42 protein-coding genes are annotated in these 50931 nt (G+C 67.9%); 25 read left to right on the top strand and 17 right to left on the bottom strand.

Going from position 1 to position 50931, the window contains the following annotated elements; all coding sequences use genetic code 11:
• Together HUW62_RS12125 and HUW62_RS12120 are read left to right on the top strand one after the other, a co-directional pair.
• Positions 1–442 (top strand): CsgG/HfaB family protein (locus HUW62_RS12125; protein WP_217911280.1); only part of this gene is annotated, 442 nt, incomplete at its 5' end.
• On the top strand, positions 442–1872 hold the full coding sequence (locus HUW62_RS12120) for a FlgO family outer membrane protein (RefSeq protein ID WP_176434513.1): 1431 nt from the start codon (positions 442–444) through the stop codon (positions 1870–1872). The genes HUW62_RS12125 and HUW62_RS12120, both read left to right, overlap by 1 nt.
• 46 nt (positions 1873–1918) lie before the next feature.
• On the opposite strand, the gene HUW62_RS12115 is transcribed toward HUW62_RS12120, so the two are convergent.
• A complete protein-coding gene (locus HUW62_RS12115) occupies positions 1919–3766 on the bottom strand; it encodes an SBBP repeat-containing protein (RefSeq protein ID WP_176434512.1) in 1848 nt (615 codons plus the stop codon).
• Positions 3767–4047: 281 nt separating this feature from the next.
• Here HUW62_RS12115 and HUW62_RS12110 point away from each other — a divergent pair, with 281 nt between their 5' ends.
• Complete coding sequence (locus tag HUW62_RS12110) at positions 4048–5313, top strand: MFS transporter (protein ID WP_176434511.1); 1266 nt, start codon at positions 4048–4050, stop codon at positions 5311–5313.
• A 12-nt stretch (positions 5314–5325) separates the two neighbouring features.
• Here the strand turns inward: HUW62_RS12110 and HUW62_RS12105 are convergent, their stop codons facing one another.
• A complete protein-coding gene (locus HUW62_RS12105) occupies positions 5326–6696 on the bottom strand; it encodes a cytochrome P450 (protein WP_176434510.1) in 1371 nt (456 codons plus the stop codon).
• Positions 6697–6815: 119 nt separating this feature from the next.
• Here HUW62_RS12105 and HUW62_RS12100 point away from each other — a divergent pair, with 119 nt between their 5' ends.
• The 3 genes from HUW62_RS12100 to HUW62_RS12090 all read left to right on the top strand — a co-directional run bounded on the left by HUW62_RS12100 (position 6816) and on the right by HUW62_RS12090 (position 14155).
• The gene (locus HUW62_RS12100; RefSeq protein WP_163867220.1) at positions 6816–10319 is read left to right on the top strand and encodes a pyruvate carboxylase; all 3504 of its coding nucleotides are present in this window, start codon (positions 6816–6818) and stop codon (positions 10317–10319) included.
• 62 nt (positions 10320–10381) lie between these two features.
• A complete protein-coding gene (locus HUW62_RS12095; protein ID WP_163867219.1) occupies positions 10382–13204 on the top strand; it encodes a M20/M25/M40 family metallo-hydrolase in 2823 nt (940 codons plus the stop codon).
• 432 nt (positions 13205–13636) lie between these two features.
• The gene (locus tag HUW62_RS12090) at positions 13637–14155 is read left to right on the top strand and encodes a hypothetical protein (protein WP_176434509.1); all 519 of its coding nucleotides are present in this window, start codon (positions 13637–13639) and stop codon (positions 14153–14155) included.
• A gap of 105 nt (positions 14156–14260) precedes the next feature.
• Here the strand turns inward: HUW62_RS12090 and HUW62_RS12085 are convergent, their stop codons facing one another.
• From HUW62_RS12085 to HUW62_RS12070, 4 genes are all read right to left on the bottom strand, one after another.
• Positions 14261–14749, bottom strand: a complete 489-nt coding sequence (locus HUW62_RS12085) for a VOC family protein (RefSeq protein WP_163867217.1) — start codon at positions 14747–14749, stop codon at positions 14261–14263.
• Positions 14750–14754: 5 nt separating this feature from the next.
• Complete coding sequence (locus HUW62_RS12080; protein ID WP_163867216.1) at positions 14755–15564, bottom strand: VOC family protein; 810 nt, start codon at positions 15562–15564, stop codon at positions 14755–14757.
• A 103-nt stretch (positions 15565–15667) separates the two neighbouring features.
• Positions 15668–16246 (bottom strand): DUF1629 domain-containing protein, encoded by a 579-nt coding sequence (locus HUW62_RS12075; protein WP_368670392.1) that lies wholly within the window; start codon positions 16244–16246, stop codon positions 15668–15670.
• A 10-nt stretch (positions 16247–16256) separates the two neighbouring features.
• Positions 16257–17597: an AHH domain-containing protein gene (locus tag HUW62_RS12070; RefSeq protein ID WP_163867215.1), complete on the bottom strand. Its 1341-nt coding sequence runs from the start codon at positions 17595–17597 to the stop codon at positions 16257–16259.
• Positions 17598–17731: 134 nt separating this feature from the next.
• On the opposite strand from HUW62_RS12070, the gene HUW62_RS12065 reads away from it, so the two are divergent.
• From HUW62_RS12065 to HUW62_RS12055, 3 genes are all read left to right on the top strand, one after another.
• Positions 17732–19495: a family 43 glycosylhydrolase gene (locus tag HUW62_RS12065; RefSeq protein ID WP_255203386.1), complete on the top strand. Its 1764-nt coding sequence runs from the start codon at positions 17732–17734 to the stop codon at positions 19493–19495.
• A 77-nt stretch (positions 19496–19572) separates the two neighbouring features.
• A complete protein-coding gene (locus tag HUW62_RS12060; RefSeq protein ID WP_163867214.1) occupies positions 19573–19692 on the top strand; it encodes a TIGR02996 domain-containing protein in 120 nt (39 codons plus the stop codon).
• Between the two features lie 176 nt (positions 19693–19868).
• Positions 19869–20630: a hypothetical protein gene (locus HUW62_RS12055; protein ID WP_163867213.1), complete on the top strand. Its 762-nt coding sequence runs from the start codon at positions 19869–19871 to the stop codon at positions 20628–20630.
• An 86-nt stretch (positions 20631–20716) separates the two neighbouring features.
• Here HUW62_RS12055 and HUW62_RS12050 read toward each other — a convergent pair whose 3' ends face one another.
• The gene (locus tag HUW62_RS12050; protein WP_217911279.1) at positions 20717–21601 is read right to left on the bottom strand and encodes a hypothetical protein; all 885 of its coding nucleotides are present in this window, start codon (positions 21599–21601) and stop codon (positions 20717–20719) included.
• Between the two features lie 169 nt (positions 21602–21770).
• Between HUW62_RS12050 and HUW62_RS12045 the strand changes: the two genes are divergently transcribed.
• Together HUW62_RS12045 and HUW62_RS12040 are read left to right on the top strand one after the other, a co-directional pair.
• Positions 21771–22550, top strand: coding sequence for a DNA/RNA non-specific endonuclease (locus HUW62_RS12045; RefSeq protein WP_176434508.1), 780 nt, complete (start codon positions 21771–21773; stop codon positions 22548–22550).
• 273 nt (positions 22551–22823) lie between these two features.
• Positions 22824–25250 carry an Ig-like domain-containing protein gene (locus tag HUW62_RS12040; RefSeq protein ID WP_176434507.1) on the top strand — a complete coding sequence of 809 codons (2427 nt, stop codon included), beginning with the start codon at positions 22824–22826 and terminating at the stop codon, positions 25248–25250.
• A 380-nt stretch (positions 25251–25630) separates the two neighbouring features.
• Here the strand turns inward: HUW62_RS12040 and HUW62_RS12035 are convergent, their stop codons facing one another.
• The gene (locus HUW62_RS12035) at positions 25631–27826 is read right to left on the bottom strand and encodes a S41 family peptidase (protein ID WP_240356540.1); all 2196 of its coding nucleotides are present in this window, start codon (positions 27824–27826) and stop codon (positions 25631–25633) included.
• A gap of 246 nt (positions 27827–28072) precedes the next feature.
• Here HUW62_RS12035 and HUW62_RS12030 point away from each other — a divergent pair, with 246 nt between their 5' ends.
• Together HUW62_RS12030 and HUW62_RS12025 are read left to right on the top strand one after the other, a co-directional pair.
• Positions 28073–28792, top strand: coding sequence for an SDR family oxidoreductase (locus tag HUW62_RS12030; RefSeq protein ID WP_163867210.1), 720 nt, complete (start codon positions 28073–28075; stop codon positions 28790–28792).
• 14 nt (positions 28793–28806) lie between these two features.
• On the top strand, positions 28807–29334 hold the full coding sequence (locus tag HUW62_RS12025; RefSeq protein WP_176434506.1) for a lipocalin-like domain-containing protein: 528 nt from the start codon (positions 28807–28809) through the stop codon (positions 29332–29334).
• Between the two features lie 52 nt (positions 29335–29386).
• Here the strand turns inward: HUW62_RS12025 and HUW62_RS12020 are convergent, their stop codons facing one another.
• Positions 29387–29830: a hypothetical protein gene (locus HUW62_RS12020; protein WP_240356538.1), complete on the bottom strand. Its 444-nt coding sequence runs from the start codon at positions 29828–29830 to the stop codon at positions 29387–29389.
• 589 nt (positions 29831–30419) lie between these two features.
• Here HUW62_RS12020 and HUW62_RS12015 point away from each other — a divergent pair.
• Together HUW62_RS12015 and HUW62_RS12010 are read left to right on the top strand one after the other, a co-directional pair.
• Positions 30420–31016, top strand: coding sequence for a hypothetical protein (locus HUW62_RS12015; protein ID WP_163867208.1), 597 nt, complete (start codon positions 30420–30422; stop codon positions 31014–31016).
• A 361-nt stretch (positions 31017–31377) separates the two neighbouring features.
• Positions 31378–31845 (top strand): hypothetical protein, encoded by a 468-nt coding sequence (locus tag HUW62_RS12010; RefSeq protein ID WP_176434505.1) that lies wholly within the window; start codon positions 31378–31380, stop codon positions 31843–31845.
• Positions 31846–31893: 48 nt separating this feature from the next.
• Here the strand turns inward: HUW62_RS12010 and HUW62_RS49945 are convergent, their stop codons facing one another.
• On the bottom strand, positions 31894–32958 hold the full coding sequence (locus tag HUW62_RS49945) for a HEAT repeat domain-containing protein (RefSeq protein WP_176434504.1): 1065 nt from the start codon (positions 32956–32958) through the stop codon (positions 31894–31896).
• A gap of 66 nt (positions 32959–33024) precedes the next feature.
• Between HUW62_RS49945 and HUW62_RS12000 the strand changes: the two genes are divergently transcribed.
• Entirely contained in the window at positions 33025–33888 is an 864-nt protein-coding gene (locus HUW62_RS12000) for a hypothetical protein (protein ID WP_240356536.1), read from the top strand.
• On the opposite strand, the gene HUW62_RS11995 is transcribed toward HUW62_RS12000, so the two are convergent.
• Entirely contained in the window at positions 33854–34840 is a 987-nt protein-coding gene (locus HUW62_RS11995; RefSeq protein ID WP_176434503.1) for an RNA ligase family protein, read from the bottom strand. The genes HUW62_RS12000 and HUW62_RS11995 overlap by 35 nt on opposite strands.
• A gap of 53 nt (positions 34841–34893) precedes the next feature.
• Entirely contained in the window at positions 34894–35868 is a 975-nt protein-coding gene (locus tag HUW62_RS11990) for an AraC family transcriptional regulator (protein WP_176434502.1), read from the bottom strand.
• Between the two features lie 157 nt (positions 35869–36025).
• Here HUW62_RS11990 and HUW62_RS11985 point away from each other — a divergent pair, with 157 nt between their 5' ends.
• Together HUW62_RS11985 and HUW62_RS11980 are read left to right on the top strand one after the other, a co-directional pair.
• Positions 36026–36913 carry an NAD(P)H-binding protein gene (locus HUW62_RS11985; protein ID WP_176434501.1) on the top strand — a complete coding sequence of 296 codons (888 nt, stop codon included), beginning with the start codon at positions 36026–36028 and terminating at the stop codon, positions 36911–36913.
• 18 nt (positions 36914–36931) lie between these two features.
• Complete coding sequence (locus tag HUW62_RS11980; RefSeq protein ID WP_163867202.1) at positions 36932–37408, top strand: DUF1772 domain-containing protein; 477 nt, start codon at positions 36932–36934, stop codon at positions 37406–37408.
• Between the two features lie 4 nt (positions 37409–37412).
• On the opposite strand, the gene HUW62_RS11975 is transcribed toward HUW62_RS11980, so the two are convergent.
• The 4 genes from HUW62_RS11975 to HUW62_RS11960 form a co-directional block, all read right to left on the bottom strand.
• The gene (locus HUW62_RS11975) at positions 37413–39182 is read right to left on the bottom strand and encodes an N-acetylmuramoyl-L-alanine amidase (RefSeq protein WP_176434500.1); all 1770 of its coding nucleotides are present in this window, start codon (positions 39180–39182) and stop codon (positions 37413–37415) included.
• A gap of 86 nt (positions 39183–39268) precedes the next feature.
• Positions 39269–40033, bottom strand: coding sequence for a DUF3592 domain-containing protein (locus HUW62_RS11970; RefSeq protein WP_176434499.1), 765 nt, complete (start codon positions 40031–40033; stop codon positions 39269–39271).
• Positions 40034–40090: 57 nt separating this feature from the next.
• Entirely contained in the window at positions 40091–40750 is a 660-nt protein-coding gene (locus tag HUW62_RS11965) for a hypothetical protein (RefSeq protein WP_163867199.1), read from the bottom strand.
• Between the two features lie 73 nt (positions 40751–40823).
• On the bottom strand, positions 40824–41846 hold the full coding sequence (locus HUW62_RS11960) for a DUF3616 domain-containing protein (protein ID WP_176434498.1): 1023 nt from the start codon (positions 41844–41846) through the stop codon (positions 40824–40826).
• A gap of 323 nt (positions 41847–42169) precedes the next feature.
• Between HUW62_RS11960 and HUW62_RS11955 the strand changes: the two genes are divergently transcribed.
• From HUW62_RS11955 to HUW62_RS11925, 7 genes are read left to right on the top strand one after another with little or no spacing between them, the layout of a single operon-like run.
• Complete coding sequence (locus tag HUW62_RS11955) at positions 42170–42682, top strand: DUF6484 domain-containing protein (RefSeq protein ID WP_163867197.1); 513 nt, start codon at positions 42170–42172, stop codon at positions 42680–42682.
• Positions 42682–43989 (top strand): TIGR02270 family protein, encoded by a 1308-nt coding sequence (locus HUW62_RS11950; RefSeq protein WP_368670391.1) that lies wholly within the window; start codon positions 42682–42684, stop codon positions 43987–43989. The genes HUW62_RS11955 and HUW62_RS11950 overlap by 1 nt, the downstream gene beginning before the upstream one ends.
• Before the next feature lie 25 nt (positions 43990–44014).
• A complete protein-coding gene (locus tag HUW62_RS11945; protein WP_176434496.1) occupies positions 44015–45040 on the top strand; it encodes a DUF2169 domain-containing protein in 1026 nt (341 codons plus the stop codon).
• Positions 45037–46092 carry a hypothetical protein gene (locus tag HUW62_RS11940; protein WP_163867194.1) on the top strand — a complete coding sequence of 352 codons (1056 nt, stop codon included), beginning with the start codon at positions 45037–45039 and terminating at the stop codon, positions 46090–46092. Before HUW62_RS11945 ends, HUW62_RS11940 begins: the two co-directional genes overlap by 4 nt.
• Positions 46093–46127: 35 nt before the next feature.
• Positions 46128–47114, top strand: coding sequence for an AHH domain-containing protein (locus tag HUW62_RS11935; protein WP_163867193.1), 987 nt, complete (start codon positions 46128–46130; stop codon positions 47112–47114).
• 9 nt (positions 47115–47123) lie between these two features.
• Positions 47124–47696 carry a hypothetical protein gene (locus HUW62_RS11930; RefSeq protein WP_163867192.1) on the top strand — a complete coding sequence of 191 codons (573 nt, stop codon included), beginning with the start codon at positions 47124–47126 and terminating at the stop codon, positions 47694–47696.
• A gap of 31 nt (positions 47697–47727) precedes the next feature.
• Positions 47728–48105 (top strand): DUF4150 domain-containing protein, encoded by a 378-nt coding sequence (locus HUW62_RS11925; RefSeq protein ID WP_163867191.1) that lies wholly within the window; start codon positions 47728–47730, stop codon positions 48103–48105.
• 33 nt (positions 48106–48138) lie between these two features.
• On the opposite strand, the gene mutS is transcribed toward HUW62_RS11925, so the two are convergent.
• Positions 48139–50910, bottom strand: coding sequence for a DNA mismatch repair protein MutS (mutS, locus tag HUW62_RS11920; RefSeq protein WP_163867190.1), 2772 nt, complete (start codon positions 50908–50910; stop codon positions 48139–48141).
• Positions 50911–50931: the final 21 nt, after the last annotated feature.

Below are 50931 nucleotides of genomic sequence, written 5' to 3'. Positions count from 1 at the left end.
CGCCCCCACCGGCCCCGTGCGGGTCTGCGTGCTGAAGTTCCGGAACCTGAGTGGAGACACCTCGCTCACGCCTTTGGAGTGGGCCCTGTCCGAAGCGGTGGTCACCGACGTAGGCGCCCAACCCGGGATGCGGCTCATCGAGCGCGGACAGTTGGACCTCCCGCTGGAGGAACAGGACTTCACGCAGGGCGCGCGGGTGGACCCGGAGACGCGGGCCCGTCTCGGTCGCATCGTGGGTGCCGAGGTGGTGGTGCTCGGCAGCTTCCAGCAAGCGGGCGACATGCTGCGCATCGCCGCGAGGTTCGTGCACGTGGAGACCGGCGAGGTGCTCGACACGGCGCGCGTGGAAGGGCCCGCGAGCAACTCCTTCGCGGTCCAGGATGCGCTCACCGCCGAGGTGCGCGCGCTGCTGCCCCGCCTGCCCGAGAGGCTGAGACCTTGATGGCCCCCCGCTGGCTGCTGCTCCTCCTCGCGTGCTCCCACGTGGCGCTCGCGGCGGAACCCGCGAAGCCGCCACCGGGGCCCGCCGCGGTGATGCCGTTCCGCAACCTCAACACGGACACCTCGCTGGACTGGCTCGCGCGCGGCATGACGGAGACGCTCATCTCCGACCTGCGCGCCAGCGGTCGCATCCAGTTGGTGGAGCGCGAGCAGCTCGACGCCGCCCTCGCGGAGCTGGACCTCCACGAGCGACAGCAATCCACGGAGTCGACGGCGGTCCGCGTGGGCCGTCTGGTGGGCGCTCGCACCGTCGTATTGGGCAGCATCCAGCGCGCGGAGCAACAGGTGCGCATCAACGCGCGCTTCATCGACGTGGAGACCGGCGTCGTGCTCGACACGGCGAAAGTCACCGGTCCCATGGACCGCATCTTCTCGTTGCAAGATCAGGTGGCGAGCCGGCTGCTCGGCACGCCCGTGAAGCCACGCGTGAAGCGTCCCTCGGGGCGCGAAGCGGTGCTCGCCCTGGAGACCTATGGACGGGCGCTCGCCGCCCCCACCGAGGACGAGCGCGCCTGGCTCCTGCGCGCGACGCTGGCGGGCTCCCCGGGCTTCGAGTACGCCCGTGAGGAGCTCTCCCGCCTGGAAAGGCGGCTCGCCGAGCACGCCCTGCGCGCCACACCCGCGCGCGAGGCCGGCGACGCGGAGCTGCGGGCCACGATGCAGGACCCCAAGCGCCCCTCCGAGGAGCGCGCCTCGGCCGCACTGCGACTGCTGGACGCGAACTACGTCCGGGGGCGCTGGCGCACGCTGGTCCAGGACACCGAGCGGGTCCTCCCGATGGGACTTCCCCTGTATCAACTTCGCCTCCCAGCCGAGACGGCCTCGTGGTTTCGTTTCATCGCGCTCGGCAAGCTCGGGCAATGGGAAGCCGAGCGGGACGCCGGAGACACCTTCCTGCGGACCTATCCCCAGAGCCTGCTGGCCGACGCCGTCGACGCCATGATGCGGGCCTCCGCCCTGGACCGCGCCGCCGACGAGCAATCCGCCAAGGCGATGAACGACAGGCTCGCGACGGAGGAGCTCCAGTTCGCCCAGCGCATCGAGGAGTTGGAGCGGCAGGCAAAACCCACCGGCTCGGTGCGGATGGAGCGCGACTACAACCGCTGCTCCGAGCCCGCCATCCATCACGCCTTTGCCCAGTCCCTGCTCGCCTGCCGCGCCTACTACGAGGCCTGGGGAAGCGGTGCCTCCGCCGTCGAGAAGTCCTACGCCCGGAACGCGCGCGAATCGGAGATCGTCGCCCTCGTCCGCCTGCGCCTCTACAACGAAGCCCGAGAGCGACTCACCGCCTACCAGGCCGTCGACCCCGAGGGTGAGAAGGCCAGCGTCGCGCGCGTCCTCGTCGTCAACATCCGCGCCAGCGACGAGTAATGAAGGCGCGGCACCTGTCCCGCGTGCCGCGCCTCCAGCATCCTCGCTACGGGGCGATCTTCGTCAGGAAGGAGTCGGGGGCACCCTGCAGGGTGTTGCCCTCGAAGTTCCCGTCCAGGTAACCGCCGACGTACATGTTGTCGTCCTGGTCCACCACGACACCCATGCTGCGCACGTCCTTCTCCACGCCATTGAGCACCGCGGTGGGCTGCTGCTTGATCCACTGGAGCGCGCCGGAGTAGTTCACCTTCGCCACGTAGTTGTGGACCATGCCGCCCGAGGTGTCGGACGTCAGCGTCACGTCCGCCACCGCGCCGCCCGTCACGTAGATTCCGTCGTCATGGGCGAAGATGCCCATGCCCCACGAGCCCGAGCCCGAGTCCAGCTCCCACACCCACTGCTTGACGCCCGCCGGGTTGAACCGCGCGATGAAGACGTCGATGGCGGGAGTCACGTTGGGCACGCCATCCATGCCGCCGCCGCTGTAGCCCGTCAGGTACACGTTGCCGCTCGCATCCAGCGTGGAGCCGTAGAGCCACACGGCCGTGGCGGGAGCGCCCGCCAGCCGCGTCCACTGCTTCACGCCATCCGCGTCGTACTTGGTGATGAACGCATCCTGCGGGCCCGTGAGCGTCTGGCCATCCAGGTTGCCGTCCGTCCAGCCGGAGACGTAGACGTTGCCGGAGGTGTCGGCGGAGGCCCGCCGCGCGTGGGTCGTCTTCCCCGCCACGCCCAACAGTCGCGTCCACTGCTTCACGCCCGTGGCGTTGTACTTGGTGACGAATGCATCGTAGTTGCCGGTGCGCACGTTGCCGTCCAGGTTGCCGTTGGTGGAGCCCACCAGGAAGGCGTTGTCCGACGAGTCGATGGACACGCCGTAGCCCTCCGTCTGCGCCCCTGCCAGGCCAATCTGCCGCGTCCAGCCGAACACGCCGGTGTAGCGGTACCGGGTGATGAACGCATCACGCCCCCCGCTGCTGGTGGCGCCAGGCAGCGCGCCATCCGTGAAGCCCGCGACATAGATCTCCTCGAACGTCCGGTTGCGCGCGACGCCGTAGCCCAGGGTGACGGTGCCCGCCGCGCCGAGCTGCTTGTGGAAGTTGATGTTGCCGTTCCAGTCGCGCGCCGTGAGGAAGCCGTCCATCAATCCAGCCATGGGCTGGCCCTCCACGCCCACCGTCGTCATGCCCGTGGAGTAGGTGCGGCCGGCCGGGTCGCCCGCCAGGTCATGGATGCGCGTGAAGCCACCCGGAGCGCCGGACGTCTTCGTCCACACGTCCGCCACCGTGGGGAACGCGTCACACTGGTACAGCTCCAGCCGGCCAATGGACAGGACGACGATGCCCGCGCGGGAGTCGTTGTCGTCCGACACATTCAGCCGATACTTCTTGTACGTCCCGGGGTGGGCCACGTCGTACTCGCGCCGCTCATTCGTCCATCCCATCACGTTCATGCGCGTGTCCACCACCACCCACGTGCTGCCGTTGGAGCCCTCCAGCGTCCAGTTCTTCGGGGCACGCGTGGTGATGGAGCCGTTGGAGTAGGAGATGGCGTAGCGGCGCACCGTCTTCATCGCGCCCCCGCCGAACTCGTAGCCCAGCCACGCGGGCGTCACGTTGGCCGTGGAGAGCCAGAAGGTGGTGGCGTTGTCGAACGCCTTCCAGGGCTCGTAGGCGGCTGGATTCGAGCCGTACACGCCCGAGCTGGTGACGAAGCCCGACGGCGCGTTGTTGCTGGTCATCACCGGCACCAGGCTGACGCAGTTGGAGATCCGCTGCTCCTGACTCCCCGGCGCCTCCGTCTGGCCGTCGTCGCCCGGCTCCCCACCCTGGCAGCCCACGAGCGCCAGCGCGCTCGCCAGGAACATCCCTCGTACCGCGTTCAAGAATCTCATGGTGTCTCCTCCTCGCGCCGCGAGCGCGGAAGTGCGCGCGGCCTTCCGGCGGCCCCGTGACTCCAGGCCCCCGGTGGACACGGAGATACAGAGCCCGGGGCGACCTCCGGCGAGGGATGTGACGAAACCGCCCTGGCGAGGGACGAAACCGCCCCACCCGGGGCTGAGACCTGAATCACGGTTCATATTTCCCGACGCATTGCAAGCCGACCTGTTTTGCACGCGCTGCGTCGAAAGAATCGGTCTTGCTCGCGACGAACCAAACCCATTGAATCGTGCCCATGAAATTCCTGCGTGAGCTGCGCTCGGTCCTGAACCTGACGGTGCTGGTGGCCGGGCTCGGCTACTTCGTCGACCTCTTCGACATCACGCTGTTCGGCGTGGTGCGTGCCGCGTCGCTCCGGGACATCGGCATCACCAGTCCGGAGGAGGTGCTGTCCAAGGGCATCCTCATCTACAACTGCCAGATGGTGGGGATGATGGTGGGCGGCCTCTTGTGGGGCGTGCTCGCCGACAAGCGCGGCCGGCTGTCGGTGATGTTCGGCTCCATCCTGCTCTACTCGTTCGCCAACCTGGCCAACGCGTTCGCCTGGGACGTGACGAGCTACGCGGTGTTCCGCTTCCTGGGCGGCGTGGGCCTGGCGGGCGAGCTGGGCGCGGCAATCACCCTGGTCGCCGAGTCGCTCCCCAAGGAGAAGCGCGGCCTGGGCACCACCATCGTCGCGACGCTCGGCATGCTGGGAATCGTGGCGGCGGCCTTCGTGGGTCAGCACCTGCACTGGAAGACGGCCTACTTCACCGGCGGCATCATGGGCCTGGCGCTGCTGTTCGCCCGCTTCAAGGTGTCCGAGTCGGAGCTCTTCAAGAAGAAGACGGACCCGTCGCGCGCCAACCCCTTCCTGCTGCTCCAGGGGGGCCGGTTCCTCAAGTACATCTGCTGCATCCTGATTGGCGTCCCCATCTACTTCACCACCGGCATCCTCTTCACCTTCGCGCCGGAGCTGACCGCGGGCCTCAACGTGCAGGGCACGGTGACGGCGGGCAACGCCATCCTCTATGGCTCCATCGGCCTGACGATTGGCGACCTGCTCGCGGGCCTGTTCAGCCAGTGGCTCAAGAGCCGCAAGCGCGCGGTGGCGCTGAACCTGGTGGGCGGGTTCCTGCTGATGCTCGTCTACGGGCTCGTCCCCGGGCTCACCAGCACCACGGTGTACATCCTGAGCTTCTTCATCGGCATCATGGTGGGCTACTGGGCGGTGCTGGTGACGATGGCGGCCGAGCAGTTCGGCACCAACATCCGCGGCACGGTGGCGACGACGGTGCCCAACTTCGTGCGAGGCTCCGCCGCCATCGCCGCCAGCGGCTTCGCCCTCCTCAAGGGCTACATCTCCGTGCCCATGGCGGCCATCACCGTGGGCAGCATCTGCTTCGGCCTCGCGCTGCTCGCGCTCACGCGAATCGAGGAGACCTTCCACCGCGACCTCGACTTCGAGGAGACCGCTCCGGACACGGCCACCGAGGCCAGCGCGCGCTCCCAGCCCTCCTGACGTGTCCGGCCCTCAGCCCTTGCGAGCGCGCACCCGCATGGGCATGCCCCGCTTGGGCACGAAGGTCAGCCGCGTCTGCCACTCCACGGGGTTCTTCCCCAGGTACTCCACGTCGCACTGCTGGAGCAGCGTGGCCAGCGTCTGCACCGTGTCCACCTGGGACATGTGCTGGCCCACGCAGATGCGCTGGCCCGCACCGAAGGGCACGTAGGCGCACTTGTGCATGCCCGACAGGCGCTCCGGCAGGAAGCGGTCCGGGTCGAACGTGTCGGCGTCCTTCCAGTGGTCCGGGTGCCGGTGGATGGCGTACGGGCACATGAGGAGGTTGGTGCCCTTGGGCAGGAGCACACCGCCCACCTCCACGTCGTCCGCCGTCTCCCGGAGGATGGTCCACGCGGGAGGGCTCAGCCGGTTGATCTCCTGCACGACGCGGTTCGTGTACGGCAGCTTCGCCACGTCCTCGTACCTGGGTGGCGCGTTGCCACAGACGGCGCTCACCTCCTCGCGGATGGCGCGCGTCACCTCCGGGTGCTGCGTGCACGCGTGCACGGCCCACGTCAGGGAGGTGGCGATCATCTCGAAGCTGGCGCCGAAGAGGTTCACGATTTCGTCGCGCACCTGCGTGTCCTCCATCGGCTCGCCCGTGTCCCGGGCCCTCGCCTCCACCAGCGCGGACAGGAGCGTGATGTCCCCGTCCTGCGTCCCGCGCTCGCGCCGCTGTCCCAGCCGCGCGTAGATCCACCCGTTGACGAGCCAGAGCGCCATGCCGATCCGGTCGATGTTCGGGTCCAACCGGGGCAGCACCTTGTAGTACAGCGTGCCCCAGGGTCCGCGACGACGACCGAACACGTCGATGGCGTCCATGATGCCCGCGAAGAACTCCTCGCGGGGGACCTCGTCGAAGCACGTGCGCCACATCACCGCGAACATCAGGCGGGCGGCCTCCGTGTACATGTCGAAGGACTCGCCCTTGGCGCCCAGGGCCGTCCACCGTTGCAGCACCTTGGCCAGCTCTTCACTGAAGATGCCCGACCACTGCCGGACCTTCTCCTTGTGAAACATCGGCTGAACCATGTGTCGCTGCCGCTTCCACAGCTCCCCCTGGCTCACGGTGAGCCCGTTGCCGTTGAAGGGATTGACGATGCGCGGCTTGGGGAAGGCCTGGGGCTCGTCGATGAGCACCCGCTTCACGTCCACCGGGTTTCGCAGGAAGGCAATCGGGTAGCCGTAGACGCGAACCAGGGACACGTCGCCGTATTCGGCGTGGAGCTTGTTGGCCAGGGCCAGCGGCTCCTGGAGCATGGGAAAGAAGCTTCCCAGCACGGGCAATCCCCGAGGGCCGGCCTTGCGGCGCGCGGAGGGAGAGGGAACAGAGGTGTCCATACCCCGATTTGTTCCGGTCGCCTTGCCACCGTCAAGCCCGGGCAGTGACTTGAAACCGACGTCCCGCCACGGGCCAGTTGCGCCGGGAGGGGGAAGCGCCCTATCCCCTTCCCCAAGCCATGGCCTCCACCGACCCAAGACCCATCCAGAAGGTGCTGTGCGCCAACCGCGGTGAGATCGCCATCCGCGTGTTTCGCGCCTGCAACGAGCTTGGAATCCGCACCGTCGCCATCTACAGCGACGAGGACCGGACGCACGAGCACCGTCACAAGGCCGATGAGGCCTACCGCGTGGGCCATGGCAAGCGCCCCGTGGAAGCCTACCTGGGCATCGACGAAATCCTCGACGTGGCGGAGCGGGCCGGCGTGGACGCCATCCACCCCGGCTACGGCTTCCTGTCGGAGAACGCGGACTTCGCCGAGGCGTGCGAGCGCCGGGGCATCCGCTTCATCGGCCCCCGCTCCGCCGTCGTGCGGACCATGGGCGACAAGGTGGCCGCCAAGGCGCTGGCGAAGCAGGTGGGCGTGCCCACCGTGCCGGGGACCACGCTGGAGGGCGATGACGTCCAGGTGCTGAAGCGCGCGCGGGAGTTCTTCGCGGAGCACGGCGGCCCGGTGCTCGTGAAGGCGGCCCACGGCGGCGGCGGACGCGGCATGCGCGTGGTGCGCGAGGAGAAGGAGCTGGCGGCGGCGCTCGACTCGGCGCGCTCGGAGGCGAAGAGCGCCTTCGGCTCCTCGGCCGTGTTCCTGGAGAAGTTCCTGGAGCGGGTGCGACACATCGAGGTGCAGCTGCTGGGAGACCTGCACGGGCAGCTCGTCCACCTGCACGAGCGCGACTGCTCGGTGCAGCGCCGGCACCAGAAGGTCATCGAAATCGCCCCCGCGCCCAACCTGGCCCCGGCGCTCAAGCGCGCCATCTGCGACGCGGCGGTGCGGCTGGCGAAGGAGGCGGGCTACAGCAGCGCCGGCACGGCGGAGTTCCTCGTCGCCGACGACCACTTCTACTTCATCGAGTGCAACGCGCGGCTCCAGGTGGAGCACACCGTCACCGAGCAGGTGACGGGCGTGGACCTGGTGCAGAGCCAGATTCGCATCGCGGAGGGCCACGCGCTCGGCTCGCCCGAGGTGGGCATCCCCTCGCAGGAGTCCATCCAGCCGCGCGGCTTCGCGGTGCAGTTGCGCGTCACCACCGAGGACCCGTCCAACAACTTCATGCCGGACGCAGGCGTCATCACCGCCTGGCGCGCGGCCACCGGCTTCGGCATCCGGCTGGACGGCTCCAACGGCTACACCAACGCGCACATCTCCCCGTTCTACGACTCCATGCTGGTCAAGGTCATCGCCTATGCGCCCACGTTCCAGGGCGCGGTGATGAAGGGACAGCGCGCCCTGCGGGAGTTCCGCATCCGAGGCGTGAAGACGAACCTCCCCTTCCTGGAGAACGTGCTGCACCACCCCGCGTTCCAGGCCGGAGAGACCTACACGCGCTTCATCGACGAGACGCCGGAGCTGTTCCACCTGGTGCCCCGGAGAGACCGCGCCAGCAAGCTGCTCACCTATCTGGCCGAGGTCATCGTCAACGGCCATCCCACCATCAAGAGCCACCAGCGGCTCAAGCCCACCCAGTTCATGGAGCCGCGCCTGCCGGTGGCGCCTCCCGGCCCCCCGCCCCGAGGCACCGCGCAAATCCTGGCGGAGAAGGGCCCTCGTGGGCTGGCCGAGTGGGTGCTCGCGCAGAAGCGCGTGCTCTTGACGGACACGACGATGCGGGACGCGCACCAGTCGCTGCTGGCGACGCGCATGCGCACCCGGGACGTGCTGCGGGTGGCTCCGGCCACGGCGCACCTGGCGTCGGACCTGTTCAGCCTGGAGAGCTGGGGCGGCGCGACGTTCGACACCGCGTACCGCTTCCTCAACGAGGACCCGTGGGCGCGGCTGCGCGCGCTGAAGGCCGCGGCGCCCAACCTGCTGCTCCAGATGCTGCTGCGTGGCGCCAACGCCGTGGGCTACACCAGCTATCCGAACAACGTGGTGGAGGCATTCATCGACGAGGCGGCCGAGGCGGGAGTGGACGTCTTCCGCATCTTCGACAGCCTCAACGACCTGGGCAGCATGGAGGTCTCCATCCGCCGAGTGCTCAAGACGGGCAAGGTGGCGGAGGTGGCCATCTGCTACACGGGCGACGTCGCCAACCCCAAGCGCAAGAAATACACGCTCGACTACTACGCGGACCTGGCGAAGCGCATCGAGGATTCGGGCGCGCACTTCCTGTGCATCAAGGACATGGCGGGCCTGTTGCGTCCGCGCGCGGCGGCCATGCTGATGGACCGGCTGCGCGAGGTGACGAAGCTGCCCATCCACCTCCACATGCACGACACCGCGGGCAATGGCGTCGCCAGCTACCTGGAGGCGATTGAACACGGGGTGCACATCGTCGACGTGGCCCTGGGCAGCATGGCGGGCCTGACGAGCCAGCCCAGCCTCAACGCCCTGGTGAGCGCCCTGCGCGGCCACCCGCGTGAGACGGGGCTCGCGAACGCGCGGCTCCAGCCGCTCGCCAACTACTGGGAGGACGTGCGCGAGTACTACGCCCCCTTCGAGAGCGGCCTCAAGAGCACGACGAGCGAGGTCTACTACCACGAGATTCCAGGCGGCCAGTACTCCAACCTCCGGCCGCAGGTCGCCGAGATGGGGCTGCTCGGCCGGTGGAACGACGTGAAGGACGCGTTCGCGCTGGTCAACGTGCTGGTGGGCGACATCCCCAAGGTGACGCCGTCGTCGAAGATGGTGGGCGACTTCGCCATCTTCCTCTTGAAGAACGACTTGATGGTGCGCGCGCCCACGCTGGCGGAGGCCGCCACGCTCACGCACGCGAAGCTCATCGCGGAGGCGCCCCGGCTGGACTTCCCTTCCAGCGTGGTGGGCTACTTCCGGGGCGAGCTGGGCCAGCCGCCCAACGGCTTCCCCGAGGACCTGCGCGCCGCGGTGCTCAAGGGCCTGCCGCGCGTGGAGGGCCGCCCGTCCGCGAGCCTCCCCGCGTTGGACCTGGAGGCCCTGCGCACCGAGCTGTCGAAGAAGACGGGCCAGGCGCTGTCGCGCGTGGACGCCATCTCCAGCGCGCTCTACCCGCGCGTCATGGCGGGCTACCTGGACGATGCCGCGCGCTTCGAGGACGTCTCCATCCTCGACACGCCCAACTACTTCTACGGCATGGAGGTGGGACAGGAGATCTGGGTGGACCTGGAGCCGGGCAAGACGCTGGTCATCAGCCTGTCCGCGGTGGGCGAACCGGACGACGACGGTCTGCGCACCGTCTACTTCGCGCTCAACGGCCACAACCGCACGGTCCAGGTGAGGGACCGCAGCCGCGCGGCTCGCGTGGAGTCGCGCCGGCAGGCGGACCGCGCCAATCCCAACCACGTCGCCGCGAGCATGCCCGGAACGGTCATCGCCGTGCACATCAAGGCGGGGGCCGCCGTGACGGCGGGCGCGCCGCTCGTCACGCTGGAGGCGATGAAGATGGAGACGGTGGTGCGAGCGCCTCGCGCGGGCACCGTCGCGGAGGTCGCCACCACGCTGAAGGGCTCGGTCCAGGGCGGAGACCTGCTCGTGGTGCTTCAGTAGGGGCGCGAGAAGGAACAGCGGAACGTTGAGTGTGGGCGCGGCCTTTGACATGGTCGCGCCCCATGAAGCGTGCACTCCTGTCCTTCCTGGCCCTGGTGTCCTGCGCCACTCCCTCCGCGACGTCTCCGTCGGCCTCAGAGGCCACGGCGGGCGCCGCATCCACCCCGCCCCAGACTCCCGCGCTCCCGGAGGAGGTGCGTCTGGCGGACCTGCGGCAGATGACCTTCGGCGGAGAGAACGCCGAGGCCTACTGGTCCTTCGACGGCAAGCAGCTCTCGCTCCAGGCCCGTCACGACGGCATGGGGTGTGACCGCATCTACCGCATGGCGGTGGACCCCGCGAGCAGCGCCGCCGCCACGGTGACGCCCATCTCCAGCGGCCAGGGCGCGACGACGTGCGCGCACTTCCTGCCCGGTGAACAGGAGGTCATCTACGCCTCCACGCACCTGGGCGGCGAGGCGTGCCCGCCCAAGCCCGACCACTCGATGGGCTACGTCTGGGCGCTGTACGACACGTACGACATCTTCAAGTCGAACGCGGATGGCAGCGGGTTGACGCGGTTGACGGAGACGCCGGGGTACGACGCGGAGGGCACGGTCTGCGGGAAGGACGGCTCCATCATCTTCACGTCCGTGAGGGATGGGGACCTGGAGCTGTACCGGATGGACCGCGACGGGAAGAACGTGAAGCGGCTGACGCACACGCCCGGCTATGACGGCGGCGCGTTCTTCAGCGCGGACTGCTCCAAGATTGTGTGGCGCGCGTCGCGCCCGCAGCCCGGCAAGGCGCTGGACGACTACCAGGGGCTGCTCAAGCGCGGCCTGGTGCGGCCGACGAAGCTGGAGCTGTACGTGGCCAACGCGGACGGCTCGGAGGCGAAGCAGATCACCTGGCTGAACGGCGCCGCCTTCGCGCCCTTCTTCCACCCCAATGGCAGGCGCATCCTCTTCGCCTCCAACCACGGCGACCCGAAGGGCCGCGAGTTCGACATCTGGGCGGTGGACGTCGACGGTTCCAACCTGGAGCGGATTACGTACGCCCCGGGCTTCGACGGCTTCCCGATGTTCTCGCCGGACGGCAAGTGGCTGGCTTTCTCCAGCAACCGCGCCACCGCGCAGGGCAAGAGCGACACCAACCTGTTCATCGCCCGCTGGGTGGACGACGCGAAGCCCGCCTCGGGTGCGCCGTCGGCCGCCGCGGACCGCATCCGCGGGGACGTGACGTTCCTGGCCGCGCCCGCGCAGGAAGGCCGGGGCATCGGCACCAAGGGCCTCGACGCCGCGGGGGGACTCATCGAGACGCGGTTCCAGGAGCTGGGCCTGACGCCCGCGGGTGACACCGGGACTTTCCGGCAGGCGTTCCCCGTGACGACGTCCGTGCAGCCTGGAGCTGGGACGCAGGTGCGGCTCGGGAAGACGGTGCTCCCAGCGGATGCGTACACGGTGCTCGGCTTCTCCGGGCAGGGACAGGCGCAGGGCGCGCTGGTCTTCGCCGGTTACGGAATCGTCGAGCCGTCGCTCAAGGTGGACGACTACGCGAAGCTGGCGGTGAAGGGGAAGGTTGTCGTGGTGCGCCGCTTCGTGCCGGACGCCCCCGAGTTCTCCGACACGGACAAGCAGCGGCGCTTCGGTGACCTCCGCTACAAGGCCTGGCAGGCGGCGCAGCGTGGCGCGAAGGCGCTCATCGTCGTGGACTGGCCGCAGGCTCCCACGCCCGCGCAAAAGGAGTGGCAGATGCCTCCCGAGGCGACCCTGCCCGCCTTGCATCCCGAAGGCGTGGGCGACGCGGGCCTGCCGGTCGTCGTGGTGAAGCGCGCGGCGATGGAGCCGGTGATGAGCTCGTTGCTGGCGCGCAAGCGCGTGGACGCGCAGGTCGACGTGAAGCTCGAGTTCGAGCAGCGCTCGGCCTTCAACGTCGCGGCGGTGCTGGAGGCTGGCGCGGGCAAGCTGCCGGGGACCATCGTCGTGGGCGCGCACTACGACCACCTGGGCTTCGGTGGGCGGGGCTCGCTGATGCCGGACCGGCACGAGCCGCATGTGGGCGCGGATGACAACGCCTCTGGCGTCGCGGCCATGCTGGAGATTGCTCGCACGCTGAAGGAGCGCCGTGCGGAGCTGAAGCACGACGTGCTCTTCCTGGCGTTCTCGGGTGAGGAGACGGGGTTGCTCGGCTCCACGCACTTCACCCGGCAACGAGGGGATGCGGGGATGAAGCAGGTCACCGCGATGCTGAACCTGGACATGGTGGGCCGGCTGCGCTCCGGTGGGCTGTCGGTGCTGGGCGCGGAGTCCGCGACGGAGTGGGGACCGCTGCTCGCGCGTGCTTGCGACGAGGCGCGCGTCACCTGCAACCCGAGCGGTGACGGGTATGGCCCGAGCGACCACTCGCCCTTCTACGCGGCGGGCGTGCCGGTGCTGCACTTCTTCACGGGAGCGCACTCGGACTACCACAAGCCCACGGACACCGTGGAGGGCATCAACGCGGTGGGTACGGCGCAGGTGGCGCGCATCGTGTCCGCCGTGACGGTGGGCCTGGATGGGACGACGGCGCTGACGTACCGCAAGGTCCCCTCCCCCACGCCGCGTGGAGACCTGCGCAGCTTCAACGCGTCGCTCGGCACGGTGCCGGACTACGCGGGCCCGCCCAACGGACAGAAGGGCATGTTGCTCGCGGGAGTGCGCGCTGGAGGCGCGGCGGACCAGGCGGGAATGCTGCGCGGCGACATCCTGGTGCGGTTGGGCAGGCACGTCATCAGCGGCGTGGAGGACCTGATGTTCGTCCTCAACTCCTCCAAGCCGGGTGAGACGGTGGAGGCGCGAGTGCTGCGCGAGGGCAAGGAAGTCCCGCTCCAGGTGACGTTCCAGGAGAGCAAGCGCCCGCGATAGACACGCCATGGGGCTCCAGAGAGCCCCGAGAAGCCGAATCACAGAGCGGGCCCGGATGGCGTTCCAGCAGGACGCCCCGGGCCCGCGGTGTTTTCGAGCACAGGGGCGGCGGGAGTCCACCCCGCGGACAAGGCCATGGGAAACCCCGAGCAGGACACGCTGTTGCCCGCTCTCGCCTTCAGCATGTCCACAGCGTCTTCGCTCCGGGCACGAAACTCCGGCCATTGGCGGCTCCCCCAAGGGGGCCATCGCAGCGACAAACACCTGAAGCCTGTGCAGGTCTTCGTGCGGCCTCTCACGAACCAAGGTTCCAGCAGGAGTCAATCACACACACCCACAGCATAACACCAACGCCCGCACAACGATTTACTCCCCGTGCGTATGATAGCGGGGCACGTCAACGCGCCCCTTCACCCACACAGGAGTGTCACGATGAACAGTCGTTCCGCCACGCTGTTGCTCGGTCTCGTGTGCCTCACCACCCTGCCCCAGGCAGCGTTTGCGCAGTCGAACGAGGGGCCCTTCTTCAGCAAGGCGCATCTGGTGGGCCACTGGCAGAACTCGCCGGAGTCGGCCGCCATCGAGCTCTCCCTCAATGCGTACACCGCCTATATGCGGAGCGGCTTCGGGCCCGCCCTCCGCATGAACTACTTCAGTTGCCAGGACGGCCTCATCCGGACCGATTGCAACCAACTCCAAGGCCCCTTCGTCGTGGACTGGCAGCTCAGCGCCTACCTGAACGCGTCGCCGGGCGCCAACCACCTGCGCGTCTATCTGGATGGCAATGGGTTCATGACTGGCTTCGGTCCGCTTTTTGGCACCTACTACTACCGGACCTGCTACGGCGACACGAGCCCATTCGGCTATGGCGTCAACAGCTACATCCTGATGCAGTCTGGCTCGAACATCTACGGGCCGGTCCCCGGCCTGTCGTGCCTGCCGCGACTGTAGTCCCGCGTCAGTGAGCGCTCGGAGCCCGGTGGGCGGGGCTCCGAGCGTCACGCATTGGAGACACATGCGTGACATTGCCTGTCTCCGGAAGGCGTCCGGGAGGTTTCAGCCTCCCCCTCGGACCGCGGCCTCGATCTTCGCGATGTCGATCTTTCGCATCGTCATCATCGCATCCATCGCACGCTTTGCCGCCGCCTTGTCGGGGTGGGTCGTCGCATCGAGCAGCACGCGCGGCGTGATCTGCCACGAAAAGCCCCAGCGGTCCTTGCACCAGCCGCAGGCGCTCTCCGCGCCGCCATTGCCGACGATCGCATTCCAGTAACGGTCGGTTTCTTCCTGGTTCTCGGTCACCACCATGAAACTGACCGCCTCGTCAGGCTTGAACGCCGGCCCGCCGTTGAGCCCGACGAAATCGCGGCCGAGGACAGTGAACTCCACGGTCAATTCGTCCCCCGCCTTGCCTTCGGGAAAGTCGGTCGCGGCTTCGTGGACCGGTCCGACGCGGCTGTTGGGGAACACGCTGGCGTAGAATTCCGCGGCCTTGCGCGCCTCGCCATGGTCGAACCACAGGCAATTGATAATCTTCTCCGCCATTTCGCTTACCCCTTCCTTGCACCGACCAGCGCGAACACCGCGCCTTGCGGATCGACCCCGTTCATCGAGAAATCGCCGCCGGGGATTTCGTTCGGACCGTTGATCACCCGCCCGCCATGGGCCTCGATTGCCGCCTTCGCCGCGTCGATATCAGCGACGCGGAAATAGTGCGACCAGGCGGGCCCGGGGGCGCCCGGCATCATCGGCATCACCGCGCCGATCATGCCGCTCCCCTTTGAGGCTGTGCTTCGCCGCGATGCATGACTGAGGAACTCGTATTTGCCGAGCGGCCCCATTTCCATGTCGCCGTCCTTCACCCAGCCGAAACGCTGGCCATAGAAGAGCAGCGCGGCGGCGGGGTCGGGTGTCATCAGCTCGTTCCACGCGCAATGCCCGATGCGCTTGCGCTCATAGGAGAAGGCGAGGCTCTCCTTGCCCTCCTGACCCGGCGGCGGCTTGGGCGTCATGACGTAGAAGACGGCGCCCTGTGGATCGGCGACCATCGCAAAGCGGCCCTGCGGAATCTCCGTGGCGGGCATCAATACCTTGCCGCCTGCATGTTTGATCGAAGTCAGTGCCTGATCGATATCGTCGACCGCGACATAGCCCAGCCACAGGGGTCGCGCGCCGTGCTGCTGCATCTCCGCGGACAGCGTCAGCATGCCGCCGACCATGCCCTCGGACCCTTCGATCATGGCATAGCCGGGCTCACCCTCCGACGCCCCGATCGTCCAGCCGACAACTTTGGAATAGAAGGCGCGCGCGCCGTTGGCGTCGGGGGTCATCAACTCGTACCAGATGAAGTCGCCGTGCATGTCACTCCTCCCATTGGATGAATGGGCACGAAGCCGCCCCAGAACATCCAGGCCGGTTCGTGGCGTCGGTGGAGGATGTTTGTTTGCCGTCGGTCGGTCCCTTCTAGACCTCTTCAAACGTCGTCCCGGTGGCCCCCATGCGTTCCAAAGCGTCCTTGATGTCCTCCCGGACGATCAGCACGATGGCCCAGCCCTGGGGGCGGAAGATCTTGGCGTCACCCACCTGCTCCGAGTCAATTCGAATGCCCCGCACATCTCGATACTTCCCTAGTTTCTCGGGCCGTCCATCTTCATGGGTCCATTTCCTGATGTGCCTGGAGGCTCGCTCGTCAATGCATTGAATGAGCTGAGTCGCGACGAGAATGAAGAACGGTTCAGACTGGCCCTCAATCTGCACGGGCATGGTCTGCACCTCCTCGGAAGCAAGTTCCGAAAGGACGGACGCCACTCGGGCGTGGACCACGGGGGCAGCGAACGCCGCCCGCGAGAAGTCGAGTGCCCTGCCAGGAACAGTGACGGGGAGATTCAATGCCCCTAGCTCCGGAAGCCGTTCGCCCCGATAGAACATCCACGGGTCATCTACCTCCCGACCGTGAACATCCGTGGGGGTGCCGAGTAGCCATCGCCCCCCAATGCGCATGTCGTCCTTCAGGTCGAAGTACCGCTTTGGCATGAAGCCCATTGTGGCGGTCCTAGGTGCCCGTCACCAGTCTATTGAGATCGCTCCCAGGCGAGCCGATTTCCCCGGCGAGGTCGCGCAGTTCCGCAGCGAGCGCCTCGCGACATCGCTGCATGGTGCGACACCCCTCGGTTGCGTCAGACAGGCGTTGGAAAACTGTTTCGTGGTACTCCTGCGGGTGGGGCCCTTTGTGACCCTTGACATGAACGATGTTGGCCGAGTCGTTCAGCGACATGCCCGCCTTGTCGAAGATCGCCTGAAACTGAGGCGACCACGGGCCTGCCTTCTTCGTGGACTTCCACCACTTGTTCGTGGCGATGTGATGGTCGTGCCCCTCCGTGTCCACCGGAGCAGCAGCCGCGCCCGCCATGGTCCAGGCCACCGCATCAGGAGCGAGCGCCACGGTGACGGCCCCGCCCGACACAGCCACCGCGCCCACTTCGCCCACGAAGGCGAGGCGGAGGCCCGCGCGGTCCCCAGCCAGCGCCGCGGCCTGGGCGGACCCGGGCAGCGTCGGCACCTTGTTCGCGAAACCCGCCGCCGTGTTCCCCACCGCCACCGTTGCCAGCAGCACGAAGGCACGCGCCGCATTCCGGCCCATGACCTCTCCATAGCGCTCCCCTGCCTCGCGCAGCTCGTCGAACGTGGTCGCCCGGTCCGCCACTTCCACCAGTCGCTTGAAGCCCTCTATCAGCGACCAGAATGTGTCGACCCCAAGGTAGACAATGGCTGTCGCGGTCATCACAGCAGCCAGGCCCTTGCTCACGGGCTCCGGCACGGACCACAGGACCATGTAGAGGGTCATGGTCCACAGTGCCGCCGACAGCGCGGCATGCGGGTCGGCCATGTCCTTGAACGCTTCCAACATCTCTTCCAGCACCACGCCTTGAGCCAGGGCCATCGTCAGCGCATAGCGCCCGTCTCCACTCACGATGGGGCCGTCCACCAGCAGTCGCAGACAATCGCCCTTGCGTCCGGTGCGCTCGCACCAACGCAGATATGCCCGCGACAGCTCCACCTCCGCGGGCGGCATGTCGGCAGCCAGTGCCTCTCCTTCCAGCGGCGTCATCTGTCGGGTGCGCGGGTTGAAGAGGTACGCGCCGCTGCGGGCCTCCACGTCCAAGAGACTTCGCGCGGACCGCTCGGGATGCGCCGAGGCCCGCATCTGCCGCGCCAGCCGGGCCATGGCCTCCTTGAACTCGCGCCGCTCCACCTCCACCGGCCCGGCATCGTCACTGTGCGGCGTGAAGACGACCGGCGGCTCCTGCCCCGTCTCCAAGCGCACCACGCGTCCCGAAGCACAGCCTGTCAGCCAGACCAGCAGCAGCACCACCGTCATGCGCCGCACGCTCATCGAGCCCTCCAACAGGAAAGGGCTCCATCTCCAAGACAAGGCCAGACCATGGCCGCGATCTGGACCTGCATCTCCAGAAACTCAAGCTTTATCCGACGCCTCCTTCCTGCGACGCTGCCGCCAGGAGGAAGTCCATGCACACCGCCCGAGTCGCCGTCCTGCTGTCCGCGCTCTTCCTGACCACCGTCGGATGTGGGGGCGAGCCATCACCGGAGCTGGAGCCCAGACAGGAGGAACGCTCGGCGACAAGCGCCCTGGCCGGAGTTTGCGACGGCGTCACCTGCAGTGGCCATGGCGTCTGTCGTGACGAGGCCGGCGCCGCGCGCTGCGCCTGTGACGAGGGCTTCACCGGGACAGCCTGTGCCACGCGGGGTGGCGACTACGGCCGGCGCACCCTGCTCGTCCCGGGCCTTGCCGACCCCGACGTCTACAAGGAGCACGACGACCTGTTCTTCCTGGCTGGCACCGGCAACGGGTGGCAGCTGCCCATCTACGAGACGAGAGATCTGACGAGCTACCAGCTCAAGCGCTCCTACGACCCGTCCGTGGCCGACCCCGTGTATGACTACTGTTTCCTCTGGGCGCCGGACCTCGGCAAATACGACGGCGTGTACCAGCTGTTCTTCTCCGCGCACCGGGTCCCCAACGGCGCCGCGTGCCCTCCGTCCGGCCAGGAGGTGACGACCTTCGTCACCACCGCGCCCGACCTGAACCTCCAGTTCGGCACGCCCCAGCCCATCAACGCCAACACCACGTGGCCGCGCACCTCCACCGGCACCGCGTGCCTGCCGCAGGGCTGCAACCGGAACATCCGCATCGACTCGGCCACGTTCAATGACACCTCGGGCCGCTGGTTCTTCTATGTCTGGTTCGACCGGGGCAACAACATCTCCTCCTTCAACACCGCCGCTCCCGGCACCGTCTACAACCACGCGGGCCCGGCTGTCTTCACGACGCCCGCCTACGAGGAAGGCATCAACGAGGCCCCCGAGGTCTTCAAGCGCAATGGCCTGTACTACCTGCTCCTCAGCGGCGGTTGGTACAACAGCCAGTACGCCATGTATTACATCATGGGAGACTCCATCCCCCAGCTCACGCGGGCCCGCGCGGTGCGGCGGCTCTCCCAACCCCTGCGCAACACCGCCGGCCGGCTGGTGCAGAGCCACGGCCACAACGTCATCGTCGAGCGCCGGGGTGAGTACTTCAACGTCTTCCACGTCGGCGCCTTCGACGCCGCGGGCAACCTCACCTCGCGCAGCACGTACAAGCAGCGGGTCGCCTTCAAGCCGGACGGTTCGCTGCACTCACTCAACCAGGTGAACGTCCGGTGGAACAAGCTGACCGGGTACAGCTACTCGCTCGACGTCGTGCTGCGCGACGGCACGGTGGTGGGTCCATGCCTGTCCGTGGGCGTCCTGGGACAGACCAACAAGACCGTCTTCGACGGCGTGTGCCGCAGCGCTGGGGACCGCGTGGTGACCAAGGGCGACATCGCCGCCTTCCGCCTCTTCTATTCCAACAACAACGTCTGGGGCCCCTCCGTCGAGCGCGCCTATGACGGCATCTCCGACGACGTCGCATTGGACCTGCCGGGTGGCTACACGCCCTTCGTGGACCTGAGCTGGAGCGAGGAGGAGACCACCGCCCAGTACTCCATCGACGTACAGCGGCGAGACACCGGCGCGTGGATTGGCCCCTGCATCGGCGTCGGCTCCGTGAACAAGAGCCTCTCCTGGACCTACCAGGGCCGCTGCGACACGGCCGGCATCAACGTGCCGTACTCCAACGTCCAGGCCTTCCGCGTCTGCTCGGCGGTGAATGGCGACTGGGCCCGCGCCCGCTGCGGCGCCACGCCCTACGACGGGCGTGGCATGTCTTCGCACGTCGTCATCCCCTGAGCGTCCTGCTCACGCAAAGCGCGCCCCTGGCTCAGAACAGGTTGGCGATATCCTTCACGGGCTGGGGAGCGGCATCGGTGCTCCCCAGCGCGCCCATGGCGCCTCCGAAGATCATGGAGGCCGGGCTGGTCGATGACCCGGACAACGACGGCGCATACCTCGTCTACGGCGATTGGCTCCAGGGACAGGGCGAGTAGCGGCTGGACCCACCTCTCGCCAGCGCCGATTATTCGGCAAATACTAGAACACCGCACGCATCGACAAATCCGTGAAAGGGACACGACCGAAGCCAAAGGCTGGCGGCGTATCCCCTTTGTCACCGAGTCGGGCCGGCCCTTCTCAGCGGCACACACATCTTGAACGGAGAATCCCTGTGCGCGTTGTCTCGTTCCTTGCGTTCCTTCCTCGCTGGCTCGCCCTGGGGTTGAGCCTCTTCGGTGTCCAGGCGCTCGCGGGGTATGCGCCCTACGCCGACGGCTATGTCATCCACGCCACCGACACCACGAACCGCTACGTGGTGGCGGGTGGCGCGAGGTTCTTCATTCCCCCCGCGGAGTGGAGCAACTACGCCTTCGCCCCCACGGCGTCGCAGCCCCAGGCCACCATCAACTCCTATGAGGTGTTTCCCCAGGACGGCACGCTGCTGCTCGAACTCAGCGAGTCAGCCATCTACGTCGTGGTGGGCGCGAGGGCCTGGTGGGTTCCGAACCCCACGGAGCTGGGCTTCTGGGATGACACCACGAGCGTCAACGTCGTCCCGAACGGGTCGCGAGACGTCTTCAACAACCCCACCTACAGCGCGCTGATCAAGGACCGCACGTCGAGCGACGTCTATCTCTTCGTCGCGGGCGCCAAGTTCCCCGTCACCGACCCCGCGGACCTCGCCTACTTCGGTGGCGCGGGCGCCGTGAAGGTCGTTCCCCTGGGAACGGCGGGTCAATATACCAATGAGGTGTATTGCGGAACGCTCCTGCGCGAGCGTTCGAGCAGCACCGTGTATTACATGGGCTACCACTCCAGCACGACCCCCATGGTCAAGGGCGTGGCGACCGGAGTCACCGCGGATGGCGTCGTGCCGGATGGCGCGCTCTCCTCGTTCTCGCTGTACCCCGGCATCCCTTCCTGCATCTGGTAGCGCGCTGACTCCGGGGGGCCGGGAGTTCGCCGGCCCCTCGGGGGTTGCCCTTCCTCAGCGGACCTGAATCCGCCGCCGGCACATCATCACTCGTAGCGCCTCCACGCGGTGCCGTCGAACGAGGCCACGTCGTCGCGGCCAATGGACCACAAGACCTCTTCCGCTGTCGCCAGCCCGTAGCACGTGGGCACTCCCGCCTCGCCGAAGTCGACCTCGACGAGCTTGTTGCCCTCCAGCGTGTACAGCGCGGACAGGGTGGCGACGTAGAGCTTGCCGCGGAACCAGCACAGGTCCCACAAGTCGCTCGTCACGTCCTCCGCCCAGGCAATCGCCGCGAAGGAGGTTCCGCGCCCCTTGAGCAACACGCCCTGCTGCCCCGCCACATAGACGGTGCCATCCGGCGCGCAGCAGACGGCACCGAGGATGACGCTCGTGGGACTCTCGCAGGGCGACCAGTTCTTCCCGTCGTAGCGCCACACCTCTCCGCCCCAGCCCGCGGCGTAGAGGTCGGTCTCGGAGAAGCCGTCAATGGCCTCGAAGCCGGCCTTCTCCGTGGCCGCCGCGAGCGGCGCATTCATCGCCACCCATTTCGCATCACCGACGCGCTTGTAGACCTGCCGTTTCATCCCACAGGCATAGACCCACCCGGCGATTTCACGCGCGTTGCGAATCATCACCGGCGCGGGCTTCAGCGCCTCCTTCTTGCTCTTCCCACCGACGTAGGTGACGACCTCCCCATCCTCGCCAATCACAACCATCTTCTCCGAGGGCTGCCGCGCCACCGCGATGGCCGTCGAGTTCCAGGTCGTGTCCACGCCGTCGGCCCAATCCCCTCCGTCGACGCTCACCACACTGGTATGGGCTATCTCGTCCTTGAGCAGCGTCTTGCCCTTGCTGATGATGTAGACGAGGTCATGAAACCGTGCTGCACCTCGGACGAACTCTCGTGTTGCGACAATGGGGTTTTTCATGGGGCGCTCGGCGGCTGACTACCCCACCTCGCCGAACGGACCCAAGTGCGACGACGGCATCCGCCGCCGCCGGTCACAGTTCGCGAGAAATTCACGCATTCGAATTCTCTCTTTCTTGGTAAACAAGCCAGCGAAGGTCGAGAACCCGACTCTGGAAGGACCCAAGAGAATGCGTGCCCTGAACAAGCTTTCCGTTGCGGCGGTGTGTGTCTTGTGGCTCGGCGGTTGCGGCGCCCCGGAGATGGACCTGGGCGGCGATGGCGTCGCGCGTCAACTCGAGCAGGACTTCGGTGGCCCGAACGGACTGATGGAGTTCTTCGACAGCCACACGGAGGCGGAGATCCGGGAGGCACTGGGGCAGTACGGCGTCGGCTACCGCATCCATGGGGAAGTCTCCGAGGCCGCCATCCGCGACTGCCCGAAGTACTTCCCGTCGAGCGACCGGAACGTCTGGCACAACTTCGATGGCGAGTACTACTTCATCGACACCGCGGGCCGACCGAGCCGGGCATACAAGAACCTGCCGCCCATCGCCGCCGCGGCGCGCGTCGACGCCTGCCAGACGAGCGTCGGTCAATGGGGCGACGCGGAGAACTCCAGCAACGACTATGACGGGGGCCACCTCATCGGCTCGCAGCTCGGGGGTTGGGGCGGACGGGCGAACCTGGTGCCGCAGGATGCCAACTTCAACCGGGGCAACTGGGTGCAGCTCGAGAACAAGATGGCCAGGTGCGGGAGTCTGCCGAGCAACCGGCTGCGCTACACCATCGGCGCGAACTATCCGAACTCCACCGCGCTCATCCCCAACAACATGACGATGGAGCTCCGCAACCAGTCCTCGGGCGCCAGCGTGTCCCTGTCCTTCTCGAACACGGACGGCGGCGGCTCGAGCGGCACGGCCACCCGGACCCGTGGCGTGGACTTCCTGACCAGCCAGGGCTGCAACTGAGCAGTCCGTGCGTGATGCCATCGCCCCAGCCATGGCAATGACTGAAGTGTCTTGGTGAGTGGCCGCGCGGCCGCGAACTTCCGGGCCGCGCGGAGCACCTCGTTCAGCCGATTCGTCCATGAGACTCAAGGGCTTGTTGGCTGGTGGCCGGCGAACGTTGGCCATCCACATGTTGCGCGCCGAATCGTCGCGAGCAAGAAGAGGTGTCGTTCATTCCACGAGGCGGACGGTCCATTCCGGACTTCGTCCTGCTCTACGGGGGGGAGACACTCGATGCAAAGCCGTCCTGGTGTGCCGTGGTCGTGGGGGCTGGGCGTGATGCTGGCCTTGTCGCTGGGGGCGTGTGGCGTGGAGCCCCTGGAGGAGAAGGTCCGTCCTCCAGAGGATGGGGTGTCGCAAGAGGACAACAGGGCGTTGACGCGTGAACGTCTGGAAGCCTCGCTGACGTGGGACCCGTATGCGGACGCGGTGGCGCCGGGCACCACGGCGACGGTGCTCAACGCGAGCGCGGCGCTGGGCGCTCCGGACGGGCACGCCGCGACACTGCTGGGCTTGCTCAACTCCGCGCTGGTGCTGGACCTGGGCCAGGGAGAGGAAGGCAACGGCGACCTGCGCGTCTACTACCAGGGCCTGTCATTGGCGCTGGTGGCCCAGGTGGACTTCCTGAAGGCGGATGGGACGCTCATTGCCTCCAGCCCGTTGCACCTGGTGGAGCTGGGCCTGGGGACACATGTGGCGGTGGCGAGGTACCCTGGGAACAAGCCCTATCGCTACGTGCGCCTGAGGGGCGCGGTGCTCGCGCTCTACCTGGTGGACGCGGTGGAGACGTCGCTGCGGCCCATCTGTGGTGACGGGGTGCTGGGCGGATTCGAAATCTGTGACGATGGCAATCAGCTCTCTGGAGACGGCTGCAACAGCGTCTGCGAAGTGGAGCCGGGCTACACCTGCACGGGACAGCCGAGCGTCTGCGACAACAATTCAGCGCCCACGGTCGAGGACGTCCACGCGACCACCCCCGAGGACACCTCGGTGGGCATCACCATCCCCGTGACGGACCCGGATGGCGACGCGCTTGTCTTCTCCTACACCACGCCGAGCCACGGCACGCTCACAGGCACGGGGGCCTCGGTGACGTACACCCCGGATGCGAACTTCGCCGGAGCGGACTCCTTCCAAGTCACTGTCTCCGACGGAGAGAAGCAGGCAACGGCCACCATCTCCGTCACGGTGACACCCGTCAATGACGCGCCCGTCGCTGCCTCCGCCTCGGTGACGGTGAGCTACAACACGTCGACGCCGGTCACATTGACGGCCACCGACGTCGACGGGGACGCGCTCACGTACACCGTGACAGCGCATCCCGCTCACGGAACCCTGTCCGGGACGGGCGCGCAGTTGCTCTACACGCCGGACGTGGACTTCCAGGGGGCGGACTCGTTCACCTTCACGGCCAGCGACGCCGCGCTGACCTCCAATACCGCCACCATCACCCTCACCGTCAGGGGGCCGCCTGTCTGTGGCGACGGCTCCGTCGACTCGGGTGAGGTGTGTGACGACGGCAACCGCGTCGCGGGGGACGGCTGCCGAGCGGACTGCCAGGGCGTGGAGGTGTGCGGCGACGGCCTGGTTGACAGCACCACGGGAGAGCAGTGCGACGATGGCGGCACGACGCCCGGAGATGGCTGCGATGCCACGTGCCAACTGGATGCCTTCTCGAATGTTCCTCCCACTCTCGTCAGCGGGACGCTGAATTGCACCACGGCCAACACGAACACGGGGCGCAAGGCGGCGGTGGATGCACTGGGGCGCTTCTACGTCGTCATGAGGTGCGGTGGCGCGGTCCATGTCAGCGTGAGCGTGGACCGTGGCCTCACCTGGGTGGGGCCCACTCCCCTGGGCATCACCAACGCGGCGGAGGTCGCGATTGAAGGCGGCCCCACGGGCGTCGCCTACGTCGCGGCGACGGCGAGCCCGGGCGTGCTGATATTCACCCGGACCGTCGACGCGGGAGCGAGCTGGGAAGCGCCGCGAACCCTCGGCGCGGCGGCCAACCCCGTCCTCAGTCTGGATTCCAGGGGCGACGCCCTCTACATCTCCGTCTCGCGCGGCAGCGTCGGGGTGCGCGTCCTCCGGAACTTCGCGCGAGGCGCGAACGACTTCATCGCGACAGACGTGGACCAGGCCAATGTCTACTTCGACGTCCTCGTGGACAAGATCAGCGGAGATGTCTTCTCGGTGAGTGACTCCCCCGCCTTCCGCATCCGCCGCAGCAGCGACCAGGGGACCAGCTTCGGCCCGCTGAGCTCCCCACCGGGGCAGGCTTTCTTCTCGGACTGGACGGGCTCCAACGGCTTCATCTACGCCACGGGCTCCAACGGGGACAACAACGTGGACGTCATCCCCATGTCCGCGCCGGGGACGAGCACCCAGGTGGCGGGCCTCCCCACGGACATCGGTGCCGGTTCCTTCCGGACGATTGACGCGGACGCGCTCGGCAACGGCTACATCGCCTCCCAGCGGGGGACGGGCGACATCCAGTTGGACCGGATGCTCGTGGGAGCCACCCTGATTCTGGCCACGGATGCCAGGACGGTGGGGCCGGGCGCCGCGCCAGCGGTCGCGGCGCTCCCGTCGAATGGCGGCGCCCTGGTGGCCTACACGAACGGCACCAGTGTCTACGCCTCGGTGGTGGTGTACTGAATCCACGGAGTCCCTGATGCGCGCCTTCCAAGCCACACGGGAGGCGCGCATCCCTGTCGCAGACGGTGCCCCTGTCCATCCCCGCTGTCCCCTCTCCTACCCTCGCCTCACTTCAACCCGTATTGCTCAGCAACAACAGCGCGAGGCCCGTGAGTGCGAGGGAATACAGCGCGCTGTCGAAGAGGTGTCGCAAGAGGCTCATCCACCAGGACTTTCGCGAGAGGGCCCCCTACCCACTGCAAAGGGGGCACCACGCGGCCTTCAGTCGGGCGACGTACAGGCGGGTCTCACGGCCGCGTGCGAGTGGGACGCGGCACGTGAGCGGGGGCGTTCCACCAGGACGCACAACCCCCGAGGTGGGGCCCTCACGCGAGATGAGGTCATTGCCCTGACTGCAGAAACTGGATGGCGCGAAGCAGCTCCGGGTCCCTCCCCGTGGCGAAGTCAGAGGCCTCCGGCGCCACTTCGATATCCGGGACGATGCCGACGCCATGGAATCGTCCGCGATCTTGAAAGAGCACCTCCATGCCGGTGAAGGTCAGATAGAGCATTCCGGGCACCCTCACTCGGGTGACGTTTCCATTGACGGCGGCGCTGCGCCGGCCGATGACCGTCACGCGGTCCGCTCCCGTCAACATCATGGAGAGGTGCTCCGCCGCCGAGGCCGTCTCCGGCCCCACCAGCAGCACCATGGGCCCCGAGAAAGAAGGCTCGAGCACCGGCTGCTCTTCATAGACGAGCTCCTCCCAGTCGAGGTGGTCGGGCCCCGACCATCGGGGGATGCGGAGGTACGGCGTGAGGTACGGATGTGGAATCAGGTGCTGCACCACGTCGTATGGGTTGACGCTGGGATACCCGCGCATGTCCAGGACGAGACCGCTGGCATGTCTGGCCTGATGAAGTGCCTCCACGTAGTCTCGGATGTCATACAACACCTCCTCCCCCAGGTTGATGTAGTGCAGCGACGGAGCTCCCAGGTCCACGAGGCTTCCCGCGGCACGGCGCGAGCGGGAGCCCAGGACCTCCGCGAGCGCCTCGTACGGCTGGGGTTGGACCTCCACCGAGCGGAGGTGCCCATCCACTCCTCGAAGGCCAAATACCGTGGGACCCTTCAAGTCCTGGAGCCGCCAGAAGGCGAAGTTGAGCTGACTCTCCGGAGTGGAGCCGGAGGTCCGCGGAAGCTCGTCCGCGAGCCAGTCCGTCATGGACCGCCCTCCCACGCTCACCAGCACGTCGCCCTTTTGAACCTCCGGGAGCGCCGAGCGATTGACCACGGGCTTGCCGTCCACCTGGTCCAGCATCACGGGGAAATACCCCGCGGGTGCCACGCCGACGAGTTGCACGAAGGCGTGACCGTCCCGAAGCACCTCGCTGAAGCGTTGCATCAGCCTCGACAACTCCATGCGTTGAGTCACGGGCCGCGCGTCCACCTGGGCCAGGGTCTCCATCAATCGCTCGTCGATGCCGTCTCCCACGACGGGGAAGTACGGGAAGAACCACCGGGTGGCTCCATGGGCGATGACGAGGGCCGCGCGTGCCACGCCGTTGGAGGCCACGCTGGGTGGCACCGGCTCCAGCGACGGCGTGCGGACCGTCAGTCCGGGCCGCGTCCCTGGCGTGTCCCGGCGCACGGGAGGCGGGACGCGCGTCGACACGAGCTGCTGGAGGACATGCTCCATGCCCGTGAGGCCCGATGTCCCCACGGGCCTCGGCAATGAGAGGGCCAGGTCAGCGGGAATGACGTCGGGCAGAATTCCCTCCGCATCCTCCAGCAACGCCGTGCGAACCACCACGCCCCGCGCGCCCACGGGCATCCACCGGCTCTCCGCCACCGCCGTGGTGAGCGGCGCTCCCACGAGCCATGCTCGCCGCGCCATCCGCAGCTCCACCGCGAAGCGTGCCGCGGCGGGCGCCAGTCGCGGCCCGGTGAGCAACACCACCGGCAGGTCCCTGTCTCCCAGTGGGCCATGGGGCGCCAGACTCCGCGGCTCGACGCTGTTCGTGTAGAGGCGGGAGGGGCGCGCCTCATCGGACAGCCCTTGATGGACACGCACGCGGTGCGACCCGCGCTCGACGGGAGCGCGGCTGGCCACCCCCAGGGCCCGCGCCAGGGCCTCTTCCAGGCCAGGAGCCGCGGGCAGCCCACGCAGGTCGATGACCACCGCCTGGGTACCCCTTGGAAGCGAGAGCCCACCGGTGCCCGGGCGGACATGGGCCAGGGGTCCGAAGGACAGCACATGCGCCCGGCCCAACCCATTCGCGGAGGCGTCCAGCGCGCATGCGGGTTCCTGCGCGGACGCATAGGTGACGATGGCTTCATCCCAATCCACCCGGGGACCTTCCAGCGCGACCACCAGCGCCTGGTCCGCTTCCGAGTAGCTGGGGCCCGTTCCAAAGAAGCGGACCTGGGCATGCGCCTCGGAGAAGGCCACGGGCGCAGGCTTCGTCCCGGCGGGGCCCGCGAGCACGTGCTCGCACCAGTCCTTGGCGGAAGGCGGTGACTGAGCCACGGCGCCGCTCGAAACGAGCGCCATGGCCAGCCCGGCCTTGCGGAGGAAAAAATCCAATCGAGGCATCGCGTGAGCTCTCCGGTCAGGGCCAGAAGGAGTTCCGGCGGGCCGCTCAACGTACGCGATTTTCTTGAATATCGGCTTTACGCCCTCGAGTCCTGTCGGGATGTCCTGAGCAAGACATTCGCGGCGCCGTGCCGGCCCTCGCGAGAACCAGTAACCCCGTTGACAGGTTACGAGACTTCGAGCATATGCTTCGCAAGTAACCATTCAGACAGGTTACTTGATTCCATCCGACGCGGAGGCGCACCCATGCAACTGGAAGGCAGGAAGGTGATTGTCGTTGGGGCAGGCTCGGGCATTGGCCGGGGTGTGGCCATCGCCGCGTCGGAGGCGGGCGCCCACGTGGTGCTGGCGGGGCGCAAGCAGGAGACGCTGGAGGCCACCTCGAAGCTGATGAAGGGCCACCGCGAGGTGCGCGTGCTGGACGCCTCGGTGGAAACGGAGGTGGCGGCCTTCTGTGAAGCAGTGGGCCCCTTCGACCACCTGGTGAGCACCGTGAGCCAGGGCGCCGTCGGGCCCCTCTCCGGGCTGGGCGCCGCGGCGATAGAGCGGGCCTTCGCCGCCAAGCTCTGGGCGCCCCTCTTCCTGGTGAAGCATGCCGCGCCGCGCATCTCCCCGGAGGGCTCCTTCACCTTCTTCTCCGGCTTCCGCGCCTGGAAGCCCGCCGTCGGCACCTCCATCACCAGCCTCGTCAACGGCGGGCTGGAGGCCTTCACCAAGGCCATGGCAGTGGAGCTGGCGCCGGTGCGGCTCAACGCCATCTCTCCGGGCGTGGTGGACTCCGGCTCCTTCTGGGACCGACTCGGCGCCGAGGCTCGCGAGCGACTCTTCGCGGACTACGCCAGCAAGGCCCCCGCCCGCCGCGTGGGGAGCACGGAGGACCTGGCCGCCGCCACCCTCTTCGCGATGACGAACCCCTTCCTCACCGGCACCGTCCTCTGCGTGGACGGCGGTGGGGTGCTGATGTGAGCGGGCGCCCTCCGATGAATCGACTCCCTCCGCGCGCGCTCGCGGCCGTGTCCCTGCTGCTCCTGGCCGTGCTCCTCCCCTCGCATGAGGCGAGCGCACGGGAGAAGTCACTCCAGCAACAACTCGTGGGGACGTGGTCGCTCGTCCTGGTGGACAACGTGCTCCCGGATGGAAGCCGGGTGCGGCTCTATGGTGCCGAGCCCCAGGGCCTGCTCATGTTCGATGGTCAGGGACACTACTCCCTCCAGATCCTCCGCGGGGGTCGCGCCCGGTTCACGTCCAGCGACAAGAACCAGGGGACGCCGGAGGAGAACCAGGCCACCGTGCGAGGGACCAACTCGCACTTCGGCCGGTACGCGGTGAACGAGGCGGAGCGCACCCTCACCTTCCGCATCGACCATGCCTCGTTCCCGAACTGGGAGAGAACGGAGCAGCGGCGCGCCTTCGCGCTGACGGGCGACGAGCTGACGTACCGCGTCCCCGCGCCGACGACGGGTGGGACGGGGACCGTCGGCGAGGTGAAGTGGAGGCGCGTGAAATAGCGGCGACGGACGCGCCGACCCCGAGGCCAGCCCCCCTGTCTCGACGTCGAGGTCAGCCGACCCGGAGGCGTGGCTGCTCGACGGTGAGCGCGGTGTTCGACTCGGTGGTGCCCCGCGCCCTGCTCGCGTTGGGGCGCCGGGCCACGACAGGGGCGCTCCCGCCGAGCCAGTCCCACTTCTCTCCGTCCCACAACTGCTCGCGCCAGCCGAGCTGCGTCGCCGCCTCGCGCGCCTTGTCGCCGTGCGCGATGAGCGACCAGCCCGCGCGGGACTGCTTGCACTCACCACTCTTGAACTTGAGGAGGCGGCGCGGCCCCTCGGCTTCCTCGCGGTCCGCGTCCCAGAGCGCCTGCTGCTTGCCGCCAGGCCCTTCGTAGTCCACGCCGTTCCACTCACACCAGGCGATGACGTCCTTGAGCCGAACCAACTTCGCGCTCCGCGACAGCGAGAGTTCCGTCACGGCCGCCACGAGGAGGCCCGGAGAGATGACACGCATGCAAGAAGCCCCGTTGCAGGTCAGCGAGTCCGGCCAACCTACTGCGGGGGTGTAGGCGAAAGGTCCATGACGACTCCATGCCTTTGTCATGGTTCTGTCATGCCGCACTGCCAGCTTGACTTATGGCGTCGTAAGCATCGCAAGGCGTCATCGCTCGCGACGCACAGCGCCAGGGCGAGCTCACCCCGGCGCTCTCGCCTCCCGGGTCGTCCTTCCAGGGCCCGCGCCTGGCGTCGAAGGCCCGCTGGCGGCTCGGACGAGCGGGGAATCGGGTGAACCGCGTGGCAACAGTGATGCGATGGCAAGAAACACCCGGACCGACGGACTTCTGGCGCGCCTGACAGCGAGACATCGGAACAGCCAAGGAACGACACGCCCGCGGGGTGGCTGAACGGCGCCCCTGACGTGAGAAGTCCAGGAAGGCGGGCTGTGACCTCGGACGTCACTCAGCCACCGGGTGCGTGACGCGGATGGCTACGGGCCTTCGCGTAGGCCTGAAGCTTTGCACATCCTCTCCTGCGCCATCTGGACTGGCACCTCCGCTGCATTCCCGAGGCGCCTCCCCCGTAGTCACTCCTTGGAGTCGTGCTTGCGAAACCGTCTTTTGAGTGTGTTTGCCGTTGTTGCCACCGTGCTCTTCACGTCCGGGCCCGCCGCCTGGGCCGGAGCGCCTGAGTCCCAGCCGAGCGGAGATGAGCGCAAGGCGCTGATCGAGGCCGCGAACGCGGCCAAGGTGCCCATCAACGTCGAGGAGATTGTCTCGGCGACGTCCAAGAACGTCACCATCGTAGGCACCAGCATCGCGGGCTTCGAGCAGGTTCCCGCCACCGAGTTCCCCAACGGCACGGACGTGGCCTTCGCCTACGTGGACTTCCCGGCCGCTGGCATCCCCGCCGGCTACTACCGGCTGAAGACCCACGCCGCGAGCGACGATGTCACCGTCGGGACGTACCCGGGCACCACCGAGTTCATCTCGCTGGACGGAAAGGTCGTCGCCCGGCTGCCGTCGACCATCGACACCCACTCGCTGGAGGTCCCCAAGCCGCTGCCGTTCCCCCGGACGGTGGTCGAGACCTCCATCGACGAGGTGCAGGCGTGGAAGATCACCATCACCGTGACGGTCCGCGTTCGTTGCCCGAACGGGTCCACCATCACCGTCCGGGTGACCGTCACCATCGGCAACTGAAGTCCGTCTGAAGAGGTCAGCGGCGGGAGGCAGGCTCACACGTCCTCCCGCCGTGAAGCAGCAGCCCTCACTGGGCAGGTGCTGCGCCGAGGCGCGACGCACCCGGGCATCGCACGCGCGTGTTTCAGCGAGGCAAGTCCGACGCATGTGTCGCCAGCTTGCAAAGCGAACTGTCTCGCCCGCATGACTGACTTCACTGCGGGGTTGATGGGAATCACCCTCGAAGGCCATGTGGCGTTGAGTTCGTGATACATCCATGCCCTGACATAGCGGGTCCTGCACAGCATCCCTACAGTGCGAAGCGGGGGCGAAGTGGCCCTCTACGGTGTGATTCATCGGCACCGGACACTGGAGGATCATCATGCGAAACTTCGTGGCCCGCGTCCTTGTGTTGTGGAGCCTCGTGGTCATTTGCCTTCTGCCCACGCGATCTCATGCACAGCTTCTTGATCTTGAACTCTCACTCACGAATCTGACAGTCTTGAGCGCCCTGGGATTTCCTCAACTCAGCACTGTCGCTGAAATACATTGGAGTGGCCTCAATGCGCTCCCCAGCTTGCAACTGGAGACAACGTTTCCCACGGGCTGGGCTCCCGCGACCAGCACCCCAGGTTGCTCCGTGTCGGGAAACGCCGTGACCTGTGAAATGGGAGCGATTGCAACGGGAGGAAGTGCAACCACCAGCATCACCACCAATATGCCCTTGCTCACGGTGGGCGTGAACCATCCCATCACGACGCGCTTGCTGAGCGGCAATAATCCTGCGAACACCGTGACGGTGACTCGCTACTGTACAGCCATCACCTCACTGATTATCATCTGCGATTGAGCCGCTGATTTGATTGCCGTGTGTTGCTCGTGGGCAGCGCACGGGCACTCAGCCACCACGCGGGAGCAGCTCGCGGAGGGCCGCGCCCACGAGCCCCGTCGCGCTTCGTGCCGCCGCCTCCAGTGTCTCCCGGATGCGACCGAGCGTGGCGGGCTCCACGCCCTCCAGCGCGCTGAGCGCGGCACCCACCTTCTCCGATTGCTCGGGCGCCGCCAGCTGAGCGGCCAGGAGCGAAGCGGCCTCCTGGGGCGGTGCCCCGACGCGCAGCAAGGCCACGGCGGCACAGGCGGCCACCGCGGGGCTCTCATCCTTGAGGCGCTGGCGCAGCGTGGCCACGGTGGACAGCGAGGACAGGCGCCCCAGCCCCAACAGGGACACCGCCTCCAGGCGAACAGGAGGCAGGGGGTCCTCGGCCGTCTTCAACAGAACGGGCTCCAGGGACGCCAGCTCCGGCGCGGGCTTTCCCTCGTGGCGCCCCTCTTCCAGCAGACTCCGGAGCGACATCAGCGCCAGGTACTGCCGCGTACCTTCCGCACGTCCCACCTGGTCGAACAACGCGGGCAGGGCCAGCTCCGGCGCGGCGGACGCCAATGAGCCCAGGGACTCCAGCGCCGCTCCCACCACGGGCTCCGCGTCGTCCAGCATCGTGAGCAGCCGAGGAAGCAGCGACACCGCCGCCTTGCCCACACGGCCCACGGCCCCGGCTGCGACTCGACGGACCGAGGCCTTCTCGTGGCCCAGGGCCTCCTCCAGCATGCCCAGCGGCAGCGGGTGCGCACGGTAGAGGTTCGAGACGAGCAGCGCCGCCTCGTCCACTTCGGGAGCCTCGGAGCTCATCCCCGCCACCGCCGTCAGCACCGCATCCAGCGCGGGCCGGGCGAGCCGCTCCTGCGGCGGCCACCAGGACGTCTGGAGCAGGCGGAGGATGGGGCCATGCCCGGCCGAATCCGCGCGCGCCAGCTCCTTCACCAGCAGCTCCGCCGCGTGCTCCCGGACCGCCACATCGTCCGCGCAGAGCGCGTCCCCCAGCACCTCGAGCGCGTGCGCCATGTCCTTCGGGGCAGCGGAGGAAAGACGGGACACCCACTCATCCAGGGCACGGACTCGGTTCACCAAGGCTCCTCGGGGAGAATCCTCGGAGTAGCAGACCCCAGCGCAACATTCCCAAAGTTTCGCGCCATGCCCTCCGAGTGGAGCAACGCGGATCCCCATCTGTCGCCGGACGGGCGAACCGTGTACTTCATCTCCAATCGTCCACTCCCCGATGAGTCCGGCGCCCGCGCGTCGTATGACATCTGGGCCGCCTCGCTGGGCGCGGACGGAGAATGGGGAGACGCGCGACGCCTCCCCTCTCCCGTCAATGACGCAAACCTCGACGAGTGGTCACCCGCGGTCGCCGCCAACGGCAACCTCTACTTCGGCGGCGAGCGCTCGGGCACCCTCGGCGGCAGTGACCTCTGGGTCTCCCGCTGGGTCGACGGCGCATACCAACCGCCGGAGAACCTGGGCGCGGCCATCAACACGACGGCCCATGAGCTGGAGCCCTGGATTGCCCCGGACGAGAGCTGCCTCCTCTTCAGCGCCCTGCGCCGCCCGGAAGGGCTGGGTGGCTACGACCTCTTCCTCAGTCGCAGGGTGAATGGCACCTGGGAGCCCGCTCGACGCCTCTGCGAAGGAGTGAACTCGCGTGCCAGCGACTACAACCACAGCGTGTCCCCCGACGGGAAGTGGCTCTACTTCAGCAGCACCCGCCCCTTCACTGGCGACGTCGGCGAGCGGTTCGACACGCCACGCGACCAGACGCTGGCCCTGGAGGGCTGGACGGTGAACGTCGACACCCGCCTGACGAGTGGAAACAGGGCCGCGACGGACAAGGCCATCACCCTGCTGACAGCGCAATTGAAAGACATCGTCCGGCTGGTGCCCGATCCTCGCCAGGTCGGCGCTCGTCTCAGGACAGCTCTGGAAGGCGACTCCCGTGGCCCCCTGTCCGTAGGGCCAGCCCTCCTCACCGCGCGAGGGGCGCGAGCGCGGCCCGGATGAGCACCAGGGCCCGCTCGCGAATCCGCGCCGACAGGAAGTCCTCCGCCGTGGCATCGAGCGAGCGACAGGCGAGCGGAAACGCCTGCTCCAGATCCACGCGCACGTCGAGGACCACTTCGTCGAGCAGGGTTTCGACCGGGTCTCGTCCGACCTTGGACATCGCGCTGGCGATTCGCGCGGGGTTGACCAGTCGCGCGGACCAGTCCGCGAGCGCCTCCACCGAGAGGGCCTGGTGGGGACTCCACGCCTCGCTCTCGTCGAAGCGGCCCTCGTTGAACTCGTCGATCTTCCGTTTGACGGAGGCACGCGAACTGGGAGGGGCGCGCAGCTCGCTCTTGATGACCAGCCCCTCCGCCACGTTGTCGGAGATGGGAGGCAACCCCAACAGGCCGGGGACCCGCGTCGGATACCTCGTGGGGACGCTGTCCATGTCTCCGCGAGTGCCTCGCCGAATCACGGGAGGCGTCATCAGCCCTGCCTCCCTTGCCACGGCCTCCAGCTCCGGGTGGGCCAGCAAGCTGCCCTCGTCTTCGTCATCACGCACGAGCAGGACGTCGAACGGAGACCAGCGCAGGTCCGGCGCATACCAGATACCCGTCTGCACCGCGGACAGGCCCGGCACGGGCGGCACCTCGGGATGAGGATAGTGCCCGCCGAAGAGCTCCCCGTAGAAGTACACCGTGCCGGCCATTGCCCCCAGGGCATGTGCCATTCGCTCGGCCGCGTAGCCCAGTTGCGCTCGCACGAGCTGCCAGCCGAAGAAGGACTCCTCCTCGGTCAGCCACGCCTTGCGCTTGCCGAACCACGCCTGTCCCGCGCGCACGGCGATGACGAGCTGCGCGCCATGGACCTTCTCCAGTGCGATCCACGGGCCACCGGGACTCGGTACTGACTTCGGCTCGCCCGCCGCGGGCATCTTCGCGTACGTCCGAAATGGAGGAGGCTGTCCCATGCCCGGCAGAATGCCTGAAGTGGCCGTGCCGCGCTGCCCCGGGCCCCGCGACGTCACGCGGACGCGGCCAGGGAGGTGGGTGACTTCGCCTCGCCTCTTCGCACCGCTCCGGGTGACACGCCCATGAAGCGCTTGAACGCGCGACTGAAGGCCGCCTCGGATTGGTAGCCCATGCGCGCCGCCAGCTCGCCCAGCCCGGGACGCTCCTCCTTCAACGCGGTATGCGCGACGTACATCCTCCACCGCGCGAGGTAGTGCATCGGCGGCTCGCCCACCTGCCGGGTGAAGCGCGCGGAGAACGCGGAGCGGGACATCGCGACCCGCGCGGCGAGCGAGGCCACCGTCCACGGCTTCGTCGGCTCGCGGTGGATGAGCGCGAGCGCGCGCCCCAGCTCGGCGTCTTGAAGCGCTCCCAGCCAGCCCGTGCGCGCGCTGGAGTCCTGCGCCATCCACTCCCGGAGCGCCTGCACCACCAACACATCCGCCAGTCGGGTGATGACCGTTTCGCCTCCAGGCCGCAGCTCCTTCGCCTCGGCGGCCATGAAGCGCAGCGTGCTCTGGAGCCAGTCCATGCGCGGTGAGCCGGAGGGCTCCACGCGGATGAGGCTCGGCAACAGGGAGACCAGGTGCTGGGCCGCCGGATGGTCCAGCCGCACCGCGCCACAGATGAGCGTCGTGGGAGCCCCTCCGCCACCGTGACGGAGGACGGAGTAGCGCTCGCTCACGAGCTCCTCGGGAAGCTCCTCGAGCTTGCGCGTGGGGCCACCGCGCTCGCTCGACAAGCGATGCCCCTCACCATGCGGCACCAGCGCGAACGTGCCCGGTTGGAGCAACTGGTCCTCCGCGCCGTCGACCTCCAGCCAGCACTGCCCCGACGTCACCACATGGAACATCAGGCTGCCCTTCATCACCGGAAGCGCCAGCCCCCACGGCGCCGTCAGCTCCGAGCGGCAATAGAACGTGCCGCTCATCCGCAGGAAGTGCAGTGCCTCGCCGAGCGAGTCCACCGGAGGCATCAGGTCCGTCATGCCCCCAGTATCCGCGCCACCCTCCCCTTCGTCCAGCCACTCCTGGACGAACGAGCATGAACCAGCGACTCCTCATCATTGAGAGTCTCGCTCCAACTCTCGATATTGGATTTCAGGCAAGCCAATGCCGCCGGGGCCCAGGCCCCATGGAGAACACATGTTGACGGTGATGGGAGCGACGGGGAACACGGGCAAGAAGGTGGTGGAGCTGCTGCTGTCGGCCGGGCAGGAGGTCCGGGCGCTGGGCCGCTCCGAGGACAGACTCGCGGAGCTCCGCGCACGCGGCGCGGAGGTGTTCGTGGGAGACCCGAGCGACGCCGCGTTCCTGGCGAAGGCGTTTCGCGGCGCCGACGCCGTCTACACCCTGCTGCCCGCGGACCGCGAGTCGCCGGACTACCACGCGGACCAGCGGAGCAAGGGCGAGGCCATCATCCAGGCCCTCCAGGACAGCGGCGTGCGCCACGTCGTCGCGCTCAGCAGCCTGGGCGCGGAGCAACCCTCGGGCACGGGCCTGCTCGCCACGCTGCACGCCCAGGAGGAGCGGCTGAAGACGCTGAAGGACGCGAACGTGCTGCTGCTGCGCCCGGTGTCCTTCTTCGAGAACTTCTTCGACGCGCTCCACGTCATCGCGCATCAAGGCGTCAACGCGGACGCCGTGGACGCGGACCTCGCGATTCCCATGATTGCGTCTCGCGACATCGCGGACGTCGCGGCGAAGGCGCTGCTGCGCCGGGACTGGAAGGACCTCGCCATCCGCGAGCTGCTGGGCCCCAGGGACCTCAGCTATCGCGAGGCCACGCGCCTGCTCGGAGCCCGCCTGGGCAAGCCCGGACTCGAGTACGTCCAGCTCGCCCCGACGGAGATGACCCAGGCGATGATGCGGGCCGGAATGTCCGAGACCTTCGCCGGGCTCTATGTCGAGATGACGCGCGCCTTCAACGAAGGACGGGTCCTCCCTCGAGAGGGACGGACCGGGGCCAACACGACGCCGACGCGGTTCGAGGATTTCGTGGACGAACTCGCGCTCGCCGCCACGGAGCGGTGACTGGAAATGGGACGGACAATGGAGACGGTGCTGGGAGTCCTGACGTGGGGGGCCGTGCTGGGCTGCGGACTGATGGCGGGCGTGTTCTTCGCCTTCTCGACGTTCGTGATGAGCGGCCTGACGAAGCTGCCCGCCGCGCGAGGCATCGCCGCGATGCAGGCGATCAACGTCTCGGCGGTATCGGGCCTGTTCATCGCGGCGTTCATCGGCACCGCGCTGGCCTGCGCGGGGCTGGTGGTGCTGTCCGTCGGCACCTGGAGAGAGCCCGTCTCTTTCGCGCGAGTCCTGGGAGGGGCGGCCTTCCTCCTCGGGGGCTTCGCGGTGACGGCGGCGTTCAACGTGCCGCGCAATGACGCGCTGGCCACGCTGAACCCGGACAGCGCCGACGCCGCGGTCGCCTGGGCTCGCTACGCGTCAGGCTGGACGGCGTGGAATCACGTGCGGACGGTGGCGTGCCTCGCGGCGACGGTGCTCCTCACGCGCGCGCTCCGCTGAAGCCTCAGTCGACCTTCGCCACGCGGTTGCGGTCGCCGAGGAAGTCCTCGACACCCTGGGCAATCGCCTTCGCCACGTCCGTCTGGTAGGCGCTCGTGGCCAGGCGCTTCTCTTCATCCAGGTTCGACAGGAACGCGGTCTCCACGAGGATGGCCGGCATCTTCACGCCGAGCAGCACGTAGAACAGCGCCTCCTTGTGGCCCAGGCCCTTGATGTCCGAGTACTTGTTCGCCAGGGACGTCACCAGGCTGCGCTGCACCTGGTTGGCGAGCCGCGAGGACTCCTCGGTGTTCGCCTTCGTCGCCAGGTCCGCCAGGATGAACTGCAGGTCACTGATGCCCTTCTCGGACGACGCGTTCTCCCGCGCGGCCAGCCGGATGGAGTAGCGGTCCGCCGAGGTGTTGAGCGTGTACGTCTCGATGCCGCGCAGCTTCCGGCTCGCCGCGGCGTTGCAGTGGACGGAGATGAACAAGTCACCGCGCTCGGTGTTGGCGAACTTCGCGCGGTCCTCCAGGCGGATGAACCGGTCATCCTCACGCGTCAGGACGACCTCCAGCCCGCGCTCGCGCAGCTCGTCCGCCAGCTTGAGGGAGATGGAGAGCGCCACATCCTTCTCGCGCGTCCCCTCCTTGCCGATGGCGCCCGCGTCGTGCCCGCCATGTCCCGGGTCGATGACCACGCGCCGCACCTTGAGCCCCAGCTGCTCCGCCAGCGTCAGCTCCGCGCGGCGCGACTGCTTCGCCACCGCCTTGAGCCGCGCCTGCGCCACCTCGTCATCCACCGGACGCGTGATCGGCTTGGGCGGCTCCGACACCGTGGACATCGCGACCTCGACGCTCTTCGGCGCCTCGACGACCTTGGGCTTCTCGGTGACGACCTGCTGTGCGACGTGGACGGGCTCGGGCTCCGGGCGACGCTCCGGCGGGCGCGGCGTGGAGACCTTCGACGAGGCGACCTCGACCTTCGACATGGACGGGGCCTTCGCGTCGCGCTCCTTCGCGGCCAGCGCGGCGGCGAGCGCTTCGTCCAGCCCACTGCCCTCACCGGACGACTCACCGCTCACGGGCGCGCTGGGGTCCAGCCGGGGAATGATGGGAGACGGCTCACGAGCCAGCTTCTCGATGGCCCCCACCAGCGCGGAGGCAGGGCGCTCCGACGACGGCTCGACCTTGGCCACCGCCATGGCCTTCTCCTCCTGCACGGGCGCCTTGACGGGCGTGGTGGGCTTGACGCGCGACGGAGCCGGCGCGGCGGGGGCCCCCTTGGGCGTCGGGAGCGTGGCCAGCAGCGCCTTCATCTCCTTCGCCTGGTCACCCTTGCTGTTGGAGGCGAGCATGTCCGTCAGGACGCGGCGAGCGTCCTCCGGCCGGTCCATGCGGTGGACGTGGATGCGAGCCAGGGCCAGCGCGGCGTCGTCCGCCAGCCGGTGCTTCGGGTAGTCGCGGCTCAGCTTGTCGTAGTCCGCGATGGCCGACTTCAGGTCCTCCTCGACGAAGGAGATGCGGCTCAGCTCCTGGAGCAGCTCTCCCGCGGTGAAGAGGGCGTCGGGCGCGCGCTCGGACTTGGGGTGGCTCTTGGCCACCGCCTCGAACTTGTGCACCACGTTGAGCCAGTGGTGGCGCAGCTTGCGTCGGGACGCGTCGTCCTTCAGCGCGTAGTAGGCGCGCCGGGCCCCCTGGTACGCCGCCTCGGCCTCATCCCGCTTCGCGGCCCCGACCGTGCCCGGGACGAGCAACAGCAGCATGGGCAGCACAAGCAACAGGCGTGGGCACATGAAGAACCTCCGGCGAACTGGGAGCTACAGGCGTGTGTCACACGGCCCCACGTCACCGGCAAATTTTCAGCCCCCGGCGCACCCGCTCAACGCAGCCAGCCCAGCACTCCCGCCAGGTCCTGGTCGATGACCCGGGCCCAGCCGGGCTCCCTGGGCACCACCGCCGCGAGCACCTTCGTCCCGTTGCGCACCGGCGCCCGGCCCGGACGCACCCGCGCGCGGACCTCCATCTTCACGTCCTGCCGGAAGTAGTGCGCGGGGAACACCACTTCCCCCCGAGCCTCCGGCAGCGGCCCATCCGGCGTCAGCCACACCAACGCACCCAGTCGCAGGGGCTCCACCTCCGAGCGCACCAGCCGCCGGGCCTCGCGGGTGAACATGGCCACCGCCCCGAGCGCGCCCAGCGCCAGTCCGAAGGGCAGCCACCCCATGCGCGACGCACGCGCCCGCGCGAAGGTCGCCTCACGGGGACGGCCCGGCGCGGCCGGGTCCACCAGCAGCTTCACCACCGCGCCGTGCCCCAGCCCCTCCGCGTACTCCGCGAAGGTGCGGACGTTCGACACGGAGTGCTCCACGTTCTCGAAGGTGTAGAGGACCTCGAGCGAGCCCTCGGCGCCGTCGCGCTGGTCCGTCGGCGGAAGCCGCGTGGCCACCAGCACCCCGTCCACTTCCTCGGCCCGCGCGTTGAAGCCGTGCTCCTCCACGAAGAAGCGACCCGCCCAGGTGGCCCCGGCGCCGAGCAATGCCATGAAGGCCAGCCCGAGCACGGCGTCTCTGGCGAGGCGCCCCATCGCGCCGGGGACCTGCGTCAGTCGAACCTTTCGAGGTGCATGCGGAATGGCGAGCTGCATCGGCCCGACAGCCTACACGCGATCGACGCGTCCGCCAGCCGGGCCACACGTCGGCCGCTACTCTCCTCGGGCGCGCTTCTGGGCCTCCCCCAGCTTGTAGAAGATGCTGCTGTCACGGGCCTTGAAATCCTGGCCCGCCCTCGAGTTTCGCTTGAGCTGACGCAGCTCGTCCTCCTTGGCGGGCACCGTGGCGGGGGGATTCTTGTACTCCCCACACAGGCTGCCGAACACGCGCCGGAAGTTGCCGTCGGCGAGGAGGGTGATGCGCAGGCCCAGCGAGGCGCTTCCCTTCGACGGCCAGGTCACCTTGAAGACGTCCTTTTCGGGCGTCTGGATGGTGACCTCCGAGCCGTTCACCATCGCCTCGATTCCCACGTCCTCGCAGTCCAGCTTCGAGCCGTACTGGACCCCCTTGGCGTCGACGGAGATGAGGCAGTCCGACTTCAAATGCCAGAAGCCCACGGCTTCGAGCCGAGGCTCCTTCTCGCCCTCCGGCTGGGAGACGAACACCTGCACCTGGCTGCGCGAGCGCGAGAAGTAGTAGAGGCCCGGATCCTTCAGGTCGAAAGAGCCGCCGCCCAGCATGGTGAGGCGCAGCGCGGGTGTGAGCTCACACGTCGCCTCCGGTGTGGCCGGAGTGAGCTCCTTGCGTTGCGCGAGCGCGGCCGACGAGACACCCACGCAGAGCAACGCCAGCAGACCAGAGACACGATTCACGAAAGACTCCACGGCGGAAAAGCGGTGATTCTCGCGAGGCCACCGTGGACCCGTCAATGACGGCGGACACTCGTCAGCCCTGCTGTGGCAGGCGCACCCAGACGCCGCGGAAGCGCTTGCGCGAGGGGTCCTTGAGCTTCTTGCACACCACCCCGTCGAGCGGCATCGAGCCGTCATCGCTGAGCAGCAGAATCTCCTCCGCGTCCTCGGGCGTGAAGAACGCCTCCGGGTTGAAGCCCTTCAGGTCCACGTCGCTCGCGAGGACGGGCGCATCGTCTCCGCCGGCCCAGGTGAACAGGTGCGAGGTGCCTCCGCCGTCCGTGCCGCCACTGATGATGAGGTAGCGGCCGTGCCACCACGAGAGGGAGCGGATGCCCATGCCCCCCAGGTCCACCAGTCGGGGCTCGCCCACGCGCGCGGAGGCGCCCTCCAGCACCATCTCCTTCGGATTGAGGACCGGGACGAGCAGCGCCTTCCCCTGGGGCACGGGACTGCGGAAGCCGATGAGGATGGACGCGCCATCCGCCATCGCCGTCATGCCCTCGATGTTGAGTCCACCGGGCGCCTTGGGGGCCAGGCCCTCGGCATCCGCGAGGCGGAACGCGCCGAGCCGCGGCGCCGCGAGCAGGTCATCCAGCAGTCGCGTGTAGGGCCGTCCCACGAGTTGGGGCAGGCCTTGTGTCTCCTCGGTGGCGAAGAAGCGCAGCCGGCTGGGCGCCTTCTTCCCGGCGCTGTCGCGTCCATGCGAGGTGAGCCAGAAGGAGTACGCGCCCAGGCCCGTGGCCGCCTCGATGTCCGCCTCCGGGGCCTTCTTCTTGTGGGCTGGCAGCTCCAGTTCCGGGGACAGGTCCACGCCGCGCACGGGAGGACCGCCGCGCCGGGCGTCGTAGACGCGGAGGATGTTGTCCTCGTCGTCACCCACCACGAACAACGAGCCACCGAGCGCCACCGCGCCGGAGGCGTCACACATGCCCTCGAAGACGAGGACGTCGCGACCGGAGCCCCCTTCGGCCGGAACGCTCTCCGGCCCCGCCTGGACGCCCCGGGCCGCACAGCCCGCGATACCGATTCCCACGATGATGGAGGCCAGCCTCATAGACCCCCAGATCTCATCACTCACCCCGCCTCCGGGAAGTCCTCCCGCCCGAAATGTGGGTTGCCAGACGCCCGCGCCCCACAACGCACCTGGAAAATAATCACAGCAGCGCGCGGGAAAGCGCGCTGGCGATTGAGCAGACAGTGCCCCCTGTCTGCCCTTTTGGGCTCGACGGGTCCGCTCCGACACCCAGAAAACATTCCGTCGGACATGTTTTTGCTGGAATCGTTACTCCACCTGGGGTGAACTCCATGAGCTGTCGCACGGTTCCATCAGTTCACGCGTTGCACTGGTGATTCATTGACGCCTGGAGGCCCCCCGGAATGAAGCGTCGAAGCACGTCCGCATCCCCCGCGGAAGTCGTCATCCTGCGCCCGTCTTCGACACTCTTTTCGACCCCTCACCTGGGACGCCTCACGGGAATGTCCGAGGAGGGCCTTCCGCTGGTGGACTTCGAGGGGAACCCCTCCGGGCCGGTTCCCGCTCGAGTGCTCGCGGGCGCGAGCACGACCCACCTGGAGGAGGTGCCAGTCCAGACGGAGGTCCTCCTCTCCTTCGAGGGAGGGCAGCCAGACCGACCCATCCTGATGGGACTGCTCGAGCCGAGGAAGGGGCTCCTTCGCGCCGTGGAAGCCAAGGCCCCAGCGCTGCCCGTCACCGCCAGCGTGGATGGCCAGCGCATCGTCCTGGAAGGACAGGACGAAATCGTGCTGCTCTGCGGTGAAGCCAGCATCACCCTGCGTCGGAATGGACGTGTCGTCATTCGTGGCACCCACATCGAATCGCACTCCTCGGGCGTTCAACGAATCAAAGGCGCCGCGGTGAAGGTGAATTGATGGCGGCTCCGCGCCGGTGCCCCGTCATGTGGGACATCATGGAGGAGCACCTCGAGGAGGCGGCCTTCCTCGCCAATCAGTGGCAGAGGGCCTGCCGCTCCCCTGACTATTGCTTGCACGAGGTGGCTCAGGGACCCGAGACGCGTTTGAGGGCCCATCTGGACGGATTGGCCTGTGCGGGCCCGGAAGCCCCTGAGCGCATCCTGATGCCCTGGTTGGAGAGCGACAGGTCCGAGGAGGTCTTCGTCGCGGCCCTCGCACTGCTGGCAACGGGTGCGCCCCTGGACTGGGTCCTCCCGTTCTTCGAGGACGAGCCCGGTCCGCGCAGGGTCGCCATCTCCAGGGCACTGAGCCTGGCACGCCACGAAGGCATCCCTGGCCTCCTTCGAAGCCGCGAGTTCCACGCGCACCCCCGCCTTCAGGCAGAGGCCATCCGTGTCCTGTGCCTTCGTGGCGAAGCGCTCGGGTCCGAGACCCTGTTGCCGCTGCTGCGGAGCGAGTCTTCCGAACTCAAGGCAGCGGCCCTGAAGGCGGTCCGCGATGACACGCCAACGGTGCGCACCCTGCTGGAGTCAGCCCTCGGTTCGCAAAGCCCCGACGTGCGCATCGCCGCCGGGCAGACGGCGTTGGTCCTGGGATATCCCGCCGCGCTCCAAGCCCTCCGGCGGCCCCTCGACAGCACGGCCCCCGAAGCCGCGCGGGCCCTGGCGGTGCTGGCGGCGGCGGGGCAGGCCGAAGACGTCGCGCGGATGGCCGCCGCGCTGGCCATCCCCGGTTTGGAATCAGCGGCCCTGTGGGCGCTGGGCCACTCCGGCTGGCGCCACGCCGCGGAGCTCTGTCTGGAGGCCATGAAGCACGAGAGGACCGCTCGCCTCGCGGGCGAAGCATTCTCGCGCGTGACAGGGCTGCGGCTGGAAGGCGACTTCGCACGACCCTCCACGCTCGAGGAGCACGGCCTCCCCCCTTTCGAGGAGGACGACCTGGACGCGGACCTCGTTCCTTCTCCTGAAGCCACCCTGCCCCTCCCCGATGCCGCCGCGGTCGCCCGCTGGTGGATGAAGGAGAAGGACCGCTTCCCTCCGAAGACGCGCTACCTCCGTGGCCAGCCCATTTCACCAGAGGGTGTGTGGAAGGCCCTCGCCACGGAGCCCATGCGCGGGCGCGGACAGCTCGCGCTCGACCTGGCGGTCCAGACCCAGGGCGCCGTGCGCTTCGACACGTGCACCTGGACGAAACGGCAAGCCGAGGTCCTCGCTACCGGTATGGCCAGCGCCAGACAGGGCCGCCAGCGATTCACCGCGCGATGAGCATGCCCGCCAGGGGAGTACCGCCATGCTGCAAATCAAGAACGCCACTCCCTTCGTACCCGCGCTCTACCTGTTTCCGGACGAGAAGGGCGTGGACACCCTGTATGTGGTCCTCAAGGCGACCTTCGCGATGACTTCCAATGGGCTGCGGGTCGCGGAGGCCCAACAGGCCGTCGCGCACGTGGACGAGCACTGGGGCGCCCCCGGGGAATCCAGCCTCAAGTACGCAGGCGAATCACATCTCATGAAGCGCGGCACGGACGTGGTCCTCGTCGGCGACGCCCACGCGCCCAAGGGGCTCCCCACGACAGACTTTGGCGTCTCCCTCTCCGTGGGCACGCTCAAGAAGCTGGTGCAGGTCCACGGAGACAGGACCTGGAAGGCGGGCCTCCTGGGGGCATCTCCCACCGCGCCCATTCCGACGACGCGGGTGCCATTGACGTGGGAGCGGGCCTACGGAGGCCGACACCAGACGGGCCCCCAGAGCTTCCTCGCCGAGATGCGAAACCCCGTGGGCGTGGGCTTCCGGGGCCAGCGCGAAGCCAGGGAGATGCACGGAACGCCCCTGCCCAACCTCCAGCATCCCGGCTTCCCCCTCACCAGCCTGTCCGACAAGTCACCGCCGCATGGCGTCGGCTTCGTCGCTCCGTCCTGGCAGCCGCGCATGGGCCTCGCCGGAACGTATGACGAAGCCTGGAAGAAGCACCGCGCGCCCTACTTCCCACGAGATTTCGACACGCGCTTCTTCCAGGCCGCTCCCGAGGGGCAGATCTACCCGACCTGGCTGAAGGGCGGCGAGCCCGTGGAGCTGATCAACGCCGCCCCTGAAGGCGTCCAACGCTTCCACCTGCCCGAGGTGGACCTGGAGACCTCGGTGCGCATCGCCGGCAAGGAAGAGAAGCCACGCCTGCACATTGAAACGATGCTCCTGGAGCCAGACAAGCACCGATTCTCGTTGACGTGGCGAGGCTTCGTGCCTTGCGACAAGCGCGCCTTGAAGATCGAAAAGGTGACGGTGGCGGTGAAGCGCATGACGGGGGTGCGGACGTGAGTGGATTCAACCCCTTCGTGGAGGTCGTGGGACTGGGAGCCACCACCCCGGTGGGGCTCGACGTGCCGACCACGGAGACCTCCGTCCGAGCGGGGCTCGTGCGATTCGTGGAGGCAGGCATCCTGAACCAGGTCCTGGAACGGCAGGTGGCGTCGTTCCTCGCAGAGCGCTACCTGCCGCCCCTGGAGGTCGATGGGACACGCCTCTCCAACACCTGGATTCGCATGTTGCGTTTGTCCACTTACGCGCTCGCCGAAGCATGCGTGGGGCTCACGGGCCCAGCGCCCCTGCTCCTGGCAATCTCCGAGGACCGGTGGGGAATCCAACTTCCCGCCTCACGGGTGATGCTTGAGCAGTTGGCACGACAGACAGGCGTGCGGCTCGATATCGCCAACAGTCGGGTCTATCGACACGGCGGCGCTGGCGGCATCTTGGCCCTGCGAGACGCGATGCGGCTGCTGTCCACGGGACACGCCTCCACCGTCATCGTCGGGGGACTGGACACCTTCAACCATCCCCGGAGACTGGCCGTGCTGGACTCGGAGGACAGACTGCGTCCCCGAGGCACGGACAGCTTCATTCCAGGAGAGGCCGCGAGCTTCCTGCTCCTGTCGACCCCTGCCGCCGCGCGCCGCTGCGGCCTCGAGCCCGTGGCGCGCATCACCCACGTGGGAGTCGGCGCGGAGCGAGGGCACCGCTACGCCGAGGAGCCCTACCTCGGAGACGGCCTGGCTCACGCCTTTCAGGCGCTCTTCGCGGGGATGCCGGGCAACGCCCCCAAGGTGCACTGCGTGTTCGCTGGCTTCAACGGAGAGAGCCTGCCGACCAAGGAGTGGGGCGTGGCCTACTTGCGAAACGCGGAGCGCTTCTCGGAGGCGCTTCGCATCGAACATCCCGCGGACTGCGTGGGCGACGCAGGCGCGGCGTTGGGGCCGTTGATGCTGGTGCTGGCCGCGGAGCGCCTGCGCGCCGGACACCTGAAGGGCCCCACCCTGGTCTGGAGCACCTCCGACCTCGAGGCGCGCGCGGCGGCGCTCATGCTGCCCACATAGAACGACGACAGTGGGAGTCCGGAAGGAGGAGGACCATGGAGATTGGTGAAGAGGTGGCCGTCTCGGAATTCGTCTCGGAAGAGTTACACAACGAGAAGACCTGCCCCTGGCACGAGCAGGGCGACGCGCACTCCCAGAAGATGTTGCTGCAGAACCCTGACGATGACGCCGTGGGAGGCATGGCGCCGACGGACGGTGGCGTGCTGGGCAGGAAATTGAAGGACGCCAAGAACCACCCGCCCGCGGCGAACAAGGTCTCCTTGATGTTCAAGAAGGGGGAGGTCGCGACCTATGGAAGCGTCAAGCGCCCGAAGCTGATTCAGACCTACGAGCGCCAGGACGAGGAGGAGGAGGAGTACGCGCTCCAGTACGCCCCCCATCACCTCATCCCAGGAAACGAGTCGCTCAAGGGCACCTCCGTCGTTCCGTTCATGGGAGACGAGAACTGCATCGCGGACTACAAGAAATCCATGTCGAGTTACATCAAAGCGGGATACTCCATTGGCTATGACATCAACGCAGCGGAGAATGGGGAGTGGTTGCCAAGCCCTTATGCCCTCTCCAATTGCAATGAATGGCCTGCGGACCTGGGACTCAAATACCTCAAGAAGCGCAAGGATGAGTTGATTGGCGAGGAAACAGAGGCCTTCAAACCCGCCTACGTCGCTGCCGCCATCGAAGCCTCCGGTGGAAGGCAGTTCCACATGCGTCACATGCGCTACTCGGAAAAGGTGACGGAGATACTCCAAGCCATCGGCGAGCGCCTGGCGGTGATGGCCGACGATTCATGCCCCCTGGCGAAGAAGAGCAAGGCCAAGGACGTGGATGAGTTCGATCCCCCCCTGGGACTCACCGCGCGCCTGCATTCGCTCTCCCAGAATCTCCGAGGACTGCTGACGAAATCCGTCTGGCGCCCCCCATTGTATACGGACTCCCTCACCCAGGAATACGCGGACGAAATGGTTCATCAGAAGAAATTCGCCAGGTCCAAAGCCAAAGGCAGCATCACCCAGATTCTCTGAGTCATCACGATGCAAGCGACCCCGAAATACTACATCCTCGAGTCGGGAAGCCACGACATGATGCTCATCTACCCCGTGCCGAACCCGGGGCTTCGAGATCGCTGGTGGGCTGGTAAACCCTTCCAGCGTCCGCCCGCACAACCCATCGTCGCCGAAATCAGGACGGGTACCGAGCAGGGCGAACTGCTGGATTACTTCAATGCGGCCTCACTCATGAGCAATGCGCTCCATGCGGCGTTGCTCGAGGCCGGTGTGGACAACCTCGACGTCTATGACGCCGTCATCCAGAGCGAGGATGGAACCGTCATCCACCGGGGATACAAGGCCTTCAACGTCATCGGGCTGGTGCGGGCCGCGAACCTCGCGGAGACCGTCTTCCATTCTCCCGACAGCTCCACCCTCATCGATGCGAGCATCGACCACCTGGCGATTGATGGCGACAAGCCCCGTGGACTCAAGCTCTTCCGGCTCGCGGAGAACGTCAGCGCGGTCCTCGTCAGCGAGGACGTCAAGCGCGTACTGGAGTCAAAGGCCTTCCCGCATCTTCGCTTCCTGGAGCCCCACGAGTTCGTGAGCGCCTGACGGCTCGCGCCCAGAAAGAAAGGACCTTCCCGTGCCCACCTTCGTCAATGGCCGAGGCGTCACCCATGGCGGAAGCAAGGGACAGAGCATCGTCCTGCCAGACGTCTGCAAGACACCGTCGCCCGCAGGCCCGGTCCCCATTCCCTACCCCAACGTGGGTCGCTCAGCGGACGCGGCGGATGGCCCCAAGACCGTCACCATCGAAGGACACATGCCCATGGTGAAGGGCGCCACCTACAGCGTCTCGTCGGGCGATGAGGCCGGCACCGCGGGAGGTGGCGTGGCCAGCAGCGCCACCAAGGGTCCTTGTGAGTTCATGATGTACTCCTTCGACGTGAAGTTCGAAGGCAAGAACGTGTGTCGCCTCGGCGACCCGCTCTTTCACAACAAGAAGAACACCCTGGGCTGACCGCCCCCAACATGCCGCCTGACGTCGGGGGCCCTACTCCAGCTCGCGCTGGAGCTTCGCCAAAAGGTTGAGCGCATCCAGCGGCGTCAGCGTATTGACGGACACCGCCTTGAGCGTCTCCAGCGCCTGCTGGTGCGAAGCCGGAAGCACGGGGGCGGCCGGGGCCACGGGCGCGGGTTCTCCGAACAGGCCGAGCTGCGCCGTGGACGTCGCGCGCTTGGGGTTCTGCCGCACCGCCACGCGGGGACGTCCCGCGTCGTCCAGCTCCCCTGACTCCAGGTTCTGGAGCAGCTCCCGCGCCCGCCCCACGACCTCCGAGGGCAGCCCCGCGAGCTTCGCGACCTCGATGCCGTAGGAGCGGCTGGCTCCTCCGGGAATCAGCTTGCGCAGGAAGATGACCTTGCCGCCCTGCTCCTTCACGGCGATGCACAGGTTCTTCACCCGCGTCCGCTCGCGCGCCAGGTCCACCAGCTCGTGGTAGTGCGTGGCGAACAGCGTGCGCGCGCTCACGTGGTCATGCAGGTGCTCCGCCACCGCCCACGCGATGGAGAGCCCGTCGAACGTCGACGTCCCGCGGCCAATCTCATCCAGGATGATGAGGCTCTTGCGCGTGGCGTGGTGGAGGATGTGGCTGGTCTCCGTCATCTCCACCATGAAGGTGGATTGGCCCCGCGCCAGGTTGTCCGCCGCGCCCACGCGCGTGAAGATGCGATCACACAGGCCGATGCGCGCCGCCTTCGCGGGAACGAACGAGCCCGCCTGCGCCATCAGCGCCGTCAACGCCACCTGCCGCATCACCGTGCTCTTGCCGGCCATGTTCGGACCGGTGATGACCAGCAGCTGCGCGTCCTCCGGGTCCATCCGCACGTCGTTGGGAACGAAGGACTCCCCCGCCCCCAGCATGCGCTCCACCACCGGATGCCGCCCGGCGGTGATGCTCAGCACCTCCGACGCGTCCACCTCCGGCCGCGTGTAGCCATACTCGGACGCGCACCGCGCGAAGGACAGCAGCGCGTCCGCCGCGGCCACCGCCTCCGCCGCCGAGCGGATGCGCGGGGCCGCCGAGGCGACCTTCGCCCGAAGCTCCTCGAACAACTGGAGCTCCAGCGCGCACCGCTTCTCCTCCGCGGTGAGCACCAGCTCCTCGTGCTCCTTCAACTCCGGCGTGACGAAGCGCTCCGCCCCCACCGTGGTCTGCTTGCGGATGTAGTCCGCCGGCACCAGGTGCAGGTTCGACTTCGTCACCTCCAGGTAGTACCCGAAGACCTTGTTGTAGCGGATCTTGAGCGAGCCGATGCCGGTCCGCTCCTTCTCCCGCTGCTCGATCTTCAGCAGGATGTCCTTGCCGGACGTGGACAGCTCCACCAGCGTGTCCAGCTCCGCGTGGTAGCCCTGGCGGATGAGGCCGCCTTCCTTCAGCACCACGGGAGGCTCGTCCACCACCGCGCGCGCCAGCAGGTCCGCCAGCTCCGGCAGCGCCGTCAGTGGCCCCGCGAGCGACTTGAGCAGCGCCGTCTGGCACCGCGCCAGCGCCACCCCCAGCCGGGGAAGCTGCGCCAGCGACAGGCCCAGCGCGCGCAGGTCCCGCGCGTTGCCCGCGCCCAACGAGAGCCGACCCGTCAATCGCTCCAGGTCCGCCACTTCCTTGAGGATGCCGGTCAGCTCCTCGCGCCACACGCTGCGCGCGGACAGCTCCTCCACCGCGTCCAGCCGCGCGTGGATCTCCGGCAGCGAGCCCAAAGGGGACGCCAGCCAGCGCGCCAGCTTGCGCGCGCCCAGGCTCGTCACCGTCCGGTCCAGCACGCCGAGCAGCGAGCCCTTGCGTCCCCCGTCGCGCTGCGAGCGCAGCACCTCCAGGTTGGCGCGCGAGGACTCGTCCATCAGCAGGCTGCCCGAGCGCTCCTGACGGCTGAGCCGGTCCACGTGGGCCGCGGGCGTCTTCTGCGTGTCCTTCAGGTAGCGCAGCGCCGCGCCCGCCGCGCTCGTGGCCATGGGCGCGTCATCCAGCCCGAAGGCGGACAGCGACTGCACCGCGAAGTGCGTGCGCAGGAACCCCGCCGCGCGCACGGGCTCGAAGGCCGCGGCCTCGCTCTCCGCGATGGAGGGCACGCGAGGCAGCCGCGCGCACACCCGAGCGACCTCCGCGGAATCGCGCTGCCCCGCGGGCACCAGCAGCTCCCGGGGCTCCACGCGCGACAGCGACTCCGCCAGCTCCTCCGCGGAAGCGGCCTCCATGGCGAGGAACTCTCCGGTGGACGCCTCCAGCAACGCCCCGCCCCACCCGCGCTCGCTCCAGCACACGGCGGCCAGGAAGTTGCTGTCGCGTGGCTCCAACACCTCCTCGTCCAGCACCATGCCGGGGGTGATGACGCGCGTCACCTCGCGGCGGACGATGCCGGGCCCGGTGCCGGCCTCCTCCACCTGCTCGCAGATGGCGACCTTGAGGCCCTCGCCGATGAGGCGAGCGATGTAGCGGCGCGACGAGTGATAGGGGATGCCGCACATGGGCACCTTGTCGGCGCCCTTGGCCCTGGCGGTCAGGGTGATTTGGAGGATCTCCGAGGCCCGCACGGCGTCCTCGAAGAACATCTCGTAGAAGTCCCCGAGCCGGAAGAAGAGCACCGAGTCCGGGTGAAGGGCCTTCACCTCCAGGTACTGGCGCATCATCGGCGTCAGGGACGCGATCTCCCTCGCGCCCGAGCCGTCGCTCGCCTTCTCCCCTTCCGGGCCGACGTCGGGCGTCGGGTCCACGGGGAGCTCCGCCACCGCTGCCTTGGCTGCCTTCATCTGCTGCGTCACGGCCATCCCCGCCCTTCTCTCATGCCC

Origin of the sequence: Myxococcus sp. AM011 (assembly GCF_013372595.1) — a bacterium.
Lineage (GTDB): Bacteria > Myxococcota > Myxococcia > Myxococcales > Myxococcaceae > Myxococcus > Myxococcus eversor.
This window is presented reverse-complemented; position numbering and strand designations above follow the sequence as displayed.

Bases quoted from the DNA above. Each gene is read 5' to 3' on its own strand.
- HUW62_RS11980 (WP_163867202.1), top strand. From the start codon at position 36,932: ATGGAGACGGTGCTGGGAGTCCTGACGTGGGGGGCCGTGCTGGGCTGC.
- HUW62_RS12035 (WP_240356540.1), bottom strand. From the start codon at position 27,826: ATGCCTCGATTGGATTTTTTCCTCCGCAAGGCCGGGCTGGCCATGGCG.
- mutS (WP_163867190.1), bottom strand. From the start codon at position 50,910: ATGGCCGTGACGCAGCAGATGAAGGCAGCCAAGGCAGCGGTGGCGGAG.
- HUW62_RS12070 (WP_163867215.1), bottom strand. From the start codon at position 17,597: ATGAGCGTGCGGCGCATGACGGTGGTGCTGCTGCTGGTCTGGCTGACA.
- HUW62_RS11935 (WP_163867193.1), top strand. From the start codon at position 46,128: ATGGAGATTGGTGAAGAGGTGGCCGTCTCGGAATTCGTCTCGGAAGAG.
- HUW62_RS11960 (WP_176434498.1), bottom strand. From the start codon at position 41,846: ATGAGGCTGGCCTCCATCATCGTGGGAATCGGTATCGCGGGCTGTGCG.
- HUW62_RS11970 (WP_176434499.1), bottom strand. From the start codon at position 40,033: ATGCAGCTCGCCATTCCGCATGCACCTCGAAAGGTTCGACTGACGCAG.
- HUW62_RS12090 (WP_176434509.1), top strand. From the start codon at position 13,637: ATGAACAGTCGTTCCGCCACGCTGTTGCTCGGTCTCGTGTGCCTCACC.
- HUW62_RS11975 (WP_176434500.1), bottom strand. From the start codon at position 39,182: ATGTGCCCACGCCTGTTGCTTGTGCTGCCCATGCTGCTGTTGCTCGTC.
- HUW62_RS11930 (WP_163867192.1), top strand. From the start codon at position 47,124: ATGCAAGCGACCCCGAAATACTACATCCTCGAGTCGGGAAGCCACGAC.
- HUW62_RS12075 (WP_368670392.1), bottom strand. From the start codon at position 16,246: ATGGGCTTCATGCCAAAGCGGTACTTCGACCTGAAGGACGACATGCGC.
- HUW62_RS12115 (WP_176434512.1), bottom strand. From the start codon at position 3,766: ATGAGATTCTTGAACGCGGTACGAGGGATGTTCCTGGCGAGCGCGCTG.
- HUW62_RS11955 (WP_163867197.1), top strand. From the start codon at position 42,170: ATGAAGCGTCGAAGCACGTCCGCATCCCCCGCGGAAGTCGTCATCCTG.
- HUW62_RS11990 (WP_176434502.1), bottom strand. From the start codon at position 35,868: ATGACGGACCTGATGCCTCCGGTGGACTCGCTCGGCGAGGCACTGCAC.
- HUW62_RS12095 (WP_163867219.1), top strand. From the start codon at position 10,382: ATGAAGCGTGCACTCCTGTCCTTCCTGGCCCTGGTGTCCTGCGCCACT.
- HUW62_RS12050 (WP_217911279.1), bottom strand. From the start codon at position 21,601: ATGAAAAACCCCATTGTCGCAACACGAGAGTTCGTCCGAGGTGCAGCA.
- HUW62_RS12040 (WP_176434507.1), top strand. From the start codon at position 22,824: ATGCAAAGCCGTCCTGGTGTGCCGTGGTCGTGGGGGCTGGGCGTGATG.
- HUW62_RS12110 (WP_176434511.1), top strand. From the start codon at position 4,048: ATGAAATTCCTGCGTGAGCTGCGCTCGGTCCTGAACCTGACGGTGCTG.
- HUW62_RS12000 (WP_240356536.1), top strand. From the start codon at position 33,025: ATGCCCTCCGAGTGGAGCAACGCGGATCCCCATCTGTCGCCGGACGGG.
- HUW62_RS12045 (WP_176434508.1), top strand. From the start codon at position 21,771: ATGCGTGCCCTGAACAAGCTTTCCGTTGCGGCGGTGTGTGTCTTGTGG.
- HUW62_RS11985 (WP_176434501.1), top strand. From the start codon at position 36,026: ATGTTGACGGTGATGGGAGCGACGGGGAACACGGGCAAGAAGGTGGTG.
- HUW62_RS12020 (WP_240356538.1), bottom strand. From the start codon at position 29,830: ATGCGTGTCATCTCTCCGGGCCTCCTCGTGGCGGCCGTGACGGAACTC.
- HUW62_RS11950 (WP_368670391.1), top strand. From the start codon at position 42,682: ATGGCGGCTCCGCGCCGGTGCCCCGTCATGTGGGACATCATGGAGGAG.
- HUW62_RS12080 (WP_163867216.1), bottom strand. From the start codon at position 15,564: ATGCACGGCGACTTCATCTGGTACGAGTTGATGACCCCCGACGCCAAC.
- HUW62_RS12085 (WP_163867217.1), bottom strand. From the start codon at position 14,749: ATGGCGGAGAAGATTATCAATTGCCTGTGGTTCGACCATGGCGAGGCG.
- HUW62_RS12105 (WP_176434510.1), bottom strand. From the start codon at position 6,696: ATGGACACCTCTGTTCCCTCTCCCTCCGCGCGCCGCAAGGCCGGCCCT.
- HUW62_RS11945 (WP_176434496.1), top strand. From the start codon at position 44,015: ATGCTGCAAATCAAGAACGCCACTCCCTTCGTACCCGCGCTCTACCTG.
- HUW62_RS12065 (WP_255203386.1), top strand. From the start codon at position 17,732: ATGCACACCGCCCGAGTCGCCGTCCTGCTGTCCGCGCTCTTCCTGACC.
- HUW62_RS12030 (WP_163867210.1), top strand. From the start codon at position 28,073: ATGCAACTGGAAGGCAGGAAGGTGATTGTCGTTGGGGCAGGCTCGGGC.
- HUW62_RS12100 (WP_163867220.1), top strand. From the start codon at position 6,816: ATGGCCTCCACCGACCCAAGACCCATCCAGAAGGTGCTGTGCGCCAAC.
- HUW62_RS12025 (WP_176434506.1), top strand. From the start codon at position 28,807: ATGAATCGACTCCCTCCGCGCGCGCTCGCGGCCGTGTCCCTGCTGCTC.
- HUW62_RS11995 (WP_176434503.1), bottom strand. From the start codon at position 34,840: ATGGGACAGCCTCCTCCATTTCGGACGTACGCGAAGATGCCCGCGGCG.
- HUW62_RS12010 (WP_176434505.1), top strand. From the start codon at position 31,378: ATGCGAAACTTCGTGGCCCGCGTCCTTGTGTTGTGGAGCCTCGTGGTC.
- HUW62_RS12120 (WP_176434513.1), top strand. From the start codon at position 442: ATGGCCCCCCGCTGGCTGCTGCTCCTCCTCGCGTGCTCCCACGTGGCG.